49 protein-coding genes and 1 tRNA gene (1 of these 50 cut by a window edge) are annotated in these 57,671 nt (G+C 63.7%); 13 read left to right on the top strand and 37 right to left on the bottom strand.

Annotated features, from left to right (window positions below):
- Nucleotides 1-20: 20 nt before the first annotated feature.
- The 3 genes from ASG20_RS15450 to ASG20_RS15440 all read right to left on the bottom strand — a co-directional run bounded on the left by ASG20_RS15450 (nt 21) and on the right by ASG20_RS15440 (nt 1,671).
- Nucleotides 21-512 carry a DUF4262 domain-containing protein gene (locus tag ASG20_RS15450; RefSeq protein ID WP_236698782.1) on the bottom strand — a complete coding sequence of 164 codons (492 nt, stop codon included), beginning with the start codon at nt 510-512 and terminating at the stop codon, nt 21-23.
- 443 nt (nt 513-955) lie between these two features.
- Nucleotides 956-1,240 carry a hypothetical protein gene (locus tag ASG20_RS19500; RefSeq protein WP_156364360.1) on the bottom strand — a complete coding sequence of 95 codons (285 nt, stop codon included), beginning with the start codon at nt 1,238-1,240 and terminating at the stop codon, nt 956-958.
- 227 nt (nt 1,241-1,467) lie between these two features.
- Entirely contained in the window at nt 1,468-1,671 is a 204-nt protein-coding gene (locus ASG20_RS15440) for a hypothetical protein (RefSeq protein ID WP_156364358.1), read from the bottom strand.
- 436 nt (nt 1,672-2,107) lie between these two features.
- On the opposite strand from ASG20_RS15440, the gene ASG20_RS15435 reads away from it, so the two are divergent.
- Nucleotides 2,108-2,452: a chorismate mutase gene (locus ASG20_RS15435; protein WP_082471014.1), complete on the top strand. Its 345-nt coding sequence runs from the start codon at nt 2,108-2,110 to the stop codon at nt 2,450-2,452.
- The gene (locus ASG20_RS15430) at nt 2,452-2,892 is read left to right on the top strand and encodes a VirK family protein (RefSeq protein ID WP_056054638.1); all 441 of its coding nucleotides are present in this window, start codon (nt 2,452-2,454) and stop codon (nt 2,890-2,892) included. The genes ASG20_RS15435 and ASG20_RS15430 overlap by 1 nt, the downstream gene beginning before the upstream one ends.
- A gap of 302 nt (nt 2,893-3,194) precedes the next feature.
- Here the strand turns inward: ASG20_RS15430 and ASG20_RS15425 are convergent, their stop codons facing one another.
- The 5 genes from ASG20_RS15425 to ASG20_RS15405 form a co-directional block, all read right to left on the bottom strand.
- Nucleotides 3,195-4,694 carry a tryptophan halogenase family protein gene (locus ASG20_RS15425; protein WP_056054634.1) on the bottom strand — a complete coding sequence of 500 codons (1,500 nt, stop codon included), beginning with the start codon at nt 4,692-4,694 and terminating at the stop codon, nt 3,195-3,197.
- Nucleotides 4,691-5,725: a cupin-like domain-containing protein gene (locus ASG20_RS15420; protein WP_056054632.1), complete on the bottom strand. Its 1,035-nt coding sequence runs from the start codon at nt 5,723-5,725 to the stop codon at nt 4,691-4,693. The genes ASG20_RS15425 and ASG20_RS15420 overlap by 4 nt, the downstream gene beginning before the upstream one ends.
- On the bottom strand, nt 5,718-6,419 hold the full coding sequence (locus ASG20_RS15415) for a SapC family protein (protein ID WP_056054629.1): 702 nt from the start codon (nt 6,417-6,419) through the stop codon (nt 5,718-5,720). The genes ASG20_RS15420 and ASG20_RS15415 overlap by 8 nt, the downstream gene beginning before the upstream one ends.
- A gap of 55 nt (nt 6,420-6,474) precedes the next feature.
- Entirely contained in the window at nt 6,475-9,747 is a 3,273-nt protein-coding gene (locus tag ASG20_RS15410; protein WP_056054626.1) for a TonB-dependent receptor, read from the bottom strand.
- 137 nt (nt 9,748-9,884) lie between these two features.
- Nucleotides 9,885-12,155, bottom strand: coding sequence for a beta-glucosidase family protein (locus tag ASG20_RS15405; RefSeq protein ID WP_056054872.1), 2,271 nt, complete (start codon nt 12,153-12,155; stop codon nt 9,885-9,887).
- Between the two features lie 185 nt (nt 12,156-12,340).
- Between ASG20_RS15405 and ASG20_RS15400 the strand changes: the two genes are divergently transcribed.
- The 3 genes from ASG20_RS15400 (at nt 12,341) to ASG20_RS15390 (ending at nt 16,044) form a co-directional block, all read left to right on the top strand.
- Entirely contained in the window at nt 12,341-13,582 is a 1,242-nt protein-coding gene (locus tag ASG20_RS15400) for an MFS transporter (protein ID WP_236698781.1), read from the top strand.
- Between the two features lie 7 nt (nt 13,583-13,589).
- Nucleotides 13,590-14,606 carry a LacI family DNA-binding transcriptional regulator gene (locus ASG20_RS15395; protein ID WP_056054624.1) on the top strand — a complete coding sequence of 339 codons (1,017 nt, stop codon included), beginning with the start codon at nt 13,590-13,592 and terminating at the stop codon, nt 14,604-14,606.
- A gap of 277 nt (nt 14,607-14,883) precedes the next feature.
- On the top strand, nt 14,884-16,044 hold the full coding sequence (locus ASG20_RS15390; protein WP_236698785.1) for an acyltransferase family protein: 1,161 nt from the start codon (nt 14,884-14,886) through the stop codon (nt 16,042-16,044).
- A gap of 221 nt (nt 16,045-16,265) precedes the next feature.
- On the opposite strand, the gene ASG20_RS15385 is transcribed toward ASG20_RS15390, so the two are convergent.
- From ASG20_RS15385 to ASG20_RS15375, 3 genes are all read right to left on the bottom strand, one after another.
- Nucleotides 16,266-18,287 (bottom strand): putative bifunctional diguanylate cyclase/phosphodiesterase, encoded by a 2,022-nt coding sequence (locus ASG20_RS15385; RefSeq protein ID WP_082470998.1) that lies wholly within the window; start codon nt 18,285-18,287, stop codon nt 16,266-16,268.
- 705 nt (nt 18,288-18,992) lie between these two features.
- Nucleotides 18,993-20,414, bottom strand: a complete 1,422-nt coding sequence (locus ASG20_RS15380; protein WP_056054618.1) for a hypothetical protein — start codon at nt 20,412-20,414, stop codon at nt 18,993-18,995.
- Nucleotides 20,411-21,022, bottom strand: a complete 612-nt coding sequence (locus ASG20_RS15375) for a hypothetical protein (RefSeq protein WP_056054615.1) — start codon at nt 21,020-21,022, stop codon at nt 20,411-20,413. Before ASG20_RS15375 ends, ASG20_RS15380 begins: the two co-directional genes overlap by 4 nt.
- A 922-nt stretch (nt 21,023-21,944) precedes the next feature.
- Between ASG20_RS15375 and ASG20_RS15370 the strand changes: the two genes are divergently transcribed.
- Both ASG20_RS15370 and ASG20_RS19495 read left to right on the top strand, forming a co-directional pair.
- On the top strand, nt 21,945-22,658 hold the full coding sequence (locus tag ASG20_RS15370) for a GGDEF domain-containing protein (protein WP_056054612.1): 714 nt from the start codon (nt 21,945-21,947) through the stop codon (nt 22,656-22,658).
- A gap of 306 nt (nt 22,659-22,964) precedes the next feature.
- A complete protein-coding gene (locus tag ASG20_RS19495) occupies nt 22,965-23,279 on the top strand; it encodes a hypothetical protein (RefSeq protein WP_156364356.1) in 315 nt (104 codons plus the stop codon).
- Nucleotides 23,280-24,668: 1,389 nt separating this feature from the next.
- On the opposite strand, the gene ASG20_RS15365 is transcribed toward ASG20_RS19495, so the two are convergent.
- The 3 genes from ASG20_RS15365 to ASG20_RS15355 form a co-directional block, all read right to left on the bottom strand.
- Complete coding sequence (locus ASG20_RS15365) at nt 24,669-25,352, bottom strand: hypothetical protein (RefSeq protein WP_056054609.1); 684 nt, start codon at nt 25,350-25,352, stop codon at nt 24,669-24,671.
- A gap of 25 nt (nt 25,353-25,377) precedes the next feature.
- Complete coding sequence (locus ASG20_RS15360) at nt 25,378-26,634, bottom strand: tyrosine-type recombinase/integrase (protein ID WP_056054605.1); 1,257 nt, start codon at nt 26,632-26,634, stop codon at nt 25,378-25,380.
- 158 nt (nt 26,635-26,792) lie between these two features.
- Nucleotides 26,793-26,883: transfer RNA gene (locus ASG20_RS15355), tRNA-Ser, on the bottom strand.
- An 88-nt stretch (nt 26,884-26,971) separates the two neighbouring features.
- Here ASG20_RS15355 and ASG20_RS15350 point away from each other — a divergent pair.
- Complete coding sequence (locus ASG20_RS15350) at nt 26,972-27,829, top strand: peptidylprolyl isomerase (RefSeq protein WP_056054602.1); 858 nt, start codon at nt 26,972-26,974, stop codon at nt 27,827-27,829.
- Here ASG20_RS15350 and ASG20_RS15345 read toward each other — a convergent pair.
- The 11 genes from ASG20_RS15345 to ASG20_RS15295 form a co-directional block, all read right to left on the bottom strand.
- Nucleotides 27,826-28,680 carry a pirin family protein gene (locus tag ASG20_RS15345; protein ID WP_056054599.1) on the bottom strand — a complete coding sequence of 285 codons (855 nt, stop codon included), beginning with the start codon at nt 28,678-28,680 and terminating at the stop codon, nt 27,826-27,828. The two genes, ASG20_RS15350 and ASG20_RS15345, sit on opposite strands and share 4 nt — an antisense overlap.
- A gap of 1 nt (nt 28,681) precedes the next feature.
- Nucleotides 28,682-29,254, bottom strand: a complete 573-nt coding sequence (locus tag ASG20_RS15340) for an NADPH-dependent FMN reductase (RefSeq protein WP_056054596.1) — start codon at nt 29,252-29,254, stop codon at nt 28,682-28,684.
- A 10-nt stretch (nt 29,255-29,264) separates the two neighbouring features.
- Entirely contained in the window at nt 29,265-30,059 is a 795-nt protein-coding gene (locus ASG20_RS15335; protein WP_056054593.1) for a DODA-type extradiol aromatic ring-opening family dioxygenase, read from the bottom strand.
- Nucleotides 30,060-30,135: 76 nt separating this feature from the next.
- Nucleotides 30,136-31,197 carry a radical SAM protein gene (locus ASG20_RS15330; RefSeq protein ID WP_236698780.1) on the bottom strand — a complete coding sequence of 354 codons (1,062 nt, stop codon included), beginning with the start codon at nt 31,195-31,197 and terminating at the stop codon, nt 30,136-30,138.
- 42 nt (nt 31,198-31,239) lie between these two features.
- A complete protein-coding gene (locus ASG20_RS15325) occupies nt 31,240-31,773 on the bottom strand; it encodes a response regulator transcription factor (RefSeq protein ID WP_056054587.1) in 534 nt (177 codons plus the stop codon).
- Complete coding sequence (locus tag ASG20_RS15320; protein ID WP_056054585.1) at nt 31,770-33,083, bottom strand: ATP-binding protein; 1,314 nt, start codon at nt 33,081-33,083, stop codon at nt 31,770-31,772. Before ASG20_RS15320 ends, ASG20_RS15325 begins: the two co-directional genes overlap by 4 nt.
- On the bottom strand, nt 33,080-33,796 hold the full coding sequence (locus ASG20_RS15315) for an SURF1 family protein (RefSeq protein ID WP_056054583.1): 717 nt from the start codon (nt 33,794-33,796) through the stop codon (nt 33,080-33,082). The genes ASG20_RS15320 and ASG20_RS15315 overlap by 4 nt, the downstream gene beginning before the upstream one ends.
- Nucleotides 33,796-34,179 (bottom strand): cytochrome o ubiquinol oxidase subunit IV, encoded by a 384-nt coding sequence (cyoD, locus tag ASG20_RS15310; protein ID WP_056054581.1) that lies wholly within the window; start codon nt 34,177-34,179, stop codon nt 33,796-33,798. Before cyoD ends, ASG20_RS15315 begins: the two co-directional genes overlap by 1 nt.
- The gene (gene cyoC, locus ASG20_RS15305) at nt 34,176-34,814 is read right to left on the bottom strand and encodes a cytochrome o ubiquinol oxidase subunit III (RefSeq protein WP_056054578.1); all 639 of its coding nucleotides are present in this window, start codon (nt 34,812-34,814) and stop codon (nt 34,176-34,178) included. The genes cyoD and cyoC overlap by 4 nt, the downstream gene beginning before the upstream one ends.
- A 4-nt stretch (nt 34,815-34,818) precedes the next feature.
- Complete coding sequence (cyoB, locus tag ASG20_RS15300) at nt 34,819-36,819, bottom strand: cytochrome o ubiquinol oxidase subunit I (RefSeq protein ID WP_056054575.1); 2,001 nt, start codon at nt 36,817-36,819, stop codon at nt 34,819-34,821.
- Nucleotides 36,820-36,829: 10 nt separating this feature from the next.
- Nucleotides 36,830-38,050 carry a ubiquinol oxidase subunit II gene (locus tag ASG20_RS15295; protein ID WP_056054572.1) on the bottom strand — a complete coding sequence of 407 codons (1,221 nt, stop codon included), beginning with the start codon at nt 38,048-38,050 and terminating at the stop codon, nt 36,830-36,832.
- Nucleotides 38,051-38,223: 173 nt separating this feature from the next.
- Here ASG20_RS15295 and ASG20_RS15290 point away from each other — a divergent pair, with 173 nt between their 5' ends.
- Nucleotides 38,224-39,555, top strand: coding sequence for an MFS transporter (locus ASG20_RS15290; RefSeq protein WP_056054568.1), 1,332 nt, complete (start codon nt 38,224-38,226; stop codon nt 39,553-39,555).
- Nucleotides 39,556-39,851: 296 nt separating this feature from the next.
- Here the strand turns inward: ASG20_RS15290 and ASG20_RS15285 are convergent, their stop codons facing one another.
- From ASG20_RS15285 to ASG20_RS15270, 4 genes are all read right to left on the bottom strand, one after another.
- Nucleotides 39,852-41,051: an MFS transporter gene (locus tag ASG20_RS15285; RefSeq protein WP_056054566.1), complete on the bottom strand. Its 1,200-nt coding sequence runs from the start codon at nt 41,049-41,051 to the stop codon at nt 39,852-39,854.
- 98 nt (nt 41,052-41,149) lie between these two features.
- Nucleotides 41,150-43,309, bottom strand: coding sequence for a histidine kinase dimerization/phosphoacceptor domain -containing protein (locus ASG20_RS15280; protein WP_056054563.1), 2,160 nt, complete (start codon nt 43,307-43,309; stop codon nt 41,150-41,152).
- 87 nt (nt 43,310-43,396) lie between these two features.
- Nucleotides 43,397-44,365: a bile acid:sodium symporter family protein gene (locus ASG20_RS15275; RefSeq protein WP_056054559.1), complete on the bottom strand. Its 969-nt coding sequence runs from the start codon at nt 44,363-44,365 to the stop codon at nt 43,397-43,399.
- On the bottom strand, nt 44,362-45,372 hold the full coding sequence (locus ASG20_RS15270; protein ID WP_056054556.1) for an adenosine deaminase: 1,011 nt from the start codon (nt 45,370-45,372) through the stop codon (nt 44,362-44,364). The genes ASG20_RS15275 and ASG20_RS15270 overlap by 4 nt, the downstream gene beginning before the upstream one ends.
- 133 nt (nt 45,373-45,505) lie before the next feature.
- Here ASG20_RS15270 and ASG20_RS15265 point away from each other — a divergent pair, with 133 nt between their 5' ends.
- A complete protein-coding gene (locus ASG20_RS15265) occupies nt 45,506-46,441 on the top strand; it encodes a DUF808 domain-containing protein (RefSeq protein ID WP_056054553.1) in 936 nt (311 codons plus the stop codon).
- A gap of 271 nt (nt 46,442-46,712) precedes the next feature.
- Here ASG20_RS15265 and ASG20_RS15260 read toward each other — a convergent pair whose 3' ends face one another.
- Nucleotides 46,713-48,746: a S9 family peptidase gene (locus ASG20_RS15260; RefSeq protein ID WP_056054550.1), complete on the bottom strand. Its 2,034-nt coding sequence runs from the start codon at nt 48,744-48,746 to the stop codon at nt 46,713-46,715.
- Nucleotides 48,747-48,996: 250 nt separating this feature from the next.
- Between ASG20_RS15260 and ASG20_RS15255 the strand changes: the two genes are divergently transcribed.
- Genes ASG20_RS15255 through ASG20_RS15245 form a run of 3 tightly spaced genes read left to right on the top strand, consistent with a single transcriptional unit; the run spans nt 48,997 to nt 50,673 of the window.
- Complete coding sequence (locus ASG20_RS15255; protein WP_056054548.1) at nt 48,997-49,503, top strand: DNA-deoxyinosine glycosylase; 507 nt, start codon at nt 48,997-48,999, stop codon at nt 49,501-49,503.
- An 18-nt stretch (nt 49,504-49,521) separates the two neighbouring features.
- The gene (locus tag ASG20_RS15250; protein WP_056054546.1) at nt 49,522-50,022 is read left to right on the top strand and encodes a DUF1993 domain-containing protein; all 501 of its coding nucleotides are present in this window, start codon (nt 49,522-49,524) and stop codon (nt 50,020-50,022) included.
- A 42-nt stretch (nt 50,023-50,064) separates the two neighbouring features.
- Nucleotides 50,065-50,673 (top strand): DedA family protein, encoded by a 609-nt coding sequence (locus ASG20_RS15245; protein ID WP_056054544.1) that lies wholly within the window; start codon nt 50,065-50,067, stop codon nt 50,671-50,673.
- Here ASG20_RS15245 and ASG20_RS15240 read toward each other — a convergent pair.
- The 7 genes from ASG20_RS15240 to ASG20_RS15210 form a co-directional block, all read right to left on the bottom strand.
- Nucleotides 50,651-50,923: a DUF1488 family protein gene (locus ASG20_RS15240; protein WP_056054542.1), complete on the bottom strand. Its 273-nt coding sequence runs from the start codon at nt 50,921-50,923 to the stop codon at nt 50,651-50,653. The genes ASG20_RS15245 and ASG20_RS15240 overlap by 23 nt on opposite strands.
- Before the next feature lie 78 nt (nt 50,924-51,001).
- Entirely contained in the window at nt 51,002-53,533 is a 2,532-nt protein-coding gene (gene gyrB, locus ASG20_RS15235) for a DNA topoisomerase (ATP-hydrolyzing) subunit B (RefSeq protein WP_056054539.1), read from the bottom strand.
- A gap of 497 nt (nt 53,534-54,030) precedes the next feature.
- Entirely contained in the window at nt 54,031-54,843 is an 813-nt protein-coding gene (locus tag ASG20_RS15230; RefSeq protein WP_231420559.1) for an OmpA family protein, read from the bottom strand.
- An 87-nt stretch (nt 54,844-54,930) separates the two neighbouring features.
- Nucleotides 54,931-56,118, bottom strand: a complete 1,188-nt coding sequence (locus tag ASG20_RS15225; RefSeq protein ID WP_056054534.1) for a DNA replication/repair protein RecF — start codon at nt 56,116-56,118, stop codon at nt 54,931-54,933.
- A 198-nt stretch (nt 56,119-56,316) separates the two neighbouring features.
- A complete protein-coding gene (locus ASG20_RS15220; protein ID WP_056054531.1) occupies nt 56,317-57,126 on the bottom strand; it encodes a Coq4 family protein in 810 nt (269 codons plus the stop codon).
- A 52-nt stretch (nt 57,127-57,178) separates the two neighbouring features.
- Nucleotides 57,179-57,607: a type II toxin-antitoxin system VapC family toxin gene (locus ASG20_RS15215; RefSeq protein ID WP_056054528.1), complete on the bottom strand. Its 429-nt coding sequence runs from the start codon at nt 57,605-57,607 to the stop codon at nt 57,179-57,181.
- Nucleotides 57,604-57,671, bottom strand: the 3' portion of a protein-coding gene (locus tag ASG20_RS15210; RefSeq protein WP_056054526.1) for a type II toxin-antitoxin system Phd/YefM family antitoxin. It continues 184 nt past the right edge of the window; 68 of the gene's 252 nt are visible here — the last part of the coding sequence; its start codon lies off the right edge, out of view — the gene reads right to left on this strand; the stop codon is at nt 57,604-57,606. Before ASG20_RS15210 ends, ASG20_RS15215 begins: the two co-directional genes overlap by 4 nt.

The following is a 57,671-nucleotide window of genomic DNA, read 5'->3' as shown; positions in this document are numbered from 1 at the left end:
CAGTTCGATGGAAAGCGGACTCACGGTGTAAGCGCTGACTCCCAACCATTTTCTGTCAAGTCGATCTGGTCGGCTGCGAAAGCTGTGTCGAACCCTTGCTCCCATGGGAAAACGCCACTCCGATCCGGCCAGACAATTTGAAGGCAGGGGAACTCGTCGCCGCCGTAAAACCATCGGCTCCAGCCCAAGTGATCGCGGTAGAACCGCTTCGCCACCGGAAATGCATAGGCAAGAAGATTTTCGAATGCTCTATCGGTTGGCTCACCCACTGGTAGCGGCAATCCTGCCTTAGCCTCTCGGAACAACTCCCAGAACACGTCATGAGCTATCTCACGCTTCATGCCGAACATGATCAACTCTGGCTGACCTGTGTTCACCCATAACCCCGTGGTAAATGAGAACCCCGGCCCTTCGACGTCGCCAAACACTGCGGTGTCGAACCAGCCATGCTCTCGGACCTTGGCTACAAACGCTCGCTCGAGATCATCCAGTGCCTCAGGCGGCGCGTTCATGGCTGTTCGCATGAGCGGTAGCTAACCCTCCTAATGAACGTCCGCAATCAGGAAGCGCAACAGCCACTCCGAATGCCTTGTTCTGGGCGTTAGCGGACGGCGCGCTTTTTACGCTCGCGGTATTCTCGGAAGACGGACCACACGAGCAACACAGCAAGGATGAGTATGGCTCTCGTAGGGAGGTGACTGGCGGCAGAATTTAGGCCGCTGTTAATCCAGTCGAATGCGAATTGTCCGATCAGTACCGGCAAGCCGACTATGACGATCAGGTTTAGAACGCGGCGCTGCATCTGCTCATCGTATATAAGCCCCGAATGTCTGCAAGTGGGCGGAAGCGGAATGGCCGGAATGGGAAGGATAACGGACTGGCAGCTTTCGGGGCATGGTTAGCGTTCGCTGCCGCTCGGTTTAACTGCGGTTGCTTCATTTGATAGATAGCCATCTCACTCACCCATCAAATAGCGATAGGCAGCGTAGCTGGGAGAAAACAGAAAAACTCCCGCTCCGCATACGAATACCGCAACGTTCGCACCCTCTTTACCAGCTGTCAAAAACATCACGAATATCGCCACCACGGTGAAAACTATTCGCGGATACAGGAATTTCGTGTAGCCATCTGCATCGCCGTAAAAGTATGGTCTGCCAAGCGCAAAAACTATTCGCGAGTACACAGCCCAATCGAGCGCCAATCCTACCACGACGGAAATTACAAAGTACAGTATCGCCACCGATTGGCCCTCCGCACGTACGGTATGCTACGAGGGTCCCGTCCGCTAGTCGGCGCTGGCTCAACCGCAGCGAACGGCAAGGTTTGGGCGAACGCGCAATGGCCGGAATGGGAAGGATTGCAGACTGGCCGGTTTGGAGCGACGAAGTGCGTTTCCTGCAATACATTCAGCTGTGTAGCAGCGGCCTCGGCCACTCCCGCACTTTCGCCGATTTTCGCAAGCAAACGTCAGATCGCTCGCGGACGGGATCGGCCAGCCAGCACCTCAGCATCTGCCGTGACTTCATTAACTCCAAAGATCCGGATCCGCTTCTTGCCGAAATGCCGTTCGATGACGGGCCGGTGGCTTTCGTCATGGTTCAAGGCGCCCGCGGCTAGAGTGCCGACCGTCAGCCCGGCGAACAGCGCGGCAACGCCGTTCAGTCCGAACAAGCCTGGGGTCGTCGTCCTGAATAGACCGTCACGCACCAGACTCGGCGCGATGTAGGCCGACAGGAGCAAAGTTCGAAGAAGGCGAGGCTGAGCAAGGCGACGATCATCCACACGGTGCGCGTCGCCAGCAGGCGATCGAGTCGGGCGGCGATGCTGGCGCTGCTTTTACCGGTCACCGCGTTGGTCGTGGTATCGGCATCCGGCGTGAAACCTCCGGTTCCAGGGAAACTCCGAGGGTTGATCGCAGGGACGGTCGACCATCACCCGAGGCGGGCGGCAGCGCCATAGTATACCGTTTCGGCGAACGTCCAGCGCAATCACATACGATGGACAGAATTCGACGACCGGGTTCATCGCGGCGTCGAACCACAGAAAGTCGGGCCCGCCGTAGCGTCCATTTCGATTATACGGCGCTGAACAGGCAAAGGGTGTGCAGGTGGCTGACGACGTCCTGAACAGATACCGCCGAACCATCGATAACATTGACGCAGCAGTGATCGGCATGCTCGCCGAGCGGTTCAAGGTTACGCAGGCGGACGAAGCGCTGAAGGCTGCACAGGGCCATTCGTCCGCCGATCCCGATCGGGAGAAACGCCAGATTGTACGGTTGCATCAGCTTGCAACCGAGGCGCAACTCGATCCCGATTTTTCGGAGAAGTTCCTGCGCTTCATCGTCACCGAAGTGATCCGCCACCATGAGCGGTTCGCGCACGCCCATGCCGAAAATGGGGAACGCCCCCAAAGTGCCTGTATTGCCAACCTGTCGCTCGGCGGGAATTGATGAGCGTCGTTCGTACTATCCTACTGGGTCTGTCCGTTCTAGGTGCCGCGTCCCAGGCGTCCGCGACCGCGACCTTGGGCGATCTGCCGGCGGTCGAACACGCGCTGGACGGCGGAGCGTCGGTTGCCGTGGTGCTCGACCTGAGCCAGTGCAAGCCCACGTCGGCGGACTCGAAGCCGACAAAAACGCGGGGTGGCAGGCACATTGATGCCTATCGCGTGACGGAGGACGGGACGCTGGCATTCGCCGACGATCATTTCACGGTCGGTCGCGACGGCAAGCCGATCCGTCAGTTCCTTCGGTATCAGGTCCATCCGGACGGCGAGGCGGACTTCTCGATGACCGTTTTCAGTATGCCGGATTTTCAGCGTGTCGGAACGACGCTGGACTATAGATGCGCTATCAACAAGGGCATGCGCTTCGTTGCGGCGCATGGATAACCACGCGCGCCCCCAAAAATCGGACCAAAAGGCAGCACCGGTCGATATTGATAAGCATCGGCAACAGACCAGCATGATGACCCACTTCCGGACATTCCGGTGCCCATTTTCGCTTTCCAACTTCGGACGCTCGTTCATCTTGAGAGAGGGTGCGGCGCCGCCTTTTGAAACGGGAGCGCGGATGGCTGATAGAAATCAGTGACCTGCGGATATGAACACTTTTCCTAGAGAACACCTTCTCCTCACATTAGAGTATTCCCCTCATGTGAGATATCCGTCCAGACAAGCGGCTACGTGATGCATCAGCCGTCAGCCGGGCAATACCGGGCTAGGAAGTCGCAATGTCGCGGTAGCAGCCGCACCGTACTTGCTATTCCTCTGGAAAGATCTTCGAAAGAGGTTCGCAACTCCTGTCCCTTGATGATGCTGGCGATGCGGTGATGCGCGCGGGGCACGACGCCTTGCCCGAGCATGACTGAGACCCAGGAATCGATCCTGAACAGGTCGTCCTGTCCCTGCCAGGCGCCAGCGGTCTTCGTGAAAAGTGCGATCCGCTCAGCAAGGCTGTCAGGAATGGTCATGCGCGCGCAGTCCCGCCAGAACGCCGAATCGTCGCGTTGGGTGACGTGGTAATGGAGGATAATGAAGTCGCGCACATGCTCCCACTCGTGTCGCGACTGCGCGTTAAAGCGCGAGGCCAGTGCACCGTGATCGTCGCCACGGAATGGGAACAGCTGGATCAGGCGGATCACCGCATTCATGATCAGATGGATGCTGGTCGACTCAAGGGGCTCGATGAAGCCCGCTGCCAGACCCAGCGCGATACAATTCCGGTTCCAAGCCTGCCGTCGCATTCCCGAACGGAAGCGCAGCGGTCGCGGCTCGAACAGCGTCCGGCCATCCAGAGCACCGATCAACGTTTCGTGCGCCTCGTCGTCACTCATGTGCCCGCTGGAATAGACGAGACCGTTGCCCGTCCGCGTCTGCAGCGGGATCTGCCAGCGCCAGCCAGCACCGTGTGCGATCGCGCGCGTGTACGGCACGGGGGGGCCGACCGTCTCCGTCTGCACGGCGAGCGCCCGGTCGGTCGCGAGCCATTCCGACCAGTCCTCGAATCCAGTCTCAAGCGTGCCTTCGGTCAGCAATGCGCGGAAGCCGGTGCAATCGACGAACAGGTCGCCAGAGATCCGCTCGCCTGAGGCGAGGACGAGCGCGGCAATATAGCCCCCCTCGCCGTCACGCTCGACCCGCTCGATGCATCCCTCGACGCGGCGGACGCCCCAGGGTTCGGCCAGCGCGCGCAGGAACCGCGCATAGGCGGTCGCGTCGAGGTGATAGGCATAAGCCAGCGAATGCTGCTCGTCGTGACCGAAGAGGCCAGCGCCGGCTGCCTGCTGTTCGAGCGAATAGTCGCCGTACGCCTCACCGAACCCGCGTGCACGTGCCTCCAGCCAGAAATGCTGGAAGTCGGCGATCGCCACCGACCTGCCGATGCTGCCGAACGGATGGAAATATCGGTCTCCGACCTGGCGCCAATTCTCGAATGCGATGCCGAGCTTGAAGGTCGCCTGCGTGGCACGCATGAACGCCGCTTCGTCGATGCCGAGAAAGGCGTGAAAGCTGCGCGCTGTCGGAATGGTGGACTCGCCGACGCCGACGGTGCCGATCTCGTCCGATTCGACGAGTGTCACATCGACTAGCGATCCCAGTTGCCGCACGATCGCTGCGGCGGCGATCCATCCGGCCGTGCCACCGCCGGCGACCACGACACGGGTACGTGGAGGTTCAGACGTATCATTCATCGGTTCAGCCTGTGCAGCAGGTAGGCTCGCAACTGGCGTGCAGCATGCTCGTCAAGCGGCGCGAGCGGTCCGCGTGCCGGTGGCGGCAGATGCGCCGCGACCGCCTCCGCATCGCCGAACACGTAATGATCGAACATCACGCGCCACGCGCGCTTCTCCTGCGCTGGCCGGTCACGCAGGCTGAGCAGCGCGTGCAGTAGCGTATCCATCGGCGTGTCCATGAAGGCGGGCGCCGCGTTCCACCAATAGTTCACCAGCACGTTAAAGTCGTCGAGCGCCTCGACATGGTGCCACCACAACGCCGGGTAGACGAGGACGTCGCCAGCCGCCAGATCCGCCACCGATCCGGCGGCAACAGCGGCAGCGAAGCGTGGATAGGCATCGAGATCCGGCGCGGCGAAATCGACCATGCTCACCACCTGCCCTCCGGGAGTCGGCGAGAGCGGGCCGGGATAGAGGTTGGCGACCTGATCCGGTGGGAATAGCGTGAAGCGTCGCCGCCCGACTGCGCAGATAGCCGCATTGTTCGACATGTCGTGATGTGCGGACGCGACCGTGCGGTTGCCAATCCAGATGCTGGCGAGCGGCGGGTGGCGATCGAAGACGTCACCGTGCGGCACCAAATCGTTCTCGGCGCGGAAGCCGGGGAGATGGGTGTCGAGATCGGTGGAGCCGATATAATAAGCGGGTGCCCTGGCGTCGCCGAGATGACCGAGCACATGATCGAAGAATTCGCCCAGAGCGATCCGCTTGGCGGCGAAGTTCATCGCAGTCGCAGTCTCGTCATAATGGAAGCGTCCCCTGATCGCGGGATCGCCGACATAGCCAGTGACGGGACGGCCAGCGTCGAACCGGCGCAGATAGGCGGCAGCCTCTTGCGGCGACCTACGTCCGGCCTGGACCAGCGGCCAGTCGGCGGCGAGCCCGCGCAGGATCACCGGCTCTTCCGTCGCTATCAATGCGTCCAGATCGAGGACACCGGAGTGATCGATCTCGCGGACGGGTCGCGATACCCGCAAGCTCTCAGCCATGAAGCTCTTTCCGAAGCTTCCGATCGATCAGGTGGCGAAGGTTGCCGAGCGATGAGGCAATCCAGAACGCCGGACGCAAGAAGTCGTCGCGGTGGAGCCGTGCCAGGATATCGCCGTCGAGCGCAGCCAGCTTCCCCGCATCGACGGTGAAGCGATCGGGAATGTCATAACAACGCCCGTCGGCGAGATCGAGTTGCAGCGTGGCGGGTTCGAGCAGGCCGGCGGCGGCGAACGCGTCAACCATCGCCTTCTCGGTCTCCAGACCGACATAGATCCGCTGCAGCATCGCCGAGACGTGATCGAGTAACGGCGCGTTACCGCCGAGCTCGCGGAACACCGGCTCGCCGTTATCGACGATGCGCGGATGGTTCGGATCGACGTGGATCATAGGTTCGCCATCGGCACCCGAACCGATCGAGAAGGGACCGCGCGCCCGCGCCGCCGGCACGTACCGCGCGTCCCACCGCTCGCCGTCGAGAAACAGGTTCTCGTCCGGATCGAGCCCCAACAGGACGGTCGAGAATAGGACGCCGTGCTCGTCGCGACGTAGCAAGATCGCATAGTCGCGCTGCAGTTCCTCGAACTCGGCCGGGAAGACGCGCGTCTGGTTGATCGCATCGCCGTAGCGCGCGTGATGACCGACCGCGACACGCAGGTCGCGGTGGTCAATGTTGTTGAGAAGTACCGAGGCCATGAGATAATCCTAGACGAGGAAGGCCGCTTTCGTCAGCGGCCTTCTCGCCGCTTGGTCAGAAGCGGTATCGCGCTCCGACCAGATACCGTGCGGACCCTTCCGACAGGTACCAGATGTTGCTCTTGTCGCGGCCGTAGGAGCGCACGCCCTCCTCGGTGATGTTGATCGCTTCGAACCCGAGCGCAAAACGCGAGGTGAGGTCGAAGTTCACCGACAGGTCGAGCTGACCATAGGGCGCGGTGAACACCGGATTGCGATCGCCGCCGCGGTTGATGCCACTGAGGAACTTGTCGCGCCAGTTGTACGACATGCGCGCCGAGATACCGTTCTTGTCGTAGATCAGCGTGGCGTTGGCGGTATCCGACAGACCGACCAGCGCGAACGTGTTCACGCTCGGATCGGCCGCGATGTCGATGCCGATGTTGCCGCGGACCAGCGTATAGCTCGCTGCCACGCCGAAGCCCGTATCCCCGAGAAAATACTGCCCGGCAAGTTCGACGCCGTAGATGTGCGCGTCCTGGTTGTTGATCGGCGTATTGACCGCGAAATTGAACAGCGGATCCTGCCCGTTGGCGGTGATATCGTACTGGCCGAGTATCTGATCGACGAACCCCTGGTTCAACGCGCGGCTCTGCGTGTTGTAGTTGGCCGCGAACTGGGCGTTCGTCGTCGCGACGTTGCCCGCATTCTGCTGCAGCAGCGCCGTGTAGGTGAACAGGTTCACGTCGGTGATGTCGGCGTTGAACGTGCCAGCCAGCTGCTCACGCGCCGTGCCCGAACGCGTCCCGGCGGTGCCCGAAGTGGGATCGCGCAGACCGAACAGATTGCGGTTGACCACCGTCTGGCCGATGAAGTTGTGGACCTTCTTGTTGAAGAAGCCCGCCGACAGGAACACGTCCTTGCGCGGATACCATTCGAGGGAGACGTCGATGTTGTCCGACGACAGTGGATCGAGATCGGTGTTGTGCGCAGTGCCGGTCGCTATGCCACCGATCGCCGTCGGGCGGCCCGGACCGGCGACGTTGGTCGACGCGAACAGGTCGCCGTAACCGGCACGCGAGATCGTCTTGCTGTACGAGGCGCGGGCGAAGAGGTTATTAACCACCTCGAACTTGGCATCCACCGACGGCAGCCAGTTGCTGTAACCGCCACGCGACGACAGCGTCTGCCGATCGGCGGTGTTCAAGACGAAGAAGTCGTTGTCGGCAGTCCAGACAACCGCGGTCGGCACCGGCTGGAGCGAAACCGCTCGTACCTTGGTGTTCTCGTACCGAACGCCGGCAACCAGCTGCGCGTTGTGATCGAACAGCTTGCCGTTCCAGGATCCCTGGACATAGCCCGACCAGATGTTCTCGCGGACACGGTTGTCGTCGTTCGCGTCGATGTTGTCGGCGTGGTTCACGCCGTCGTTCGTCACGCCGAGATAATAGTCGTGCAGCGTGTTGTAGAGCTTCGTCGCGTCCTGCGTGCGGAATGCCACCAGGGTGTTGGCGTCCGGATTCCCATCGTTGTGCTCAAACTTGCACACGTTGCAGAACTGGAAGACCTGACCGGGCGCGAGACGCGCGATGTCGGGCGGCAGCGAATTGCCCCAGTCACCCAGGACCTGGCGCGTGTTATACTGCGTCTGACGCGTATTCGTGGTGCGGTAGTCAGCACCAGCGTCGAGGCGGAGCTGATCGTTCAGTGCCCATCCCGCGTCCGCGCGAAGTTCCTTGACCCGCTGCGTCTGGTTGGATGCGAACTGACGCTGCACAGCGCTCGACAGGTCGCCGAGATCGATCACGCCGTTGCCGTTGCCCTTGATGAAGGACTGGCCGGTCGGCGTCGTGCTGGCCGAACCGTCATTGATCGCGATCGTCTGCTGCGGGAAGCCATCCTTGCCCAACGTGAGCGAATGTGCGGCGACGACCGGCGCGTTGAAGGCGACTGTGGTCGAAGTCTGACCATTGGGATTGTCAGGCGAGCTGTCCGCGCGACCGATATGGCCGTCGATAGCGAGCGAGAAGCGGTCGGTCGGCTTCCATTCGACGTTGCCGCCGAAGTCGTACAGCTTGTTCTTCTGCGCACGATACGCCTGCTCGAACGCCTCGTCCTTTACGCCGTTGATCGTTTCGGACAGGAAGCTCGTCGTCGCGATGCCGTTGCTGGCGTCGTCGAACGTGACAACGCCGAACGGGCGGTTGAACCAGTTGGACTGGGTCGAGCGACGTTCCGACTGGCGCAACTGCGCATAGAGGCCATCTGCAGTGAAGGTCAGCGTGTCGGTCGGACGGAATTGGATGACGCCCGACCCGTTGATGCGCTCGCGGCTTGCCTCGGAGAAGTGATAGCGCGAGTCGTTCGGCACGGAGACCAGGGCGTTGCCGTTGGTCGGACGGTTGTTGATCACCGTCTGACCGTTGACGAAGCCGTTGCCGGGATTGAGGAAGTCGGTCAGCGACCGGATGTTCCAGTTGTCGGGCGCGACGCTGGAGAAGCTGAAGTTGCGCTTCTGGTAGCTGCCGAACAGCGACACGCCGAAGCGCTGGTTGGGATCGCTCCAGCTGGCGGTACCCGAAACTTCGGGCGTCACGCGCGCGCCGCAGTCGAAACAGTCTGACGAGCTGTTATCGTAGCTGCCCTTGACGCCGAGCGAGCCCAAGAGACCCGTATCCTTGGAGTCGAGCGGACGACGGCTGACGACGTTCACCGCCGCGCCGATGCCACCCGAGGGGATCGCGGCGCGGCCGGTCTTGTATACCTCCAGCGTCTTCACGCCTTCGGAAGCGAGGTTGGAGAAGTCGAACGAACGACCGAATCCACCCGCGCCGTCACCGCCCTGATCGCCGCCCACCGCGACGATGTTCGATGTCGCGAGCTGACGGCCGTTGAGCGTGACGAGATTATACTGCGCGCCGAAGCCGCGAACCGTGACGGTCGAGCCTTCGCCGTTGCGGCGATCGATCGACACGCCGGTAATGCGCTGCAGCGATTCCGCGAGATTGGTGTTGGCGAACTTGCCGATGTCTTCCGCGCTGATCGCATCGACGACGCCGAACGAGTCCCGCTTGATCGCGATCGACCGCTCGAGCGAGGCGCGAACGCCGGTCACGACGATCTCGTCGCCTGGGGCCTGGTCGGGCATCGCGTTAGTCGCAGTAGCGCCGGTCTCAACCTGCGGAGCGCCTGGCGACGTATCCGCTTGTGGCGTGCCCTGCTGTGCCTGAACGGCCGGTGTCGGATCTGGAGCGGCCTGCGCATTCGCCAAGCCGGGCATCGTCAGCCCCGCCACCAACGCGAATACCGACGTCGAGCGCGCGAACGCTGACGGAATAGAACCCCTCATACTCATCCTCCCTGACCGGCATGTCCCTACCGGTGTATGATTCTGGCGGTGTAACCCCGCGTTCCTCAACCGTGCTGCCGTCCGACATCGATGTCAATCAGCGCGTGACATCGACGTTCAGCATGCGCGGATTTGTTTCAAGGTGTGTCAAAAGCAGCACGGCCAGACGCAAGGCGCCGGTCAGTCAGACCGACCGTGCCTTCCGAGATCATCGTCTGCGCGTCCGTTGCGAGTTTGAGCGCATACGCGCCGCCCTTCAATCGCCAGCCGGCCCCTTCCCATCGCGCCAACGCACGCGGATCAGCGGTGATCGTCACGTTTCTGGTCTCGCCAGCCGCCAGCGTCTGACGTGACCAGCCGACCAACCGTGGCGCTCCGCCGTTCGGCAACGTTGCGTACAGTTGAGGTACGGCGGTGCCGGTGCGTGCAGTCTGATTGGTGACGGTAAACGTCACTCTGGCGTTGGTCCCGCCCGAAAACCGTGGGTTGCTGATCCTGGTGCTGGCATAACTCAGCCCGAAACCGAACGGAAACAACGGTGTATCCTTGCGTGAGGCATACCAACGATACCCGACGTTCGCCCCCTCCTGATAGGTGACGGGATAGGCCGGAAGCAGGCTGGCATCTCCGGCGCCGGCATTGGCCGAGGCAGCGTTGCTGGTCGCGCCAGTCGGCGATGTGATCGGCCGAGGGCGAGGGAGTTGCTCGATGTTCCGCGGGAAGCTGATCGGCAGACGGCCTGATGCATCGACCTCGCCGAACAACACGCGTGCGATCGCCTCGCCGCCACGCTGGCCCGGATACCAAGCTTCGACGATCGCCGGCACCCGCGTGGCCCACGGCATCAGAACCGGTCCACCGGTCTCCAGCACGACGATGGTGCGTCGGTTGGCGGCGGCGACCGCGTCGATCACCGCATCCTGATTATCGGGCAGCGACAAGGAGGGCGCATCCTGCGCTTCGGTCTGCCAATGCGTTGCAAACACAATCGCGAGGTCGGCGGCGTGGGCCGCCTTGGCAGCGGCGACCGGGTCGGTGCCGTCGACGAACGTCACCTGCGCATTCGGCGCCAGGGCCTTGATGGCGCGCAGCGGAGATGACGAATGATAGGTAACCCGGGCGAATGACGCCGCCGCGCCGCTTTTGAGCGGGATCTCGATCGGCACGCCGCCGACGGAGCGAACCTGGGACGAGCCGCCCCCGGACAGCACGCCGACGTCCGCATGACCGCCGATGACAACGATCGATCGCACGGTCTTGGCAATCGGCAAAAGATCATTCTCATTCCTGAGCAAAACGATACCGGCCTCGGCGGTACGCTGTGCGATCTCGGCGTTAGCGGCATAGTCGATCGGCTGTGCGGATGTGGGCGTGGGATTGTCGTAAAGACCGCTGGCGATGACCCCGGTCAGGATGTGGCGTACCATGTCGTCGAGCCGCGCCGTCGAGACCCGCCCGACAGCGACAGCGTTAGCAAGCGGCGTGCCGAAATAGACCTTGGCATCCAGTTCCTGGCCTGACTCTTGGTCCAGCCCTGCGTTGGCCGCCTTCTCCGTGGAATGTACGGCACCCCAGTCGGACATGACGAACCCTGGATATCTCCAGTCTCCGCGCAGGACGTCGGTCAACAGGAACTTGTTCTCGCAAGCATAGTCGCCGTCGATGCGATTGTACGCGCACATCACCGAACCCGGCTTCCCATCCGCGATCGCGATTTCGAACGCTAGCAGGTCGCTTTCCCGTAGTGCCGTCGGATCGATCCGCGCGTCGAGAACGGCTCGCCCGGTCTCTTGGCTGTTCAGGACGAAATGCTTGATCGTCGAGACGATATGGTTCGACTGGACGCCCCGGATCGACGCCGCGCCCATGACGCCTGTGAGCAGCGGATCTTCGCCAAGATACTCGAAGTTTCGCCCGTTCCACGCATCACGCGTTAGGTTTACGCCGCCCGCAAGCAATACGTTGAAGGTCTTCGCCCGCGCTTCGCTACCAATCATCGCGCTCCCGGCATAGGCAATGGCGGGATCGAAACTCGCGGCGGTGGCAAGGCTTGCGGGCAGCGCAGTGGCCACATCGCCCTTGCGTTGCTCGACCTGATTGGCAACGCCCAGCGACGCATCGCTTTCGCGCAACGTCGGTATGCCAAGACGAGGGACACCGGGCACGTAACCGGCGGACGGAATCATGTCGGACGTCATCGGTTTCGCCATCGGTGGAAATATGCCGTGAACGTAGCTCAGCTTTTCGGCCTGCGTCATCGCCGCCACGAGAGCGTCCGCCCGGTCCGCTGCGGTTCTCGTCGTGTCACGCCAGATTTCCGACGTCCTTGCGCCCGTTCCGCCAGCCACCTTGGAAGCTGAAGCTTTTGCAGACCCCACCCCTGGCAGAGCCTGCGCCGAAAGCGCCATCGGCGCGACGCTCAGCAGCGCGCAGGCGATGCGCGGAAATCCCGTGCTCATCGTAGATATCCTCCCATGCCGCATTTTCCCGAGCGACTTGGCAGCGTGATCGCCAACTCCGACATCGATGTCAATGCGAAGCACGATGTCTTCGTCATACATTGCGCAGCAGCCCCGCCTTGCTAGGATGAGGCGTGAACACCAGCAGCATGCCCCTTGCGCCCGCTACCGGCGAACAGCGCGCGACACTGCTGTTCCAGCTTTGTATCGGCGTTTATTTTCTCGGCGGATTCCTCAACTCGCTTGTCGGATTGCTGGTGCCCCGGTTGCGGATGATCGAAGGCCTGAACCACACGCGCTCGCTGCTGGTGCAGTTCGCGTTCCATTCAAGCTATCTCCTTTTCGCCGTGCCGATCACCGTGCTGGTGGTGAAGTTCGGCTACATGCGAAGCATCGCGGCGGGGCTGGTCGTCATCGCGCTGGGTTGCGGCCTACTGGCCGCATCGCTCGGGTCGCTTGGGTACATGACTGTTCTACTCGCGCTCCTAGCCGTCGCCGGCGGCGTTACTTTTCTGCAGATCGCGGCCAACATAGTCGTCCCTGTTGTCGAACCGGCACGCCGCGCCGTCTCGCGACTGACCTTGCTGCAAGGCTTCAACTCGCTTGGTACCGTGCTCGCGTCCCTGGCTGGATCCACGCTGCTGCTGGGGACGGGTCGGCAACGATCCGGCGCCCTGGCAGACCACATACGGGTCGTTCTGCCGTTCCTTGCGGTTGCGCTGGTCGCGCTTGTGCTTGCCGCAGCCTTTATCAGCCGACGCGACCTGCTGCCCGCGTCCTCAACGCCGCGTCGCGTGCCGCTCCCTGGCATCGTCGCCGTGTTGTCGAACCGACGGTTGCTGGCAGGTGGCGGCGCGATGTTCGCCTATGTCGGCGCCGAGGTCACGATCGGCACGCTGCTCGTGGAATATCTGGCGATGCCCGACATTCTGGACGTCTCGCCGGTCGCGGCGGGGCAACTCGTAGGTCTGTACTGGACCGGTGCGCTGATCGGCCGACTGGTAGGCGCCCGCTACCTCACCCGCTATGGTGCGACAACGATGCTGCTCGGTTGCGCGATGGTCGCCGTCGGGCTCGTTGCGGTGGCGATCGGTCTGCAGGGGCCGGTGGCCGCCGCTGCGCTGCTCGCAGTCGGACTTTGCAACGCTATCATGTATCCAACGATCTTCGCGCTTTCACTGCCCGATGATCATTCCACCGCCACCTATGCCTCGATGCTGTTGTGTATGGTAGTCGTCGGCGGCGCCATCATCCCGTTGCTAACCGGCGTCGTCGCGGACGCGGCCGGCTTGAGGATGTCATTCATGCTTCCTGGCGTCTGCTACATCGTCATAGCGGCGTTCGCTAGGTGGCGGCATCGCACATGGGGTTTATAGCACGTTGATGCCGCCGGTAACCATCAAGGATGTCGCGCGCGCTGCAGGCGTGTCGCCCAAGACCGTTTCGCGGGTGATGAATGCGGAGGCGCATGTTAGGCCAGCGGTGCGAGACCATGTGCTGCGTGTCGTCGCGGAATTGGGTTATCGCCCGAACGCCTACGCCCGCAGCCTGTCGAGTTCGCGGTCCTACCTCATCGGATTGTTCTTCGACGATCCGGCATCGGGGTACGCCGCAGAGGTCCAACTCGGTGCGATGGCCCGCTGCCGCCATCACGGCTATCATCTCGTCATCGAACGGATCGACCGCGACGGGCTCGAGCCGCTCGACGAGGTATCGAGAACGTTGCAGGCATTGCAGCTCGCCGGGGTCATTCTAACGCCGCCGATCTGCGACTGGTCCGATCTCACCGACCTGCTCGATCAACGCGGCATCCCTGTTGTGAAACTGAATTCATCACGAACCGGCTCATCGGCCGCGGTGATCCACATCGACGACTATCAGGCCGCCCGCGATATGACTGATCACCTCATCACAATGGGGCATCGCGACATTGCGTTCGTTCAGGGGATCGTATCGCACGATGCGGCTGGCAAACGACTAGCGGGCTTTTGCGACGCGATGAGTTGCGCGGGGATCGGCATCAGGGAAGCTTGGGTTCAAGCCGGCGACTTCAGCTTCAAGTCGGGTATGGCGGCCGGCGACGCGATTCTGTCGACCAACGATCGTCCCAGCGCCGTGTTCGCCGCCAACGACGAGATGGCTCTGGGTGTTCTGGTCAGCGCCGCACGCAGAAACATTGCCGTACCCGGGGCCCTGTCCGTGGTGGGCTTCGACGATGCGCCTATTTCTCGCATGGCGTGGCCTCAACTGACGACCATTCGTCAACCCAATGCCCTTCTTGCAAGTGTGGCCATCGATATCCTGGCCGACCCCTTGTATCAACAGGTAGGCGACCGGCTCGCACGATCGGTTCAGGTACCATATACTTTTATCGGGCGTTCAAGTTCGGGACCGGTTTAACGTACGAAACCAGGCTGGCCGAAAGCAGCTCCAACATTTAGGTGCTTGCCACCGGCGACCAACCTTATGGTTACAGTGTGTCGCTCATGAGCCATGATCTGAAGCATCAAGACCCATATGCGGTCATTCGTCCCCGCTTGTCGCGTATCCAATTCTCGCCGTTCATTCATCTGCCAGATGCGTTAACCTGGGGCCCTCGGCTAACCGCGATCCATAGTTGCGGTCAAACGGTCCATCGGCCAGCGTGGCGTTGAGGTACGACGGGAGAGCAAGCTTGGTGGAATTGTTGCGATTGACAGGGGCGGATATGCCAACTTCGCCGCCCGGCGTTCCAAATGCGGCACCGGACCAGACAGCGACGGGCAAGGATCATTTCGAGGTGCTCGACGGTCTGCGCGGCACCGCTGCCATGCTCGTTGTGCTGTTCCACATTCAGGGCATCACGGTGATGTGGGATGCCTCCAAGGTCATTCTTCACCACGCGGTCCTGGCCGTCGACTTCTTCTTCCTGCTGTCCGGCTTCGTGATCGGTTACGCCTATGACGATCGCTGGGACCGTATGTCGGTCCGCCGTTTTCTGACTTTGCGACTGATCCGGCTGCACCCGCTCGTGATCCTTGGCGTTGTGCTGGGCTTCGTGAGCTATCTGTCCGACCCGTTTGCCGGTAGTGCGCAAGCCGTGCCGCTGGGCAAGCTGCTTGGCGTGTTCGCTCTTGGGCTGTTGCTGCTGCCCGCCGGGCCGCTCCCTAATCGCTGGAGCGACACGCACCCCTTCAACGGGCCATGCTGGAGTCTGCTTCAGGAATATATAGGCAATATCGCCTACGCGCTCCTGCTTCGTCGCTTGTCCGCCCGCGCGCTGCTGGCGATTGCGATCGCAAGTGGGATCTGCCTCGTCGTATGCGGGCTCAGACTCGGCACTATGGATCAGGGCTCAGGCTGGGATAGCTTGTGGATGGCGCCCGTCCGGCTGTGCTTCCCGTTCGTCATGGGGCTTTGGCTTTTCCGCGTACGGGGCCGACTGCCGTTCTTGCGCCTTGGTTATCTGCCGCTGACGGTCGTCCTGATCGCGGTGGCCGCGTTCCCGACGCTGTCGAACGTGGGCCCGGTCAAGCTCAACGGCCTATACGAGACGACGTGCATCGTCGTCGTATTCCCGCTCGTCATTTTGGCCGGAAGCCACTCGGAAGCGGGCCGCGGCATGATGGGGCTGTGCAAGTTCGCTGGGCGCATATCTTACCCGATCTACATGACGCATTTTCCATTCCTGTATGTCTGGATGAACTTCGTAGCGAACGGCCATCCGACCCAAGATATGCTGGTAGTCATCGGGCTGGCGCTCATTCCCTTCCTCATCGCAGTTGCATGGGCGTCGTATACATTCTGGGACGAGCCGATCCGTGCGCGGCTCCGTACCGCGCTTGGCAGTCATCGTTGATTTGTACTGGACAACAAATTCGATGCCGGTCTGCCGCCCGGTTTTTCATCAGTACGACAAACGACCCACAATCGGTCGTTCAACGCGCTCGCCAGTCGTCCCAACTTTTGCCGGTCGTTCATATTGACAAAACGGGGGGCGGCACCAGCGGGGGCCGGCAACCTGCTTCGCGCATGCCGTGATCCATCATCGACTGTTAAAAAGCGCTCCGCCTACCGGCTTCAAACATCTATCCATGTTAATTTGGGCCCTCGTAAGGCGTGCTTACTAAACTCGCGCTTGTCAGATATCGCTAAGGCCAAGCCCCTCCTGTGATTGAGTATTTCATCGGTCTCGCTTGCACTCAACGGCATGCCTAACAGGTACCCTTGCGCTTCCTGGCAGCCGAGCTCGCGCAGGGTATCACGCACGGAGGCGTTTTCGACGCCTTCAGCGACCACACGTAGTTCTAAGCTTTCTGCCAACCGAATGATCGCCGAAACCATGCGGTGAGCGGCGCTATCGGTATCGACGTTGGAAACGAACGAACGGTCGATCTTAAGTTTGTCGAAAGGCAGCATCCGGAGATGCTGAATAGACGAAAACCCGGTGCCGAAGTCGTCCAGAGCAAGAGAAATTCCCTGGTTCTTCAACGACTCGATGATCCGCTGGGCCGAAGCAGGATCAGAAATGAGGGCGTTTTCGGTGATTTCGAGGCAAATACGGCGCGCCGGGAAGCCCTGCCGTGTTAGCACTGCCAATATCTTTTCCGACAGCCACGGGTCGCGAAACTGGATCGGTGATAGGTTTATCGCGATAGTCAGTTCGGACGGCCATTTATTGGCGTCAAGGCACGCCCGTTCGAGGAGTTGCAACATGAGCTCATCGATCAGCCCGCACTCCTCAATAATCGGGATGAAGCGACCGGGCTCAACCATAATGCCGTCGGCGCGGTTCCACCGAGCAAGCATTTCGAAACCAACGATATTGCCAGACGCCAGATCTACGATCGGTTGATAATATGGACGGAAGGCCTCTGTACCAAAATCCACGCGGATCTCACGCTCAAGCACAGCGCGAGCCACCAGCGCCTCTCCCATGACCGGCTTGTAAAAGCGATGTTGCGAACGACCACCCGATTTTGCCTCATACAAGGCGATGTCCGCGTGCTGCATCAACGCTTCACGGCTCGCGGCGTCGGTAGGGAAACAGGAGATCCCGATGCTAGCGCTGATATGGTGGAAGAACCGGTCGATCGGAAACGATGCAGCCATTTCACGGACGAGCTTATCCGCCATGACGTTCGCGGGACCGATGCCGTCACCATCAAGCTGGAACGTGACGGCAAACTCGTCGCCACCAAGTCGGTAGACATTACCGGTAGGGATCACGAGCATGCGAAGCCGCGTCGCAACTGCAACTAAAAGTTGGTCTCCAGCACCATGCCCGTACGCATCGTTCACGCCCTTGAACAAGTCCAGATCGATCATGAAAAGATACATCTGACTCCGCGGCGCACTGCGATAGAGAAATCCATCAAGATGCTCGGTAAGCGCACGCCTGTTTGCTAGGCCAGTCAGCACATCTTCGTAGGCCATTTTCTGCGCCGCAAGCTCTGCGGCTTGCGCGCGCTGTTGCTCGACCAGCATGTCAGCGCGAGACTGTAGCACTTGCCTGAAGCCTGCGTGGTTCGTAGCCAATGTCCGCAATATCAGTATGGCGACGATCAGGAAATTTGCGCCAACACTGAACAGCGACCAATCCGACGCTATAAACAGACGAGTCGTGACAGGCATCACGCCGAACAGCAAGACCATATAGCCGGCACTCGGAAGTGCTTGCAGACAGAAGCAACAACTAATCGCTCCTACAAAAACGTAGAGCGAAATTGATACGCTGCGGATGGGTTCAGCTTCAGAAAACAGCAACGACCCCCACGTTCCGAAAACTAGGCTCAAAAGTGTAGCCGTGAGGATAGTGCCGCGAAGATAGCGCCGAATCTGGTCAGGTTGCGCGATAATCGATCTGCGTCGGACCCAGAGAAGCGCGCGCGCAGCAATCGCAACCGATAACAGGATCGGTATGCCAAAACTCATCCCGAATGGTACGTCACGAAAAGACTCTATGCCGAGAAACAGGACGTTGATGAACATCAGCCCGTACATTAAGGGAATCTGGCGGCGCAACGCGGCATATTGCTCAAGAAGAAACGTGTCCGACGCCGGCATTCGGCGCAATCTGAATTCAGGTAGCCACTCGAACATTCTTTCGGTCCCTTAACGACCTTCATTAGCAACAAAGGGTTCATAAAATGTTGAGAACGAACGCGGACTGAAGCTTTTTCCGCCAGGTAGCCTTCGCAGTTTGACGCAAAAATGGAACTGGCGATCAGTTCAGATCTCCCCGAAATAACGAACGTTAATTGATCTGACCTCCGCCCCGATGGGTACTTTTTTGAACTTAAATACGTCCAATCCTCGTTATGTAGTTGGCACCGACGCCTTCCCGAAACCGGTCGTTCGTTCATGTGATCCGCAGTGGCCGACATCGGGAGCTTTGATGCCAGGCGCTTTTAGGATGGGACCGGTCGAAAGCCGACTGTTCCCGGTGTCACGGTCGTTCGGTTGTCAATTCAACAGTTAGAGCGATTTCCGATCAGGTTGGATCACTGGCACGGAGGCGATTTCGGCACGGTACGAGGCGGGAGGAGGGCGCGATGCTGAAGCATCGACGAGCAACGCTGTACTGTGTTGAAAGCGGCCCGCCGCAAAGCGGGCGCCCGAAGGGCGATGACGGTAATGCAACGTGGTCGGAGAACCGCTTAGAGCATGATGATATTACGATGAGCCGTTCGCGCCTATGCTGTCGAAGCCATGCCCTTCTCTTCGCCGCAGCAGCATAGGAAACGGTACCTCGACAGGCTCAGCACGAACCGAGCTAGGCGCGGGTCAATTCATCGCCATTTTGCTCTACGGCTGGCGCTCGTACCGTCCCTTGGCGCCCTCGATAAACAGCGCGATACCCGCGATGCGCAGGCGCAACGTGTCGAACGGCCGCGCCATTAGTTGCTGCCGATCGAAGCCGATCCGGACGATCCCGTGTTGCAGCGGTGCGAAGGTGATCGTCATGTCACTCGCAATCGGCGCCTCGGTGTGAATGGTAAGGCTGACGGCCTTCGTTGCGCCGCGCGGGGCGAACGCAAAGCCGCTCCTGCCGGTGACCAGCTTCTCCTTAGTGCCATTCGCAAAGTGCAGCGTGACGGGGAGGTTGCGCGCGGGCTGGTCCGACGCGGGATCGAAGATCCTGATCGCCACGCCCGGGGAGGTTCGCGCGGTACCGCTTTCGGCCGCGTCGGCTGGCGACATGGTGCACGCCGCGGGCAGCGTCGGATCGGCTAGCGTGGGTTCCGGCAAGCCTGCCGCACGTGCGGCCTCGATCGCCAGCGCGCGCGCATCCTGCCAATCGGACAATGCCTGTCGCACCTGCGGGGCAGCTGGCTCTGCCCCGGTCGACGGACCATCTGACATCAGTCGAGCAGCCAGGAGCTCCGCATTCGTCCTGGCGACGTTCGCAGCGCGCAATGCCGTGGCGGCGCGCTGTTGAAGGATTGTCGTGGACGGCGCGGGGGCATTGTCGGCGGTCGTCAGAGGCGTCGCGGAAACAAATGGTTCGGGGAAGATCGGGCAGCGGGCGCGGATCGTGGCCTCGATCTCGCTGCGCTGGTACCGCCGACGTTCGTTTCCGGTCTCCTCATCCCACGGCGCGGTGGACAAGTAGGAGAAGAGCGGCTTCTGCGCGCTTGGTGCGGACGCCACGAGCACGACCTCGTCGCGCTCGACGTGCCACATGCCCTGCGCCTCCTGGTCCAGCGCACCGTAACTCAACGCCCAGTCGAATTGGCCGTCTGGCCGCAGCAACAGCTCGGATCCGGTCTCCATCACACCCATGAGGTAATAATGGCCAACGAGCACGGCAGGTGTAGCGTGGCCGCCGTTGGCACGCGCGTCGGCAGGCGTGCCCTGCGTCGAGGGGGCATCGGCAGGAGTGAGCGCATCCAGTGCGTCGCTCAGGTGACACGACTTGCCCGGTTGATAGTCGAGAAACTCGGCAACGGTCAGGACGTTACGATCACCCTCCTCGCTATAGCTGCTCATCACGTCGGCAGACGCGCGCCGGCCATCCTTGCGATAGCGGGCGACCGCCTGACCTCCCGGCACATCGCGCAGCAGGTAGTGCGACGCCGCCAGATCGCACCGCGTGAGGATGACCTCGCCTCGCTCGATTGACAGAGTACCGATGAAGCTGTCCATGCTGGAGAGTTGCGCATACGCCGGCAGCGGCGCGACCAGTGCCAGCGAGACGACGATCGCGCGGTGCCAATTCCGTCTCACAGCGATGTCCCATCCTTGTCCAGCATATCGAACCGATATGCGCAGCCGTAGAGTGTCTTGCCGGGGTGCGTGGTGACGTTGGAGATCGTTCGGGCGACTACCATGTGGCTGCCATAGCCGTCCTTGCCCGCGGGTTCGGTGACGTCGGTCATGATCCGCTCGCCCAGGAACTTGCGAAAGGGGAACTCGGCTTCCGCCTGGGCGCGGGTCACCTTACCCGAGGCGGCCATCGCGTCGATCATCGGCTGAGCCGACATGCTGTTGTCGATCTTTTCGGCACGCGCCACGATGGCGGGGTCCGCGACGTCGAGCACCGCGAGGATGGCATCGCCGGTAAACGCGATCCGGCGCGTGCTGTATGACCCCGCGACGGTAATCGGCTTCGGCAGGTCATATTCGGCGATGAACGAATTGGGCGAGGCGATCTTCTTCCATCCCCGCGTCCGCGCGAGCTGCTCCTCGCCATCGATCGCCATGGCGAAGCGCATGTAACCGGGAACGTCCAGGCGGCAGCTAACGGCATCGATCTCGGAGACATCAGCCGGGTCGGTCTCCGCGGCGGTCTGCTGGAGCATCGCGGCGAGCATCAGGGCGTAGAGAATGAGCATTGACGGACGTTAGGGTTGCAGCCAGAATTTGCCAGCAACATCGCTGCAGCAGGGCCGGCCGGTTTCCATTCCCCCCGTTTCGCGCCAACGAGCGCCTGTAGCACCGGCTAAAAAACATCATTGCACGGTTGAGAAGCTGTTCTACCGCTACAATCATACCCCTTTGAATGCCCCTTTTATAGTGATTGAGGATGGGGGCCCCAGGCATCGATACGGACCTCACCAACTCATTAGTGCGGACGCCGACTTGCCTCCAGGGCTGCGACACCATCTGCGGCCATCGCGTTCCACTCCGCCTTGGTATGGCAGACCCTTTTAGAAAAGCGCGATCCGGTAGTCTCTTCAGATCGACAGATCGGTTTTTCCGCAGTCACCGGCTTGGCAGCTGCCACGACAGAATGGGGCGTGGTAGGCGCAGTTTGATGAGCCGCCGCACCCGAAGCCATTAATATGGTTGCCACCGGCAGCATCATAAACTTTCCCATCGTATACTCCTCGGCCCAGAGCTTTCAGAGCCTAGCGGAGCTATTTCGACAATCAAGGGCTCAAGATCACTGGCAGACTTCCTAATCGACCTCTGGCACCTCTTTATCTAGGTCAGTTGTATTAACGTATCTATGATGCCAAGTATGCAACGGGCCGCATCATACAGCGTTAAGTCGATATGGCCGACAGAGGGGCGTGATTAATAGTGTCAGATGCATTTGGTACTGCACACGCCGCCTTGGCGTTTCTGGAATCCCACCATCTTCAGCCCACGACGGCCAATTACGCGTTCGCTCTAGAGGTCGTCAGCGACCTAGACGGACCATTAGCGCGGGCTGTAGCGCTTGAAACGGATGGCGGACTGAGGCTGACGCCGAGGTCTCTAAACGAACTAAGTCAGCGCTTCTTGGCAACAAAATCCGGGACCGCGGCGCGCATGGAAGACGCTGTCCAGAGCCATGCGACCCAGTTGGGATCATTGACATCGGATGCGCAATTACTGACGAAATCCCTGAGTGATGACGTCACCGCCATGGCGGTGGAGGTCCAAGACTGGGCAGATTCAAACGCTCTAGTGGCACGACTGACCGACGCTGAACGTGAACTCGCCGATCTGCGCAGGGATGTAGCTAAACTACAGGCCAACTTGGGATCGCTAAGCGAGCAACGCATAGATCCTACACGCGATACAGCTACGCAGGCATTGACCTCCGAAGGGGCTCGTCCTCTTTTTGCGCGGCTCGGCGAACAAAATCGTGCGTACGTCATGATGATATTCAGCGTCGCTGATCTCAGCAATATCAACGAACGTTTCGGTCACCCTGTAGGTGACAATGTGCTGAGCGCATTCGTCGCCAACCTGCGGCAGGTTTTAAAAAACGAAGAGATCATCCGTTGGACCGGCAACGAGTTCATGGTCGTGGTTACCGATGTCGCGCTGGCGAACGCCCGCTTACTTGCAGAGGAGGTCCTTGCAGCATTCGCGACCAGGCGCCTAAAATTACGCGGAAGCGGGGAGTGGATCGGAATGGTAACCGGCTCGGCCGGCATCGTCGTGGGACAGGGCGCCGACCAAGCTGCAGCTCTGATACAGGCTCGGGCTAAATTGTATCGAGCGACGATAAAGGGGCTAGGACAGGTTGAGGCGTAATTGCTGCGCTCTTAGCTGAAATGGTGCTTTTGATGAGGGCAAATATGACCGATCGCGAGGCTTGGTTGAAGGCAGGCGAAATCGTAGCAGCTCATGGAAGCGATTCTGCACGATATGTGCTGAGATCGCTTGGAAATATTTTATCCTCGGGCGATGGAGCTGAGGATTGGCGCCGGGTCGCCTTAGCAGTCGACGATATCCTCGCAACACCCCTGCAATAATTATGAACCGTGTCGAAGCGCTGGCACGGCAGGCGCTGGCGAGCTTCGAGCTCGTTCTGCAAGTCTATGCCGACAATGAAGGGGGATGAGCTGGTTCATGCTCAGCTTGCTCGAATCAACGGAGCCGGAATATGCTCATGGCATGGCAGATTTTGATGATTGCGCAGATCCTGAACTCGGCGCGGCGTGCAATCGCCTCGCTGCTTGGGTCGAGCCGATGCCTGAAGGACTGGTGATCGATCCCGCATCAGGGCTGACGGAAGAGGACCTCGCGATAATTCTGCGTCGGCTCTACGCTACGCGTGAGGATCTGCCCGCTCCTATCCTGAGTATGGACGAAGTCCCGCGGGCCCACGTCAGTCCATCGGTGCCGCTGACCAAGAGAGGGCGGTGGGGTTGATCGCCTGATGGGGCTTTTGTGGCCCCTTTCTTGCCTAAGCCAGGCGTTTCCTGTCCGTCAGATCGCCTCATTTCGTTCTACGATATACTCGAGAACGCGATTTGGAAGGGGATGGCAGAAGTCGATTCCGATAGCTTCCGGACTGCTCCAAGCAACCCAGCCCGGTACATCGGCGAAATTCGGGATGGCAACGTCCACGAACGTGCCAACCGAAACCGCCAAGCGGGTCTCAATCCGACAACCCAATTGCGTGCAGTCACTGATCCGCACGGCTTGGGTATCAAACTTGTCTGCTGTGACAGTTGCCGACCAATCTACGGCTATCCGGACGGCCTTACGTCCGTCCTCTGCCCGCCACGACGGATATTCGGGTTTTGATGATCGATCGGCCATAGTCCGGGGATAGCCGCCCACCCTAAACATCTGGTTACAACGGGTCAGTTCCGGCCGGGGGGATGAGACCCTAAGCGCTCGCCTTTAGCCAAGGGTATTAGCTCGTGAGAAGGATAGCCGAACGCTGCGACGGCTATTGGCATGAACAGCGACTTTGGCTCAACCGAACGAACGTTAGCTTACGCCGATAGCCCCCCGAAAGCGGCGAACTCGGCTTCGGTCCAACACGGGCGTTCACGCCCCCGCGCCCTGCCGCATGAACAAACGTCCGTTTTATCTCCGACCGCGACCCGAAAGCCGCCGTTCCGCTTTCCACCAAGTTCGTCGGTTCCATGTTGTGCACCAAAATACGGTGCAAGAACCCCCGCCTCGCCCGCGAGCTTTTCAGGTGGATTTGGATGCAGTGGCTGGCCTGCTGCAGACCCGCCTAAATCTAGCCTTGAATGGCGGTATTAAGCACTCCCGCTGGATGCAGATTGCTGCACCTCTATGCGGATAGCAGCCTCCTGTGGTGGCAAGCCAACGATCGATGCGATCAGCCATGCCGCCGCCCCCTTGATCGCTTCTGACCCCGCCGGGCCGAGGGGCCCAACTCCCCGCCCCCGATCCTGTGCCCCCAAATTACACGCTATTCCCCCCGCCTCGCCCGCGAGCTTTTCGTGTCGGTTCCGGTGCATTACCGGGCAACGCTCAGCCCCGCGGTATTCCGCCGTTCTTGGCCCGATATCACGGCAGCATCGACGGTGCGTTTGGGTGCACTAATAGGCGATTGGGCGAAACCGCATACACCAAGTCCATGTCTAATGTTCAAACACGCCAAACCGCGCGATCCTGCCACCGCGGGTCGGCGCAGGAGCACTGTCACAGGGGACGACCGATGAGCGTCCGACACACCCCGTCGACGATGCCCGAACATCGGATCGTTTGAGGAGCCTGTCGCGGTTGTCGATCGGCGATCTTCCCTTTCTATAAATGAATGCTGCTGGTTTCAGACCGCTAGGCGGACTCGCGCTCATTCTCTTCCAAGGCGTCCGCCAGTCTGGCCAGGGCGGCCGCCAGCGCCTCGTTATGGACACTAACAACCACCGCTTCGCGCAACGGTAGTTCAGCCACCATTTCCGCCTGCTCGGTGTGGTGTTGCTCAAGGTGCTGGACCACGTCGGCGGGCATCGGTGCGGGACCGATGATGCGCTCCACGATCACGCGTGCAAACGCCGGGATGCAGAGCCGGTACGCGTTGCTGATTTGGCGGATCCTTGGTCCGGCACCCTCTGCCTCCGGAATCCGTTCGGTCCTGCGGACCCAATCCAGAAAGCCGTGGTCCTTGAGCGCTTTCAATGCGCGCACGATAGCGTCACGCGAACGCCGCAGCTTTCCCATGAGATAGTCGATCGACGGCTCGAGCCGGCCTGACCGGTGACACACGATGCGATACAGCGCGCGCAGGACCTCCAGCCCAACGTGACCGAGCGGTCCGTTGCGCTTGCCATGCTGCTTGTGCTGACGGTCATACCCTTCTGCCGCGATCATGGCGGGCCCCATCTGACGCTTGCTGACCGGTCGCCACAACCGGGCCTCGCACGAGCCCTTGGGACGGCTGTCGCGCCGAACACGATTACGGGACAAGCCGTGCTGGCTGGCCTTGCCGCCGATGATCTCGTGGAGCGAGCGCGCGGTCATACCACCGCTCCCTGGGCGGCAACGCCTAGCGCCGTGGTCCTTCGAGTAGCTCCGCTGCTGGCGCAAACCCATCGAGGAGAAGGTCCGCCCACTCTTGCGCGATCTCGACACGACGCGGCAGGTACGCAGCGCGGTTGTAGGTCGCCTCGACGCCATCTGGAATATGCGCGAGCATGAGATCGATAATGGCCCGATCGCCCGGTCGGTTTAACGTCTGCGCGCGTTCGTTCATCACCGTCGAGAATGTCGATCGCCAGCCGTGCGGCACATGCCGCGCCCGGACCGCCAGACGATTGTAGAAATACCCGATCGCATTCTCGCTGATCGGCTTGTGAGCGTGCCGCTGACTGGGAAAGACCAGCGGGCCGCGCGGCGCGAAGGCACGCGCCGCCTGAAGAACCTCCATCGCCTGTCTGGACAGTGGCACCAGAAAGTCGAAACGCTCGTCCTGCTTGCGCGCGACCTTCAATTTCATGCGGTCCGCCGGAATGCGCCAGACAGGCGCATCCTCGCTCAAGGCCTCCAGCTCGGCCCAACCGGTCGTCCGAAGCGTACCCGGCCGCAGCGCCGTCAGGGCGAGAAGTCGCGAAGCGAGCTTGGTCATGGGATGCGCTGCCGATGCCTCGGCCGCCGTCAGTAGCGCTCGCGCATCCTCCAGCGACGCCAACGCTGGCTGCCGCTTCTTGATGAGCGGCTTCATCGCTCCACGAATCGATACAGCCGGATCGCTCGTCGCGTATCCCGACGCTATCGCAAAGCCGTACACGGCCGAGATGCGCTGCCGAACGCGACGTGCCGTCTCGACCGACGGGCGATCCTCGATCCGACGCACCAGTTGAAGCACCATGGGCGAGGTCACCGCGGCAACAGGCGTCGAGCCGATGTACGGAAAGACATCCTTCTCGAGGCTGTTCAAGACGTCCGCCGCATGCACAGCGACCCAGCTCGACAGCTGCCGGGCATGCCATTCCCGCGCTACCGCTTCGAACGTCGTTGCATGCTCGATATGCCGAACCGCCGCGGTTTGCTTGCGGTCGACGCTCGGATCGGTCCCTGCCTTCAAAAGGCGTGACGCCGCGTCCCGGTGCTCGCGTGCCAGCGCGAGGCTTACGTCGGGATAGCTGCCCAGCACGAGCAGCTTTTCCTTGCCAGCGACTCGGTATTTCCAGCGCCAAGAGCGGAAGCCGGTGGTCGTCACGAACATGTGAAGACCCCGGGCGTCGGACAGCTTGTAGCTCTTGTCCGCTGCCTTGGCCTGTCGGCACCGTAATTCGGTCAGCACTCGATACCCCCAGAACGTCTTCAGCGTACCCCCAAAATACCCCCAACAGGCGTGCGCTTGGCTGGGAAGCTATGGGACCGAGTGAGACTAACTCGCGAGAAAAACCAAGGCAAATCGTCAGCTTATGAGACGAACTGGGACACTGTGGAAACGGTGGGTGGCGGAGCGGGTGGGATTCGAACCCACGATACGCTTTTGACGTATACTCACTTTCCAGGCGAGCGCCTTCGACCACTCGGCCACCGCTCCGCATTGCTCTGGAAGCGGGTCTGCTAGTGCGGGTTTCGCGCGCGCGCAAGCGATTGCGTGCGGGGACGGCCTCGGGCAGTCTGCGGGGATGTTGAATATCCTTCTCGCTGTCATGCTTGCGCAAGCCGTTCCGGCCGCCGCGACGCTCCCGTCCGATCCGGTGCCGGCGGACTGGGTTGCGGTCCCGGACGACGAACTAATGGTCTTCACCCTGGCCAATGGGCACCGGTTTACCGTGCGGCTCGCGCCTCGCTATGCGCCGGTGCACGTCGCGAACATACGCAAGTTGGCGCGGGCGCATTGGTGGGATGCTGGGACGAGCGTCTACCGATTGCAGGACAATTATGTCGCGCAATGGGGCGATGCGACCGAGAAGAAGCCGCTTGTCGCTGGCGTCGTTGCCAATCCGCCCGCGGAATATTCGCATGCCGGGCCGACGACGGTGGCGCAGCTGTCGCAGCGCGATCCTTATGCCGAATGGGCGGGGTATAGTCGCGACGGGTGGCCGCTCGCGGGCAATGGCGCGACCGAGTGGGTGCCGCATTGCTACGGGATGGTCGGCGTCGCGCGCGATCTGGCGCCGAGCACGGGGAGTGGCGCTGAGCTTTATGCCGTGATCGGGCATTCGCCGCGCGCACTCGACCGGAACATCGCGGTGGTCGGGCGCGTGATCGACGGGGTCGAGTGGCTGTCGTCGCTACCGCGCGGGACGGGGGATCTAGGGTTCTACAAGACCGAGGGGGAGCGTAGCCCGATCGTGTCCGCACGCCTCGCGAGCGACCTGCCCGCCGCCGAGCGACCGCATTTCGAATATCGCGCGGCGGACAATCCGCGGTTCGTGGCCTGGATCGCCTCGCGCGAGAACCGGGCGGGGCCGTTCTTCACGGTGCCTGCCGGGGGCGCCGACATCTGTGCCGCGCTGCCCCCGGTGCGTAAAGCGCCCTAGCGGATGACGGGCGGCTTGCCGAACAGGCCGGCGTTATAGTCCTCGATCGCGCGGACGATCTCTTCACGGGTGTTCATGACGAACGGACCGTGGGAGACGACGGGTTCGCCGATCGGGTCGGCGTGGCCGTAGAGGATCGTAGCGGGGGCTTCGGTCGTGACGGTGATGGTGTCGCCCTCGTTGCCGAACGTGGCGAGGTGATGCGGCTTGATCGGCGTGCCGTTAGCCGTGGGGGCGCCGGCGGCGACGTAGAAGAACACCGCGCGGCCGGTTGGGGCTGGCAGGTCGAGCTTGGCGCCGGCTTCGAGTTCGGTCGTCATCATCGCGACGTCGGTCAGCGATTCGAACGGGCCCTGTCGTCCGGCGAACGTGCCGGAGATCAAGTTCACGGTGCCACCCTCGACCGGGATCGCGGGAATGTCCTCGCGCTGGAGGCCGGTATAGGCGGGCTTGGTCATCTTGAGGCGGCCGGGGAGGTTGACCCAGAGTTGCAGGATCTCCAGCGGACCACCGTCGCGCTTGAACGACGCCGGCGAGATTTCCGCGTGGATCAGGCCCGAGCCGGCGGTCATCCACTGGACGCCGCCTGCGCGGATGACGCTCTCGTGGCCGCCGCTGTCGAGATGCGCCATCTCGCCCTTCAGGATGAAGCTGACTGTCTCGAAGCCGCGGTGCGGATGCGGGCCGAACGGGAGGCCGCTGTTGCCGGGGCGATAGGTCTGCGGGCCGTGGTGGTTGAGGAACAGGAACGGGTCGACCTGCGGCAGGCCGGCCCCCGGTAGCGGGCGTCGTGTCACCAGGTCGGCGATGTCGTCGCGCTGGGCGGGATACTGGTTGAGGATTTGGCGCATGTCAGGAGGCCTCGCGGTCGGCGGCGGTCGGACGGACGATATCGGCGAGCAAATCGTCGACGCCCGCCACGAGGAAGTCGAGCGTGCGCTGGTCGGTCAGGCGACCGTCGGCGATCTTCTCGTGCACGGCGCCAACGACGGCTTGTGGGCGCAGGACGGTGCGCGCGCCGATCGAGGCCAGCGTCTCGTTCAGTTGCACGTGGGCGCGTGCGCCGCCGACTGTGCCTGGCGAGGAGGTGAGCGTGAAGACGGGCTTGCCCGTGAGCGTCGCCTTGCCATGCGGGCGTGAGGCCCAGTCGAGCGCGTTCTTCAGGACGCCAGAGATGCCGTGGTTGTATTCAGGGGAGGCGATGACGATCCCATCGGCCGCGCCGATTGCCGCGCGCAGGGCTGCGACGGCGGCGGGGGGCGTGTCGGTGTCGGTGTCCTGATCGTAGAGCGGGACGTCGTTCAGCGCGATGACCGTCAGCGCTGCCTTGTCGGTGATCGCTTCGCCAAGCGTGGTCAGGATCGCGGTATTGTACGAGCCGCGGCGCAGGCTGCCGGAGATCGCGAGCAGGACGGGAAGGGCCATGGGAATTCCTTTAGTTGAAGCGGTAGCCGGAGATTGCGGTTTGCAGCACGCGCTCGTTGTAGACCTGCGCACCGGGCTGATCGGAGGCGCCGGCGGCGGCCATCAGCGGGAGGAGATGCTCTTCGCGCGGATGCGAGAGGCGGCCGGCGGGGGCTTCGGCCCAGCCGGCTAGCGCTTCTGCTCGGGCGGTCGGTTCGGCCTCGACCGCCGCAGTGAGCCACTGGTCGAAGGCTTCGGACGGTGCGGTGAAGCGGGGATCGCCGTAGCCGCGCATATTGTGGAAGCTCATGCCGGAGCCGACGATCAGGACGCCTTCGTCACGCAACGGGGCGAGCGCGCGGCCGGCGGCAGCGTGGAGCGCCGGATCGAGATCGCGGTCGACCGACATCTCGACGACCGGGATGTCGGCGTCGGGAAAGGCGACCTTCATCGGGATGAAGACGCCGTGATCGAGGCCGCGCGTCGGGTCGACATTGGCGGTCAGGCCGGCTGCGCGGAGCAGGTCGGCGGCGCGGGTGGCCAAGGCTGGGTCACCGGGCGCGTCGTAGCGCAACTCGTAGGTATGCGCGGGGAAGCCGCCGTAGTCGTAGATCAGTGACGGCGTTCCGGCGCCGGTGAAGGCGAAGCCGCGCGTTTCCCAGTGGCCGGATACGACGAGGATCGCCTTGGGCTTTTCGGGCAGCGAGGCGGCGATCGACCGGAGGTACGCGGCCATGCCGGTCCAGTTTCCCGCTGGGTCGTCCATGAAGAAACAGGGCCCGCCGCCGTGCGGGATGAAGAGCGTTGGCTGGCGGGTGTTTGTCATGGTCTCGAGGTAGGCGGCGATGGCGGCGACCGGAAGGCCGCGAATGGCAACGCTGCGTTGCCGGTTGGCGCGGCGGTCAGGTCCAGTAGAGAATACGGGCCTGCGGAAGCTTGGCGGCGATCTCGTCCTGGAAGAAGCTGCGGAGCGCGCGCATCGTGTCGGCGTCGTAGACGTATTTGACCGAGCCGAACTTTGTGCGTTTCTCGGTTCGGTTGGCCATGCTGAGGTCGAGCGACGAGCCGGGGTACCAGGTTTCGAGCACTGCCTTCGAGCCGGGGGTGTAGCGGTGGGTGATCAATTCGATCGTCACGTCGGGGACGTTGGCGAGCACCCTGCCCGCTTCTGCGAGCAAGTCGCCATAGGCTTCGCGCCAGCCTTCGGCGGCGATGATCGGGGCGACGGTCAGGCCGATCTTGTAGCCGGCGTCCGCCATTTTCCGGAGCGCTACCAGCCGGGCGGCGACGGGGCTCGTGCCGCCTTCGAAGCGCGCATAGGCGGCGGGGTTGATCGAGGCGCGCATGCGGGTGCGGCCGCGATGGTCTAGCTTCAGCAAAGGCTCGACTGCGTCGAACTTGGTGGTGAAGCGGAGTTGCACGTCGGCTTCCCACGCGCCGAAATGCGCAATCAGTGCGGAGAGCGATCCGGTGACGTGCTCGATGCCGAGGGGGTCGGTGTAGCATGAGGCCTCGAACGTCGTGCCTTCATGCGCTCGGGCGGTCGAGCGCGAGGTTACAGTGCCCTGGCCGAGATGTGCGGGGAGTTCGGCGAGGATCTCGGGCAGGTTCGCGTAGACGCGGGTGATAGGCGGGCCTTTGAGCGAGCCGGCGAGGTAGCAATAGCCGCAATGCGCAGGGCAGCCCTCGGCGAGGTCGATCCGCCAGTCGGCGCTGGGGGCGATCGGCTGGAGCTTACGCTTCGAGGGTGGCGCGACGACCAGCGCCAGCGTTGCCTTGGCTTCGGCATAGGCGCGGCGGGAGTCTTCGGGGAAGTCGAGCTTGAGGCGGTCGCTCGGCAACGTCGTGACGGGTACGCCGAGCGCGGTCGCGCGGGCGGCAATCTCGGCACCGTGCTCCCAGGTCAGCGCGGACGGGGTCGCGAGCAGTCGCTTCGGCTGCCAGAATCGCGAGGGTTTGGGCACTGACATCGAACGACAACGCGCGCCTTCGGCGAAGCGTTGCGACTATTTTACCGGGCGCTTCTCGAGCTTTCGCGCGAGCGTGCGGCGGTGCATGCCGAGCCGGCGCGCGGTCTCGGAGATGTTGAAGTCGGTTTCGGCGAGCGTGGTGTGGATACGCTCCCATTCGAGCGTCTTGATCGAGGTCGGGCGCTCGGAGAGTTCTGTGTCGACGCTGCCCTCGGTGCGGTCGAACGCGGATTCGATGTCGTCGGTGTTCGAGGGTTTGACGAGGTAGTGCGACGCGCCGAGCTTGATCGCCTCGACCGCGGTGGCGATGCTGGCGAAGCCGGTGAGGACGACGACGAGGATCTCGGGGTCGTGCGCGTGGAGCGTCTGGACGCAGACCAGGCCGGACGCGCCGCCTAGCTTCAGGTCGACGACGGCGTAGCGGGGCGTGCGCTCGGCCAGTTGCTCGACGAGTTCCTCGTGGCTGGCGGCCTGCATCACTTCGTAGCCGCGGCGTTCGAATGAGCGGCGGAGCGTGCGGGCGAACGTCTCGTCGTCCTCGACGATCGCCAGGAGTTTGGTGTCCGTCATGACAGGGCAATCGCGGAGAGGGGCATGCGGATCGTGACTTCCGCGCCGCCGCCTTCGCAGTTCACGACGGAGACGCCGCCGCCGAGCTTGCGCATGACGTTGACCGCGAGGAACAGGCCGAGGCCGTGGCCGGGTTCGCGCTTGCTCGACTGGTAGGGTTTGCCGAAGCTCGCGAGGCGTTCGTCGCTGAAGCCGGGGCCGCGGTCGCGGACGATCAGCGCCAGGTCACCGTCGTTGCGTTCGCCGCGGAACGCGACCCAGTGCGGCGAGGCTTCGGCGGCGTTGTCGAGCACGTTGGCGATCACCTGTTTGAGCGCGGGGTCGGACACGACCTGCGGATCGTCGCCGACTCGGGTGGTATAGTCGAAATCGACCGACGGGTGCACCGCGCGCCATTCGTCGACGATCCCGTCGAGGAGCTGGTGGAGCGGCATGATCTCGGGGGCCTCGCCGCGCGCTTCGCCGGCGGACAGGAGGATGCCCGTGACGATCGCCTTGCAGCGCTGGACCTCGGATTGCATCTCGACGATCTCGGCCTGGAGGTCGGCGTCCTGCGCGAGCGTCGGCATGCGGCGCCAGTCGGCTAGGATCACGGCGATCGATGCCAGGGGCGTGCCGAGTTCGTGCGCGGCGCCGGATGCAAGCAGGCCCATGCGGACGATATGATCCTCCTCGGCGGCCTGCTGGCGAAGGTCGGCAAGGCGCGTGTCGCGGGCGCGCAAATTGCCGGTGATGCGGGTCATGAACAGCATCAGCAGCGTCGCGATCAGCATGAAGCAGAGCAGCGAGCCGATCGTGTAGAGCAGGAAATATTCGCCGCTGTAATCGGGGGGCAGGATCAGCGGGCGGTAATAGAGCGTGAGCACGCCGAAACACGCGGCGGTGACGGCGACGATCGCCCAGCTCGACCAGCGATCGAGCAGCACCGCGCCGAGCACGACGTGGAGCAGATAGAGCGAGATGAACGGGTTGGTCGCGCCGCCGGCGAGATACAGCTGCGTGGTGAGCAGGCCGACGTCGAACAAGAGTGCGAGCAGGAGCTGGATGTTCGCGCCCTTGCGCCAGCCGTAGAGCGGCATGCTGGCCAGGTTGAGGCCAACCGCCGCAGCGAGTGCTGCCATCATGGGGACTAGCGGAAGGTCGAAGCCGAGGCCGAAGCGGGCGAACAATATGGTGACGAACTGGCCGGCGACCGCGATCCAGCGCAGCGTCACGAGCTGGCGCATGTTGGCGTTGCCGGTCGCGTCGGTGCGCGCGGTCGCGAGCGCTAACCAGCGCTGCCAGCCTTGCCGTGCCGCCTCCGAGGTCATTCCGCTCCCCGCCGCTTCCGCGCATCCTGGCGGACGAACACGACGAACGCACCGACGGTCATCGCGGCGAGCGCGAACCACGTCAGCATGTAGACGAGGTGGTTGTTGGGGAAGGCGATGATCGTCAGGCCGCCGACCGGGGCGGAGGTGCCGGACTTGTCCGCGTCGACAAAATAGGGAGCGACGTTCGACAGGCCGCGCGCCTTGGCGATCGCGGCGACGTCGCGCGAATACCATTTGCCGGCAGCGGGATCGTTGTGGCGCAGGAAGCCTCCGCCGGGCTCGGTGATGCGGAGATAGCCGGTGATCGTGATGGGGCCGCTGGGCTTGGTATGCACGACACGTTGTTCGGGCGAGACGTAGCCGCGGTTGACGAGGACGGTGAACCCGCGATCCGTCCGCAACGGCGTCACGACCCAATAGCCGCTGCCGAGTGCAGTGGCTGCGCGGACCAGCGTTTCGCGATTGTTATCGAAAGTGCCGTCGAGCCGGATACGGCGATAAGCGTCGGTGGTGGCGGTGATCGCGTTCCAGGAGGCGGGTCCGGGCGGTGCGACCGGCGCGGCGTGCGAGCGCGCCGCGACCTGTTCGATCAGGTTGAGCTTCCAGGTGCGGCGCTCGACCTGCCAGATGCCGAGCGCCATGAACCCGGCGAACAGCAGCAGCGCGACCAGGCCTGCGACATAGACGGCAGGGCCCGGTCGCGTCTTCATCACATGTCTGCCGCGGCCTGCATCGGCATCATGTTCGTGTTCATGTGGTACATCACCCAGATCGATCCGCTGAGCGTGATGACGACGAGGATGATCGTGAAGATCAGCGCCATCATCGTCCAGCCGCCCTCCGACTTGCCGCTCATGTGCAGGAAGTAGATCATGTGGACGACGATCTGCGCGACCGCGAACACCATCACGACGAGCGCGGCTGTCGACGGATCCTTGAACGCGTCGGTCATGACGATCCAGAACGGGATCGCGGTCAGGATGACCGAGAGGAAGAACCCCTTGAGGTAGCTGCCACGCGTGCCGTGTGCTGCGCCGTTGTGATGATCGTGATCGGCGTGCGGATTGTTCGCCGGTGCTTGGGGGTCGCTCATCGTAGGGTGCCCATCAGATAGACGAAGGTGAAGACGCCGATCCAGATGACGTCGAGGAAATGCCAGAACATGCTGAGGCACATCAGGCGACGCTTGTTCGCGGCGATCAGGCCGTGCTTCTGAACCTGCACCATCAGCGTGACGAGCCAGATGAAGCCCATCGTGACGTGGAGGCCGTGCGTACCGACGAGCGTGAAGAACGACGACAGGAACGCGCTGCGGGTCGGGCCAGCTCCCTCATGGATGAGGGTGGCGAACTCGTACATTTCGATCGACAGGAAGCACAGGCCGAACAGGCCGGTGAACGCCAGCCACATCTGCATGACGCGCTGGCGACCTTCCTCCATCGACAGCATCGCGAAGCCGTAGGTGATCGACGAGAACAACAGCATCGCGGTGTTCACCGCCACCAGCGGCAGCTCGAAGATCTCCTTCGGGCTGGGGCCGCCGGCGTAGCTGTTGCCGAGCACGGCATAGGCCGCGAACAGTACCGCGAAGATGAGGCAATCGCTCATCAGATACATCCAGAAGCCCAGCATCGTGCTGCTGCCTTCCGGATGCTCGTGCTCGTCCAGCTCGTAGAACGAGACCTTCTCGGTCTCGTTCAGGCCGTCCTTCATCGGTATTGCGGACATCGCGTCAGGCTCCCTGGGTCGCGAGCTGGCGGGTGCGCGCGTCCTCGCTGGCGATCACGTCCTCGACCGGGATGTGGAAGTCGCGCTTGTAGTTGAAGGTGTGGAAGATCGTCGTCGCGAAGATGCCGACCAGCGTGAGCCCGGCGAGCCACCAGATGTACCAGATCATCGCGAACCCGAACGCCACGCTGAGGCCGGCGAGCACGACGCCCGTGCCGGTGCCGCTCGGCATGTGGATCGACTTGAAGCCGGTCACAGGCCGCTCGTGCTTGCGCTCCTTCATGTCGTACCAGGCGTCCAGGTCATGGACGATCGGCGTGAACGCGAAGTTGTACTCCGGCGGCGGCGACGAGGTCGCCCACTCCAGCGTACGACCGTTCCACGGATCGCCGCTGTGATCGGCCAGCGCCTCGCGGTTGCGGATGCTGACGAAGATCTGGAGCAGGAAGGCACCGATGCCGGCTGCGATCAGGGCTGCACCGAAGGCGGCGATGACGAACCAGATCTGCAGGTTCGGATCGTCGAAATAGCGCATCCGGCGAGTCACGCCCATCAGGCCGAGCACGTAGAGCGGCATGAACGCGAAGTAGAAGCCGACCACCCAGCACCAGAACGATACCGTGCCCCACTTCTTGTCCAGCTTGAAGCCGAACGCCTTCGGGAACCAGTAGTTGATACCGGCGAACATGCCGAACAGCGTGCCGCCGATGATCACGTTATGGAAATGCGCGACCAGGAACAGCGAGTTGTGCAGCACGAAGTCGGCGGGCGGCACCGCGAGAAGCACGCCGGTCATGCCGCCGATCGTGAAGGTCACCATGAAGGCGATCGTCCACATCATCGGCAGTTCGAACCGGATCCGGCCCTTGTACATCGTGAACAGCCAGTTGAAGATCTTGGCCCCGGTCGGGATCGAGATGATCATCGTGGTGATGCCGAAGAACGAGTTTACGCTCGCGCCCGACCCCATCGTGAAGAAGTGGTGCAGCCAGACGAGATAGGCGAGGATCGTGATGACGAGCGTCGCATAGACCATCGAGCTGTAGCCGAAGAGGCGCTTGCCCGAGAAGGTCGAGGTGACTTCCGAGAAGATGCCGAACGCCGGCAGGACCAGAATGTAGACCTCGGGGTGACCCCAGATCCAGATCAGGTTGACGTACATCATCGGGTTGCCGCCCGAGTCGTTCGTGAAGAACGCGGTGCCGATGTAGCGATCGAGCGACAGCATCGCGAGCACGGCGGTCAGCACCGGGAAGGCGGCGACGATCAGGATGTTGGTGCAGAGCGACGTCCAGGTGAAGATCGGCATCTTCATCATGGTCATGCCGGGTGCGCGCATCTTGACGATGGTCGCGACCAGATTGACACCGGACAACAGCGTCCCGATGCCCGCGATCTGCAACGCCCAGATATAGTAATCGACACCGACGTCCGGCGAATACGCCAGTCCTGAGAGGGGTGGCATCGCGAGCCAGCCGGTCCGCGCGAACTCACCGATAAACAGCGACATCATGACGATTACGGCACCCGCCGCAGTCATCCAGAAGCTGAAATTGTTGAGGAACGGGAACGACACGTCGCGCGCACCGATCTGGAGCGGGACGACATAGTTCATCAGGCCCGTGACCAGCGGCATCGCCACGAAGAAGATCATGATCACGCCGTGTGCGGTGAAGACCTGGTCATAGTGATGCGCGGTCAGGTATCCTTCGGACCCGTTGAACGCCATCGCCTGCTGCGCGCGCATCATGATCGCGTCGGAGAACCCGCGCAGCAGCATGACGATCGCCAGGATGATGTACATGATGCCGATCTTCTTGTGATCGACGCTCGTGAACCACTGGTTCCACAGATAGCCCCAGACCTTGAAATAGGTCAGCGCGGCGACGAGCCCGAGGCCGCCGATCGCCACCATCGCGAAGGTGGCGACGACGATCGGTTCGTGCAGCGGCAGCGACTCCAGGGTCAGGCGGCCGAAGATAGTCTTCAACAGGGTGTCGTTCATGATGGTTTCTCTAGCCGTTCGCGACGGGGCGCGTGCCCGGCATGGTGGAGGGGGTCAACATCGTGTGATTGCGGTTGGACTGCGAGCCGGGCGCGCTGTTGGCGCCGTCCTGTTTTATGTCGGCCGGCGCGGTCCAGTGGTTGCCGCTTCCCTTTTCGTTCGCGTCCTTGAGCAACGCGCCCTTGACGCGCTCCGAGGTTTCCTGCGGGCCCTTGCCGCCATTGACCCCAGGCATCGCCATGCCGGCGTGCGAGTCCCCCCCGCCTTTGCCGCCGTGCATCATCTGCGACATGCAGACCTTGCCGGGCTGGACGCACTGTTCGACGACCAGCTTGAACATGTTCGGCTCGACCGCATTGTAATAGCGAACCGGGACCTTCTCGCTCGGCTTCTCCAGCTGGAGATAGCTGGCGCGATTGAGGCCGCCCCCGCGCTGCTTGACCTGGTTGACCCAGGCCTGGAAGCCCGCGTCGCTGACGCCGTGGAAGCGGAAGCGCATCCCCGAGAAGCCCGCGCCGCTATAGTTGGACGAGAAGCCCTCGTAGTTGCCAGGCTTGTTGATCACCGCGTTCAGCGTCGTCTGCATGCCCGGCATCGTGTAGATCATGCCGGCGAGCGCAGGGATGTAGAACGCGTTCATCACCGACGACGAGGTCATCTGGAAACGAATCGGACGATCGACCGGCGCGGCCAGTTCGTTGACCGTGGCGATGCCGTATTCCGGATAGATGAAGAGCCACTTCCAATCGAGCGCGACGACCTGCACCTCGAGCGGCTTGCCGACGCCGTTCGCCAGCTGCTGCTTGTCGACCAGGTTGCCGACCGGCACGTTGTTCGCGAGCGTCGGCGCATCGGGCTTGATCCGACCGAGCGGACGGTACGGATCGAGCAGATGCGTGCTGGTCCAGGTCAGCGCGCCAAGCGCGATGATGATCAGCAGCGGGATGCCCCAGATCAGCAGCTCGAGACCGACCGAGTGATCCCAGTTGGGCTCGTACTTGGCGGTCTTGTTCGACTGGCGATAGCGGAACGCGAACAGCAGCGTGAGGATGATCACCGGCACGATGATCAACAGCATCAGCCCGGTCGCGATCAACACGAGATCGCGCTGTTGCACTGCGATATCGCCCGAAGGCGACATCACGACCCAGTTGCAGCCGCTGGTGAGCAGCGCAAGCGGCAGCACGGCCAGCCATTTTTTCGCGCGGGAAACGGTTTTCTCAACGATCATGCGGATCCCCTACGCCTCGCTTTCGCCGCGCTACAGTGGACAATTTGTCCAATGGGCGCTGCACTGCAACATCGGCATGGCTTTATCGTTACCGGGGGTAGCATAGATTGCCCCTGCCCGCATCCGCCAGAACAGCGTATGATGGGTTCGCGCCCTGAAGAGCGAGTTGAAGAATGAGTGCAAACACAGTCCCCGAGACGAGCTTCGAAGCCGATGCTCGCAGTATCCACAGCGACGGCGAGCACGTCACGCCCGGCGTGATCGCGATCGGCGTGGTGATCGGCCGCACCTCGGAATTCTTCGACTTCTTCGTGTACGCGATCGCCTCGGTGCTCGTGTTCCCGACCCTGGTCTTCCCGTATGTCGACCGGTTGCAGGGCACGCTGTATTCGTTCGCGGTGTTCGCGCTGGCGTTCATCGCCCGCCCGATCGGCTCGATCATCTTCATCGCGGTCGATCGCGCCTATGGCCGCAGCGTCAAGCTGACGATCTCGCTGTTCCTGCTCGGCACCTCGACGGTCGCGATGGGGTTCATCCCCGGCTATGATCAGGTCGGCAACTGGTCGGTCGCGATCCTCGCGCTGCTGCGCATCGGCCAGGGCGTCGCGCTTGGCGGCGCGTGGGATGGTCTCGCCTCGCTGCTGTCGCTGAATTCGCCGGAAAAGCATCGCGGCTGGTACGCGATGCTGCCGCAGCTCGGCGCGCCGATCGGCCTGCTGGTCGCGAGCGGCCTGTTCGCGTTCTTCGTCGCCGCGTTGCCGACCGAAGATTTCTTCGCCTGGGGCTGGCGTTATCCGTTCTTCGTGGCGTTCGCGATCAACGTCGTCGCATTGTTCGCGCGCCTTCGTCTGGTGGTAACGCCCGAGTTCGAAGACATGTACGCCAAGCGCGAGCTCGAGCCGGCACCGGTCGTCGAGACCGTGCAGTCGCAGTGGAAGGCGATCTGGCTCGGCTCGTTCGTCCCGCTCGCGAGCTTCGCGCTGTTCCACATGGTCACGGTGTTCCCGCTGTCGTGGGTCGTGTTGTTCACACGCGAGTCGGCTGGTCGCTTCCTCGTGGTCGAGGTGATCGGCGCGATCATCGGGATCGGTGCGATGCTGGTGTCCGGGCTGCTCGCGGACCGGTTCGGACGTCGCACGATGCTCGGCACGATCGCGGTGCTGATCGCGCTGTTCGCGATCGCCGCACCGTCGCTGCTCGATGGCGGCGAGATCGGCGAGCGCCTGTTCATGGGCATCGGCTTCCTGCTGTTCGGCCTCTCGTTCGGCCAGTCCTCGGGCGCGATCGCCTCGAGCCTGTCGCCGCAGCATCGTTATACCGGCTCGGCGCTGACGACCGATCTGGCGTGGCTGTTCGGTGCCGGGTTCGCTCCGCTGGCGGCACTGCTGCTGACGAGCAAGCTGGGGCTGGCGGCGAGCGGCGCGTATCTGTTCTCGGGCGCGGTGTTCACGCTGATCGCTCTGGGTCTGAACAAGCAGCTGGCGAAGCGCGACATCGCGCGGTGATTGGTCGGGGCTGACGGACGAGGCGATCGGCCCCATCCGAACGATTGGCACCATGAGCACCACCCCGGCGAAGGCCGGGGCCCAATTGGTAAGGCTGCGGTAACGGAGCGCTGCCCCTAGTTTGCACCGTCTTCCAATTGGGCCCCGGCCTCCGCCGGGGTGGTGGCAACTTGGTAGGATCGGAACGTCCCCACAAGAACCGTTCCCCCGCGAAGGCAGGGGGCCAGGAGCCACCAGCGCCACCGCCTGTAACCCTGGGCTCCCGCCTTCGCGGGAGAGCAGTAGTTAGCGGGCCATCACGAAACCCGCCGGCGATCCAGTCCCCAGGACACCGCCCAAATCGCAAACCCGCCTAGCGCGAGCGCGGTCCCGACCCAGCCGGTCGACGGCAGCCCATACCCGCCCGCAATCGCCAGCCCGCCAAGCCACGGTCCAAGCGCATTGGCGGTATTGAACGCGGAATGGTTCAGCGCCGCCGCCAAGGTCTGCGCCTCCTCCGCGACATCCATCAGTCGCGTCTGCAGGATTGTCGACAACCCGCCCCCGCACCCGATCAACACCACCACCGGCAGCATCGCCCACAGATGCGGCGTCGCGGGCGCATAGAGCGCGAGCGCCCCTGCCCCGAACAGCAACGTGATCCCCGCCGCCGGCATCAGCGCAACGTCCGCCGCTTTCGCGCAGACCAAAGTGCCGATCGTCATCCCGACGCCGAACAATGCGAACGCCACGGGCGTGAACGCGGACGATACGCCCGTCACTTCGGTCAACGTCGAGGCGAGATAGGTGTAGACGCAGAAGATCCCGCCGAACCCGACCGCGCCGATCGCCAGCGTCAGCCACACCTGTCCGTTGCGCAGTGCTGCGAGTTCGCCCAGCGGGCTCGCATCCTTGGCAGGGCGCAGGACCGGCGCGAACCGGAACAGCATCGCCACCGTCGCGGCCGCGATGATCGCGACGATCCCGAACCCCCAGCGCCAGCCGAACCACTGGCCGATGCCGTTCGCCAGCGGCACGCCAGCGATCGTCGCGATCGTCAGCCCGAGCATCATCCGCGACACCGCGCGCGATCGCTTCTCGCGCGGCACCATCGACGCCGCGACAAGCGATCCGACGCCGAAATACGCGCCATGCGGCAGGCCGCTCAGGAACCGGGCTAGCAGCATCAGGTGATAGGTCGGCGCGAGCGCGGATAGCCCGTTGGCGATCCCGAGAAACGTCATCAACCCGATCAGCAGCACCCGCCGCTCGATCTTCGCCGCCAGCACCGCGATCATCGGCGCACCGACCACCACCCCGAGCGCATAGGCGCTGATGACGTGCCCCGCGGTCGGCTCGTCGATCCCAAGCCCACGTGCGAACTGCGGCAACAGGCTCATCGCCGCGAACTCGGTGGTCCCGATCGCGAAGCCGCCTACCGCGAGCGCAAGCAATGCGAGCCGCGCATTGACCTGAGGAGCGGCGGAGTCGGCAACGGTTTGGTCGGTATCGATCATGCGGCTCATTTCGCAGGTGCAGCATAACGCTTCAACCCGCGGGTGCCCGAGCAAATATCAGCCGCGCCCAAGCGTGCGTTCGCCGCCAACCCGCCCGATCAGACAGTATCGACGATCGGCGCGGTCATGATCACGCGCAGGCCGGGCATGTTGTCGTCATGCTCAATCGTGCCGGACAGCCCGGCGACGATCGCGTTCATCATCCGGCTGCCGAACCCCTCGCGCGTCCCGACCTTGCCTGATCCGTCGTCGGCGACGATCAGGCGGAGACGGTTGCGATGCTGTTCGAGCGCGATCAGGATCGGCCCGGGCTGCCCGCCATAGGCATATTTGCTGGCGTTGATGACGAGTTCGGTGAGGACCAGCCCGATGTTCACCGCACGGTCGGTCGGCACTAGGATCGGCGCGAGATCGAGCCGGATCTGCGCCGCCCAGTCCGCGCCGAGCGAGGTCTTCATGTCGCCCGCCAGCTCCTCGAGATAGCGCGAGAGATCGACCGACTCGACCTGATCGTCGCGGTAGAGCCGGCGATGCACCAGCGCGACCGCGGAAAGCCGCGCCTGCGCCTCGGCGAGATGCTCCTTCACCTTGGCATCGTCCGACGCCTTCGCCTGGAGCGCGAGGAACGCGGCGACCAGCTGGAGGCTGTTCTGGACGCGGTGGTTGACCTCCTTCATCAGGACGTCCTTCTGCGCGATCAGCACGTCCTTGTCGGCAAGCGTGCGCTGGAGATCGGCGTTGAGCAGGCGCAGGCGCTGGTTGATGTGCGCGTCGTGGAACGCGCGACGCAGACGGTGCGCGGCCTCGATCTCCTCCAGCGTCCAGCGGCGCGATCGGCCCGACACGACCTGGGTCCAGGACTGGAACGAGGTGCGCGGAGTCAGCACCGCGGTCGGATCGAGCGACACCGCCTTGTGCGGATTGCCCGCCCATTCGACCTCCTCGGCCTGTTCGGCGCGGAACCAGAACAGCATCGCACCATCGTCGATCAACGGCATCGCCAGCACCCCACTGGCGCAGGCGCGATAGGCGTCCGCACGCGGCAGCAGCGAGGGGAGCTCGTGCGTCGCCAGCGGTTCGATCCCGCTGCGCGCGCAGACCCAGGCGACGAGATCGCGGATTTCGTCGTGCGCGGGGCAGACGCCGTCGGTGTCGACGATCGTCCCCTGCACGAACGCGAATCCGTCCGCGTCGAGCATCCGCCGCAGGTCGTCGCGCAACGTCACGACGATGCTGCGCGGCGCCGGTTCGGTCGCGAGCTTGGCGACGACCGCGTCCTCGGCGCCGCGCAGCCGCAGCCGTTCGCGGTAGATCTCGGCCTCTTCCTTCGCGCGGATCTGGCGTGCCAGCCCGCTTGCCAGTGTCGCCGATGCAGCGCGGACGTCGGGGCTCAGGCCGCGCGGCGTGGCGTTGTGGCAGGCGATCAGGCCCCAGAGCAGCCCGTCCTTGACGATCGAGATCGACGCGGACGCCGCAACTTCCATGTTGGCGAGATAGCGCAGGTGGATCGGCGACACACTGCGTACCGTCACGTCGCTCAGATCGAGCGTCTCGAACCCAGCGGGACGCAGCACGGCGGGCGCATAGTCGATCGTCGGGATCGTCCGCGTGCGGTTGCGGACGTATAGCGCGCGCGCCTGCTTCGGGATGTCCGATGCCGGGAAATGATGGTTGAGGAAGGTGCCGAGGCCGGTGGACTTGTCCTCCGCCACGACGCGTCCGGCGTCGTCGTCGAGGAAGCGATAGATCATCACCCGGTCGAACCCGGTGAGCTGGCGGAACGCGATGGCGGCGCGGTCGCACAGCGTGCTCAGATCGGTCGCGCGCTCGAACATCGTGATCATCGGATTGAGCCGACCGAGCATCTGCGTGGCGGTCATCGGCGCGGCCTCGACCGGCTCGAGCTCGGCCAGCAAATAGTCGCCGCTGCGGTGGATCGTCACCTCGAAGCGTTCGGTGGATCCCATTACCGGATCGCCGACCATCCCCCCCGGCCCCACGTCGTCCGCCGGCACGGCCTGCGCCAACACCTGCGCAAGATCGGCACCGAGCCACTCTGCCGCCAGCCGCCCTTCGATATCGCCCGCCCCCGCGACGATCGTCAGCGAGATCGGATCGGCGACCAGCAACAGGCCGTGCGGCTGGATCGAACCGGGAATGTGGATCGGCTCGCGGTCGCACGCGGTCAGGTCCAGCCCGCTGTCCTGGGTCTGCGCCTGATCGAGCGCAGTAGCGTCTACATCGTTCTGCGCAGTCATCGGCCAAGGCCCCCTAGTCAGCAAAACCGCTGTGGCGGTCATTGCGGAACAAAGCAAATACCCTCGCAATGGGCCTATTGATCAGGATCAGGACGGCGGCGCGGACTCAGCATAGCGCCGGGCGATCACCGCGCAGGCGATCAGTTGCAACTGGTGGAACAGCATGACGGGCAGCAGGATCACGCCGACCTGCGCGGGCGGGAACAGCACGCCCGCCATCGGCACGCCCGACGCGAGACTCTTCTTCGAACCGCAGAATTGCAGCACGATCGCATCCTCGCGGGGCAACTTCATCAACCGCGCGACGGCAAACGTCAGCCCGAGCACGAACGCGAGCAGCGCAGCGCACAGCAGTCCGATCAGGATCAGGTCGCCGATCGACAATTTGGTCCACAGCCCCTCGACCACCGCGGCACCGAACGCGCTGTAGACGACCAGCAGGATCGAGCCGCGATCGACCACCGTCAGCAGGCTCTTGTTGCGCGTCACCCACGCGCCGATCCAAGGCCGCAACAGATGCCCGGCGACGAACGGCACGAGCAGCTGCAGTACGATCGCCTCGATACTCTCGATCGAGATCCCGCCGCTGCCCGATGTGTTCATCAGCAGCGCGACCAGCGCCGGCGTGACGAGAATACCGAGCAGGTTCGAGAACGACGCGCTGCACACCGCCGCCGCGACATTGCCGCGCGCAATCGCGGTGAAGGCGATCGAGGACTGCACGGTCGAGGGGAGCAGCGTCAGGAATAACACCCCGGCGGCAAGCGGCCCGGTCACGAACGGCAACGCGGTCAGCCCCAGCCCGAACAAGGGGAACGCGACGAAGGTGATGGCGAGCACCGCCAGATGCAGCTTCCAGTTGCGCAGGCCCGCCCAGATCGCATCGCGCGACAGCTTCGCGCCGTGGAGGAAGAACAGCAGGACGATGCCGATATCCGCCGCATAGCCGACGATCGTCGCCATCTCGCCGCGCGCTGGCAGCAGGCTCGCCAGCACGACGGTGCCGAGCAGCATCAGGATGAACGGCTCGAAGACCGCGAGGAACCGCCCGATCATGGATGCGCCTTCACATAGGCGTCGAGCGTCGCGAGATGGCCGCTGAGCGCGTCGTCATCCAGGAAACTGCCGAGAAAGCTGTTGCGCGCGAGCGTTACGACCTGCTCGCGAGACAAGGTCTTCGCCCGCGCCGTCTGGCGGAAATTCTCGCCGATATAGCCACCGAAATACGCCGGATCGTCCGAATGGATCGTCGCGCGCAGGCCGATATCGAGCATCCGGTCGATCGGATGGTTCTCCAGCCGGTCGACGTTGCGCAGCGCGACGTTCGACAACGGGCACACGGTAAGCGTCATCGCATCGCGTGCGAGGCGCGCGACCAAGGCCGGATCCTCCAGCGCGCGGTTGCCGTGGTCGATCCGATCGACCTGGAGGATGTCGAGCGCCTCGTGGATATAGGCGGGCGGGCCCTCCTCACCGGCATGCGCGCACAGCATCAGCCCGGCATCCGCCGACGCCGCAAACACGCGCGCGAACTTCGATGGCGGATGGCCGACTTCGGACGAATCGAGCCCGACGCCGATGAACTGGTCGAGCCACGGCTCCGCCTGCGCGAACGCCTTGAACGCGTCCTCCTCGTCGAGATGGCGGAGGAAACTCATGATCAGTCCGACCGACATGCCGTGCTTGGCCTGCGCTTCGTCGATGCCGGCGAACAGACCGCGCGCGACGACGTCGAACGGAATGCCGCGGTGCGTGTGCGTCTGCGGATCGAAGAAGATCTCGGCATGGACCACGCCGTCCTGCGCGACGCGATCGAAATAGGCGACTGCGAGATCGCGGAAATCTTCCTCGGTCTGGAGCACCGCGGCGCCCGCGTAGTAGATGTCGAGGAACGTCTGGAGATTGGTGAAGCTGTACGCGGCGCGAACATCCTCGACGCTCTTGAACGGGATCGCGACCTTGTTGCGCTCGGCCAGCGCGAACATGAGCTCGGGCTCGAGACTACCTTCGATGTGGAGGTGGAGCTCGGCCTTGGGCAGGTTCGTGATGAAGTCGTCTGTCATAGCGGATCCTGTCGCTTGGGTCGCGGTGGCTGCAACCATTCCGCCCGCCACGCACTACCGCAAGTGCGAAAGCCGTTGCATGACAATCCTGTCACGTTACCGAGCGCCGATACTTACGCGAAGGACACCATCGATGCCGACAGGATTGGTCGCACTGCTCGACGACATTGCCGGGATCACCAAGCTCGCCGCCGCCAGCCTCGACGATATCGCCGCGACCACCGGCAAGGCGGGCAGCAAGGCGATCGGCGTGGTGGTCGACGATGCCGCCGTGACGCCGCGCTACATGGTCGGGTTCGAGCCCAAGCGCGAACTGCCGATGATCGGGAAGATCGCGCTAGGATCTTTCCGCAACAAGCTGGTCTTCATCCTGCCCGCCGCGCTGGCGTTGAGCGCGTTCGCACCGTGGCTGCTGACACCGCTGCTGATGATCGGCGGTACGTATCTGTGCTTCGAAGGCGCGGAGAAGATTCTCGAGGCATTCGGCGGCGGCCATGCCGAGGAGGTCGTCGCCGAGCCGGTCGATGCCGCGACGCTAGAGGCGCAGAAGGTTTCGGGCGCGATCCGCACCGACTTCATCCTGTCGGCGGAGATCATGGTGATCGCACTGTCGGACGTGGCGACCAAGCCGATCTGGGAGCAGGCGATCGTGTTGGCGCTGGTCGGGATCGTCATCACGATCGGCGTGTACGGCGTGGTCGCGCTGATCGTGAAGATGGACGATATCGGGCTGCATCTGGCGCAGCGCAGCAGTGCGGCGGTGCAGGCGATCGGGCGTGGCTTGGTGAAGGGGATGCCGATCGTGATGTCAGCGCTGTCGGTGATCGGGACGGCGGCGATGGTGTGGGTTGGCGGGCAGATCATCGTTCACGGGATCGAGGAGTTCGGGCTTACGACGCTGCCGCACTGGATCCATGATACGGCTGAGGCGGCTTCGCATGCGGTGCCGTTCGCCAAGGGGGCGGTGAACTGGGTGATGAACGCGTTCTTCTCGGGGATCGTCGGGCTGATCCTGGGCGGCGCGATCGCGCTGGGGCTCCATGCGGTGAAGAAGCCGAAGGCACACTAACCGGGAGAGCGTTGTCCGCTCTAAACCTTGTTCTCCCGCGAAGGCGGGAGCCCAGTCTGGGTCCCCGCCTTCGCGGGGAAACAAGTCGCGCCTAGTTATAAGACGCTACCACCACAAAACACCAGCCCGGCGAAGGCCGGGGCCCAATTGGGGAACGGAGGTAACGATGGACAGCCCGTCGTTACTGCGACCTTTCCAATTGGGCCCCGGCCTTCGCCGGGGTGGTGCTCATCCGCCGGGGTGGCGGTATCGGGAGGGAAAGAGGCAGCCCCTACTTAGCCGTCCACTTCCCCATCCAGCCCAGCACTTCCCCATACCATTGCCGCGAGTTCTTCGGCTTCAGCACCCAGTGGTTCTCCCCCGGGTTCACCAGCAACCGCGACGGGATCCCGCGCCGCTGCAATGCGGTGAACGTCGCCAGCCCCTGCGTGTACGGAATGCGGAAGTCCTTCTCGCCGGTGATCACCAGCATCGGCGTCTTCCACTTGGTGACGTAATTGACTGGGTTCCATTTCTCGAACGCCTGCGGGTCCTCGTAATAGGCTTTCCCGCCATGCTCCCACTCGTCGAACCAGAGTTCCTCGGTCTCGTACGCCATCGCGCGCGCGTCGAAGACGCCGTCATGCTGGACGATGCACTTGAAGCGATCGGGCCACTGCCCCTCGATCCAGTTCATCATATAGCCGCCGTACGACGCACCGAGCGCACACGCATTGTCTGCATCGAGCCACGCGAACTTGTCGGTCGCGGCAGCCAGTCCCTTCTTCAGATCCTCAAGCGGCCAGCCGCCCCAGTTATTGCTGATCGCGTCGGTAAAGCCCTGCCCGTAGCCGGTCGACCCATGGAAATCGACCGCGACCAGACCATAGCCCGCGCCGGCGAACACCGCCGGGTTCCAGCGATACGACCAGCTGTTGTTGCTCGATCCCTGCGGGCCCCCGTGCACCATGTAGGCAACCGGGACCTTCCCCGTGGAGCCGTACGGCTTCACCGCATAGCCCCAGACGGTGTCCGCGTTCGCGCCCTTGAAGTTGAACCGCGTGACCGTCGGCATGTCGATCCCGGCAAGCTTCGTCGCGTTGACCTGCGTTAGGCGCTGCGGTGTGCCGGTGCCCGCGACACGGTAGAAATCGGCGGGTGCGGTGAGGCTGTCGATCGCCACCACAGGCCCCCGCGGCGTAATCGCGACCGCGCTAACGTGACCCTCCTGCGTTAGCCGCGTGACCGCACCGCTCGTCGCATCGACCCGGAACAGCGGCGTCTCCTGCGTGTCGTCCGCCGTCACGTAGAGCGACTTCGAGTCCGGCGCCCACGCGATCGAGCCGACCGACCGGTCCCAGCGCTCGGTCAGCGACACCGTCTTGCCGCTGGCGATATCGCGCAGCGTCAGCACCTGGCGATCCGCCTCGAACCCCGGCCGGCGCATCGCGAAATAGGCGAGGGTGCGACCGTCGGGCGATACCGTCGGAAGGTTGTCGGTCGCCTTGTTCCCCGCGGTCAGGTTGACCGGTGCCGCCGAGCCGTCCGCGGGTACCGAGAAGATGTCGAGATTGGTCGACAGCGCCTCGATCCGGCCGGCTTCGCGCAGCGCAAAATAAACGGTGCGGCCGTCCGGGCTCCACGACACTTCCTCGCCGCCGCCGAACGGCTTTGATGGCGCATCGCCGACCAGCGCGCCAACCAGCGGAACGCCGTTCCCGGTTGCACCCGCGGCGGTCAGCGGCAACACGAACAGCTGCGACCGCGTGCCGTCGGCCCATGTATCCCAGTGTCTAACGAATAGCTGGTCGTACGTCCGGCCCGCGCCTGCGTTCGGATCCTTCTTCACCATCGCCGGCTCGAGGCTCGGCGCGCCGGGATTGCGATCCGCCCAGACGAGCAGCTTGTCGCCTGTCGGCGCGACCTTGAAGCCGCTGAACCCGCCCTTGAAACTCGTCAGCTTGCGCGGCGTGCCGCCCGTGACCGGCACCGACCAGACCGCATCTTCACCCCCCTTGTCCGACGTGAAATACACGGTGTTGCCGACGATCTGCGGGTCGTTCTCGTTGACCTGCGGATCGGCGAGCAGCTTCACCGGCGCCGCGCCCGGCTTGCTCAGGTCGAGCCGCCAGAGATCGTAGCGCCCCTTGTTCGCCGCGAGATCGGTCTCGCGCTGTGCCCAGACGAGCCAATGCCCGTCCTGCGACGCGGTCGGCGCACCGACGCGGCTGAGCATCGTCACGTCGTCGATGGTGAGTTGCCGGGCGGCGGCAGGGGCACTCGCAAAGGCGAGCACGGCGAGGCTGGCGGAGAGCATGATCTTCATGCGCGTGTGATAGGACGCATGCGGGATTATGCGCAATCACCGGGGTTTGGTGGCGGATCGATTTGCCTGTGGGGATCAAAGACCAGAGGGACGGATGCGATAGCGATCCACAGCGCAGAGCCTCGTCATCCTGACGAAAGTCAGGACCCAGGGTTACGAACGGTGACTTTCGCGGCTCTGGGTCCTGACTTTCGTCAGGATGACGGATGGGGGTTGTCGAACGGAAAGCTATCCTCACTAAAGACCCCCTATGTCCCTCAAGCACTCCTTCCCCCCGATCGTCGCCCCCGACGCGCGCCTGCTCGTCCTCGGCAGTCTCCCTGGCGACCGCTCGCTCGCCGCACAGCGTTATTATGCGCATCCGCAGAACCAGTTCTGGCAACTGATGTCGCCCGTCGTCGGTCGCGACCTTCCCGCGCTAGACTATGACGATCGTCTCGCCACCTTGCGCGCGCACCGAGTCGCGCTGTGGGACGTGATCGGATCGGCCCGCCGCGCTGGCAGCACCGATGCGGCGATCGCCGATATCGAGGGCAACGACATCGCCAGCCTCGTCGCCACCCTCCCCGATCTCCGTGCGATCGCGTTCAACGGCGGCACCGCGCTGAAGCAGGGTATGATGCTGTTAGGCCGGGACTTTATCGGCGCGGAGATCGTCGCGCTTCCGTCGAGCAGTCCGCTCCACACCGTCGGGCTCGCGGCCAAGCAACCCGCGTGGAGCGCACTGGCCGCGTTCCTGCTCGACCCGCCTGAATAGCGCGCCTAGCCTGACCGCATGACCAGCCTCTACGACCTCACGGTCCCCGCCTTTCGCCGCGGCTTTGCCAGCCTCTCCACGATCCTGACCGCTGGCGAGAAATACGCCCGCGACCACGGCATCGCCGAAGCAGACATGCTCGACACCCGCCTGGTCGCCGACATGGCGCCGCTGACCGCGCAGGTGCAGCGCGCGAGCGACACCGCCAAGGGCGCGATGGTGCGGATCGGCGGTATCCCCAACCTCGCCATGGCGGACGACGAGACCAGCTTCGCCGCGCTCCAGCAGCGCATCGCCGCGACGCTGGCGTTTCTCGACGCCGTTCCCCGCGCCGCGATCGACAACCAGGAAGACGCTCCCGTTACGCTCGTCACGTCGGGTGGCAGCGTCGATTTTACCGGCCGGAGCTATGTGCTCCGCTTCGTCCTGCCCAATTTCTATTTCCACATTACAACGGCCTACGCGCTGTTGCGGATGCGCGGCGTGCCGATCGGCAAGATGGATTATCTCGGCCGATAGCGACGGCTGGTCAAACCCGGTGCGGTCCGGCAAGTGCGGCGGATGTCGATCGAAAGCTTCATTTCGCAGTACGGCCTCGCCGCGATCTTCCTCGGCGCTGCGTTCGAGGGTGAGACCAGCGTCGTCACCGGCGGGCTGCTCGCGCACCAGCATATGCTGCCGTTGGCCGGCAGCGCGATGGCAGCGGTGACCGGGTCGTTTTTCGCGGACCAGCTCTTCTTCTTCGCCGGCCGCCATTATCGCGACACCAAGCGGGTCCGCCGGATCGCCGAGAAACCCGCTTTCGCCAAGGCGCTCGACACGCTCGACCGACATCCGACGATCTTCATCCTCGGCTTCCGGTTCCTGTACGGCCTGCGCACGATCAGCCCGATTGCTATCGGCACCTCGCATATTCCCGCACGCACCTTCGTCGTGCTCAACGCGATCTCCGCGCTGGTGTGGGGCGTGGTCTTTACCGCGATCGGCTATGTGTTCGGCGACGGGCTGATCGAGCTGGTCGACAAGGTTATGCCGAAGCAGAAGCTCGTCGGCGTGGCGATCCTGGTTGCGGTCGCGGCGCTGGTGATCACCGCGATCCGCGTCTGGCGAGGCCGGCACGCCCGCAAGGCCGCGCCTCAGGCAACCGTCAGTCCAGATCGTTCTCGCTGATCACGACGATCTCCTGGTCGGAATCACGGGCCAGCGCGACGACGCCCAGATCGGCGATCTCGTCGAGATGCTGCCGGAAGATCGCCACCGCATCACCCTCTGGTGCCACCGTGCTCAAAGCTTCGAGCACGTCGTACTGCACCGCGAACTGATAGCGTTCTTCGCTGACTTCGCCCTCGAACTCGACCTGACGCAGGTCGCTATTGTCTTCGAGGGTCTTCATATCGATGTCCAACCGGTCTTCGGCCATGCGTATCACTCCATTGATAGACGGCGTTCAAGCGCGGTTGGACCCTCGATGTTCCGTTCTCGGGCTAAGGCTCGGGGCTCAGACGTCGAGGTTGGCGACGTTGAGCGCGTTGTCCTGGATGAACTCGCGGCGGGGTTCGACGACTTCGCCCATCAGCTGGGTGAAGATCTCGTTCGCGCTCTCGGCGTTGACCGCAGTGACGCGGAGCATCGAGCGGACCGACGGGTCAAGCGTGGTTTCCCAGAGCTGTTCCGCGTTCATCTCGCCAAGGCCCTTGTAGCGCTGGATCGCGAGACCTTTGCGCCCAGCAGTCAGGATCGCGTCGAGCAGGTGGCTCGGGCGCGAGACCTGCGTCGAGCCGCGTGCGGCGACGGCGGTGACCGAGCCGATCACGCCGGCACCGGCCTCCGCACCCTCTTCAGCCTCGGGCTCTTCGGCCTGCGAGGCCTTGCTCGCGGGGACGAGGTTGGAGGTGTGGGCATAGCTTTCGGCATGCTCGCCCGACAGCGCGTGCAGCTTGCGCGCCTCGGCCGACACCAGGAAGCTGGCCTCGATGATGTGGTGATCGGTGACGCCACGCCATGCACGCTGAAAATGGATGCCACCGTCCTCGGTCAGCACCGCGGTCCAACGAGCATCGCCGTCGTCGAGTTCGAGACGGTGCGTGACGACTTGCAGCCGCGACGTGCGATCCTCGACCGACGCCTCGGGATCGAACACGCCGCCGAGCGCGAGCGCCTCGATCATCCCGGCATCGTAGCGCTTGGGGACGTAGCGCATCAGCGTCCGCATCCGGCGCGCGTGATCGACCAGATCCTTCAGGTCGCGCCCCGAACGACCGCCGCCGGGACCGTCGAGCACCATCGTATTGACGCCCGCATCGACCAGATATTCGTCAAGCGCCGCGTCGTCCTTGAGGTACACCTCGGACCGGCCCTTGGTCGCCTTATACAGCGGCGGCTGGGCGATGTAGAGATACCCGCCCTCGATGATCTTGGGCATGTGGCGGTAGAACAGCGTCAGCAGCAGCGTGCGGATGTGCGCGCCGTCCACGTCTGCGTCGGTCATGATGACGATCTTGTGGTAGCGCAGCTTGTCCGCATTGAAGTCGTCGCGGATGCCGGTGCCCATCGCGGTGATGAGCGTGCCGATCTCGCGGCTCGACAACATCCGGTCCTCGCGCGCGCGCTCGGTGTTGAGGATCTTGCCGCGCAACGGGAGGATCGCCTGGAAATGGCGATCGCGGCCCTGCTTTGCCGAGCCGCCTGCCGAGTCACCCTCGACCAGGAACAGTTCGGACTTGGCGGGATCGCGCTCTTGGCAGTCGGCGAGCTTGCCGGGCAGCGAGGCGATGTCCATCACGCCCTTGCGACGCGTCAGTTCGCGCGCGCGCTTGGCGGCTTCGCGCGCGGCGGCGGCGTCGATGATCTTGGCGACGATCGCTTTCCCGTGCGCGGGATTCTCTTCGAGCCACTCGGCCATCTTGTCGGCCATCAGGCTTTCGAGCGGCTGGCGGACTTCGGACGAGACGAGCTTGTCCTTGGTCTGGCTGCTGAACTTCGGATCGGGCAGCTTGACCGAGACGATCGCGGTGAGCCCCTCGCGCATGTCCTCCCCGGTGAGCTGGACCTTTTCCTTCTTCAACATCCCCGATTTCTCGGCGTAGTTGTTGAGCGTGCGGGTCAGCGCGGCGCGGAATGCGGCCATGTGCGTGCCGCCGTCGCGCTGCGGGATGTTGTTCGTGAAGGCGAGGACGTTTTCGTAATACGAGTCGTTCCACTGGAGCGCGACGTCCATCGTGACGTCGTCGCGCGTGCCGCTGATCGCAACGGGCTCGGGCATCAGGGGAAGCTTGGCGCGATCGAGATACTTCACGAACGCGGCGATTCCGCCCTCGTAATACAGTTCTACGGTCTTGCGCTCTTCGCTGCGTGCGTCGCTCAGGAACAGGCGGACGCCCGAGTTGAGGAAGGCGAGCTCACGATAGCGGTGTTCGAGCTTGTCGAAGTCGAAATCGGTGATCTTGAACGTGGCCGGCGACGGGAAGAACGTGACGCGCGTCCCCTTCTGGCCTTCGGTGGCGGGGCCGACGACCTTCAACGGCGCGACCGCGTCGCCGAACGCGAAGCGCATATAATGCTCCTCACCGTTGCGCCAGATCGTCAGGTCGAGCCATTCGCTGAGCGCGTTGACGACCGAGACGCCGACGCCGTGCAGGCCGCCCGAGACCTTGTACGCGTTCTCGTCCGAGGTGTTCTCGAACTTACCGCCGGCGTGGAGCTGGGTCATGATGACCTCGGCTGCGGACACGCCTTCCTCGGTGTGGATGCCCGTGGGGATGCCGCGGCCGTTGTCGGTGACCGAGACCGAGCCGTCGGCGTTGAGGACGATGTCGATCCGGTCGCAATGCCCCGCCAGCGCCTCGTCGATCGCGTTGTCGCTGACCTCGAACACCATGTGGTGGAGGCCGGAACCATCGTCGGTGTCGCCGATGTACATGCCGGGGCGTTTGCGGACCGCGTCGAGGCCCTTCAGGACCTTGATCGAGTCCGCGCCATAGTCGCCCATGTTCGGGAGGTTGGGATTGTTGGTTTCGGGGTTGGATGCCATGCCGAGTATATAGGCATTCGGGGGCCGAAACGGAAGCGAAATGGCCTGCGGGGCTGGGGTGCCGGCGAGTGAAGTATAGGAAGTGCAGACGCTGGGAGCGTTTTGGTGCGGGTGTGCACTTCGATTGTCGGGCGTGTCGGTTCGCGGAGGTTCGGAGCGCCATGCGGGGATGGTGACAGGGTCTGGCTGTGTAGGACAGCGGCTCGCCCTTGCACCGCCCCGGCGAAGGCCGGGGTCCAATTGGAAAGGTCGCAGTAACGACGAACTGCGCTTCGTCAGGAATGTCCCCCAATTGGGCCCCGGCCTTCGCCGGGTTGGTACAATCTAGTGGAGGCGGGCGTGTCCCTCTCCTCTTGGGGAGAGGGAAGGAGGAGCCGGAGGCGACGGGAGGGTGAGGGGGAGTTGGGGTGCGTGCCCGAGCCTCACTCCCCTCTCCCTTCCCACGGCAAGGGCCGCGGGCCCCTTCCCTCTCCCCGGAGGGGCGAGGGAGCTAGTCTTCAGAAACGGTCGGCGCGTTGCCCCAGCAGGGTCACTTCGACGCGGCGGTTCAGGCGCATGCCGGCCGGCGTCGCGTTAGTCGCTACCGGGTCGTGCTCGCCGTGGCCGACCACGCTGAACCGCGCGCGCACCACGTTCATGTCGTCAAACGCCTGGCGGACGCTTGCCGCGCGACGCTCGGACAGGTCCTGGTTATGCGCGTCCGTCCCGCGCGAGTCCGTGAAGCCGTCGATCGCGACGCGGACGCCGGGGTTGCCGCGCAGGTAGCGGGCGAGCGGCCGCAGCTTCTCGATCGCTCCGGGACGCAGCACGGCGCTGTCGGTGCGGAACAGCACGTCCTCCTGCAGCGTCAACGTCGCGCCGCGCGGGGTCTGGCGGAAGCCGTAGTTGCGCATGGCGCCGCGATCCCACGTCGTGGTGGTCTCGACTACAGTCGTGCCGCCGCGGTCGCCGCGATAGCCGCGCGGGTCACGGCCGTATGCATCCCAGTCAAAGCGGTCGCGGCGGGGGCCTGCAATGCGCGCAAATTCGCGGTTGGCGTCGTCGGCTTCCCGCGGGCTGATCCGGCCATCGCCGTTCGCATCGAAGTTCGGCATCACGAACGCAATGCCGCGCCGCGTATTGCGCAGTTCGGGGAAGAGCACCGGAACGCCTGCGCCTTCCAGACGATAGCCGGGGCGCAACCATGGCGCGCGGCTCATATCGTAGCGCCCCTCGGGCCGTCCTCCGTCACGGACCTGCGCGAAAACAGGGGCGGTGGTTGCTGCAACCATCAGGACGCCAAGGGCTGCGCGCGTGAATTTCCGGGTCATCATCATCTCTCCGTGTCTTCGATGGACGGAGCTTTGCCCGCGCCCGCTTGAACGCGCGGTGAGCCTGCTCGACAGCGCGCGTTCAGCCTAACGCCCGACCGCGATCCGCGTTGCCCGGGGGCCGATCGCGTCGAACAGCGCGTCTTCGGTGCCCGTCATCCACACCTGGCCGCGGCCTGCGAGGCGGGCGAACAGCGCCGCGCGGCGAGCGGGATCGAGGTGCGCGGCGACTTCGTCGAGGAGAAGGACGGGGGGCTGGCCGGTTCGCTCGGCGACGAGATCAGCATGCGCGAGGACGATGCCGAGCAGGAGCGCCTTCTGCTCGCCGGTCGAGGCGAGCGAGGCCGCGCGTGCCTTGTCGAGATGCGTGACGATCAGGTCGACGCGGTGGGGGCCGCCGAGCGTGCGCCCGGCCGCGGCATCGCGCGCGCGGCCCTGGGCGAGGTCGGCTTGCAGGCGCGTGGTGTCGCCGGCCCAGCCTTCGAGTGTCAGGCCGGCGCGGGGGAATAGGCTGTCGTCTTGATGCGCAAGCCTCGTCCCGAGCAGCGTGACGGTCTCGCGCCGGGCGGCATCGACCGCGGCGCCGTGCTCGGCCATCTGCGCTTCGAGTGCGGAGAGCCAGTCGCCGTCGGGGCGGCCTTCGTCGGCGAGCAGGCGGTTTCGCGCGCGCATCGCGGCGTCATAGCGGGCGGCGTGGTGGGCATGGCTCGGGGCGAGCGCGAGCGTGAGGCGGTCGAGGAAGCCGCGGCGTTCGCCCGCGGGGGCGACGAACAGGCGGTCCATTGCGGGCGTGAGCCACAGGATCGTGAGCCACTCGGCGAGTGCGTTGGCGGTGGTGGTGGCGCCCTGGATACGGACGATGCGGCGTTCGGGGGCTGAAGCGAGCGTGCCGGTTGCGACGTCGACTTCGGCTGGAGCCTGTATCAGCCCCTGTGCTTCTGACTCCCCTTCCGTTTGCGGGAGGGGTCGGGGGAGGGGCGAGCTTTCCTCGGGAGCGGACGCCAGTACGTACGTCGCGCCCTCCCCTAACCCCTCCCGCAGGCGGGAGGGGAACAGCGTGGCCGCTACGCCGAAGCCGCCTGCCCCACCTTGTCGCGCCATCTCGCCGAGTGCGGCTCTCCGCAGCCCGCGGCCGGGGGCGAGCAGCGACACCGCCTCCAGGATATTCGTTTTGCCCGCGCCGTTCTCCCCAGTCAGCACGACGAACCCTGGTCCCGGCGTCAGCGTCAGGTCGGCATGATTGCGAAAATCGGTAAGGACGAGGCGCGAGAGCATTACCTCGGCCTTAGAGCAGTTTCGAAACCGATTGCATCGCCCTTTTCCGTCCGCCCTGAGCGAAGTCGAAGGGCATGGCGGAAGCGCCGGTGCTTCGACTTCGCTCAGCACGAACGGGGTGAGGGGTCGATCCGATCACAACCGCGCTAGCGACACGCCCAGTCCGCTATCGAGCCCAATGCGCTATCGAGCCTCGCGTCAGGCGGCGATCCGCTCCGGCGCCATCGCGGGTGCGGCCGTCGCGGTCGCCGCCTTCTGCGTGCTCAGATACGATGCCAGCGCCGGCCCAAGTTCGCGCTGCGCTCGCAGATACGCGACCGGGGTCACGATCCCGAGCCGCTCGCGCGCGGCCTCCAGCGGTTCGTGGAGCAGTTCGAGATAATCCTCGCCCGATACCCATTTCGCTTTGCGACCATTGCGATAGCCTTCCCAGACCGCCTTCGCGAACAGCTTGCTGCCGGTGACGCGCATGCTCTTCAGCGCCGCGGCCGAGCCGATCAGCGCCCAGCCGAGCCCGCCGACCTGCGCATAGCTGAACGCGACGAGTGCCGCTTCGCCCATGCTCTCGTCCGCCTTGTAGCCGGTCAGCACGTGCCAGATGTCGTGCGTGTCGCGCACCCGCCGGCCGAACCACGCATAGGGATGCGCCAGATCGTCCTCGGATGGCACGAGCCGCGAGACCTCGACCAAGCCGTCCGCGGAATAGCCCGTCGTCTCGAGGAAAGTGCGATACGCCGCCCCGACCGTGCCGGGCGCGAAGCTGGCGACGAACGCGGGGTCGGAGAAACGCTGCGCCAGTTCGACGCGGTCATAGGCGATCCGCCCGCCCTGCTCGGTAGCGATCAACCGCGCGTAGTTCATCGGCGCATTGCCGACGTTCAGCGCGCGCATGATCCGGAACACCTGTGTCGTGTCGTCGCCGTTCGCGAGCAATTTCTTGATCGCATCGAACGCCGTACGCCAATCGCGACGACCGGTCGTACCGGGAAACGGAGGAAGCTTCGCCATCGAGTCGACTCCTTACTGACATTGCTGTTAGTATTGAGCCACGGGCGAGGAGTCAATCGAGGACGGTATCCACGTCGACGCGCATTTGCGTGGCCGCCTGCGTAAGGTCGTGATCGAGTGTCGCTAAGGACCAACCGCGCGCTACGACGATCGCGAGGTGAAGGGCGTCTCCGGAGCGCAGCTTCAGATCACCGCGATCGAGCAACGTTGCCGCCAACGCAAAATCGGTTTCGGTGACCGACTCCACGTGAAGTTCCCCGGCGCAAAACCGTTGCCACGCCTTCATCACACCGTTCCAACCAGCGGTGTCGATGACGCCCAATCGTCGTTTCATCGCAAGCGCACCGGAAAACTCGGTGATGACCCAATGGCTGACCGCCAGAGTATCAGACCGTCGCGATAGCCATGCGCGTACGTCCTCGCTTTGCGCCTCGGCGGTGAAGGCCGACACCATCACCGCCGTGTCGCAGTAGAGGGTCAATACCGCGATGCGTCGCGCATCTGCCGGACCAAGTCACGTGCAGATGTCGGATCGTAAGGCAGCG

The organism is Sphingomonas sp. Leaf198, from assembly GCF_001424005.1.
Taxonomy (GTDB): Bacteria; Pseudomonadota; Alphaproteobacteria; order Sphingomonadales; family Sphingomonadaceae; genus Sphingomonas.
This window is presented reverse-complemented; position numbering and strand designations above follow the sequence as displayed.

What these genes read in the sequence shown, in the direction of transcription:
- ASG20_RS15450 (WP_236698782.1), bottom strand. Translation starts at nt 512, where the DNA reads ATGAACGCGCCGCCTGAGGCACTGGATGATCTCGAGCGAGCGTTTGTA.
- ASG20_RS15375 (WP_056054615.1), bottom strand. Translation starts at nt 21,022, where the DNA reads ATGCTCATTCTCTACGCCCTGATGCTCGCCGCGATGCTCCAGCAGACC.
- ASG20_RS15275 (WP_056054559.1), bottom strand. Translation starts at nt 44,365, where the DNA reads ATGATCGGGCGGTTCCTCGCGGTCTTCGAGCCGTTCATCCTGATGCTG.
- ASG20_RS15350 (WP_056054602.1), top strand. Translation starts at nt 26,972, where the DNA reads ATGTTGAATATCCTTCTCGCTGTCATGCTTGCGCAAGCCGTTCCGGCC.
- ASG20_RS15315 (WP_056054583.1), bottom strand. Translation starts at nt 33,796, where the DNA reads ATGAAGACGCGACCGGGCCCTGCCGTCTATGTCGCAGGCCTGGTCGCG.
- ASG20_RS15415 (WP_056054629.1), bottom strand. Translation starts at nt 6,419, where the DNA reads ATGGCCTCGGTACTTCTCAACAACATTGACCACCGCGACCTGCGTGTC.
- ASG20_RS15260 (WP_056054550.1), bottom strand. Translation starts at nt 48,746, where the DNA reads ATGAAGATCATGCTCTCCGCCAGCCTCGCCGTGCTCGCCTTTGCGAGT.
- ASG20_RS15405 (WP_056054872.1), bottom strand. Translation starts at nt 12,155, where the DNA reads ATGGCGCTTTCGGCGCAGGCTCTGCCAGGGGTGGGGTCTGCAAAAGCT.
- ASG20_RS15385 (WP_082470998.1), bottom strand. Translation starts at nt 18,287, where the DNA reads ATGTTCGAGTGGCTACCTGAATTCAGATTGCGCCGAATGCCGGCGTCG.
- ASG20_RS15250 (WP_056054546.1), top strand. Translation starts at nt 49,522, where the DNA reads ATGACCAGCCTCTACGACCTCACGGTCCCCGCCTTTCGCCGCGGCTTT.
- ASG20_RS19495 (WP_156364356.1), top strand. Translation starts at nt 22,965, where the DNA reads ATGAGCTGGTTCATGCTCAGCTTGCTCGAATCAACGGAGCCGGAATAT.
- ASG20_RS15335 (WP_056054593.1), bottom strand. Translation starts at nt 30,059, where the DNA reads ATGACAAACACCCGCCAGCCAACGCTCTTCATCCCGCACGGCGGCGGG.
- ASG20_RS15245 (WP_056054544.1), top strand. Translation starts at nt 50,065, where the DNA reads ATGTCGATCGAAAGCTTCATTTCGCAGTACGGCCTCGCCGCGATCTTC.
- cyoC (WP_056054578.1), bottom strand. Translation starts at nt 34,814, where the DNA reads ATGTCCGCAATACCGATGAAGGACGGCCTGAACGAGACCGAGAAGGTC.
- ASG20_RS15345 (WP_056054599.1), bottom strand. Translation starts at nt 28,680, where the DNA reads ATGCGCCAAATCCTCAACCAGTATCCCGCCCAGCGCGACGACATCGCC.
- ASG20_RS15320 (WP_056054585.1), bottom strand. Translation starts at nt 33,083, where the DNA reads ATGACCTCGGAGGCGGCACGGCAAGGCTGGCAGCGCTGGTTAGCGCTC.
- cyoD (WP_056054581.1), bottom strand. Translation starts at nt 34,179, where the DNA reads ATGAGCGACCCCCAAGCACCGGCGAACAATCCGCACGCCGATCACGAT.
- ASG20_RS15340 (WP_056054596.1), bottom strand. Translation starts at nt 29,254, where the DNA reads ATGGCCCTTCCCGTCCTGCTCGCGATCTCCGGCAGCCTGCGCCGCGGC.
- ASG20_RS15370 (WP_056054612.1), top strand. Translation starts at nt 21,945, where the DNA reads ATGGAAGACGCTGTCCAGAGCCATGCGACCCAGTTGGGATCATTGACA.
- ASG20_RS15410 (WP_056054626.1), bottom strand. Translation starts at nt 9,747, where the DNA reads ATGAGGGGTTCTATTCCGTCAGCGTTCGCGCGCTCGACGTCGGTATTC.
- ASG20_RS15295 (WP_056054572.1), bottom strand. Translation starts at nt 38,050, where the DNA reads ATGATCGTTGAGAAAACCGTTTCCCGCGCGAAAAAATGGCTGGCCGTG.
- ASG20_RS15240 (WP_056054542.1), bottom strand. Translation starts at nt 50,923, where the DNA reads ATGGCCGAAGACCGGTTGGACATCGATATGAAGACCCTCGAAGACAAT.
- ASG20_RS15325 (WP_056054587.1), bottom strand. Translation starts at nt 31,773, where the DNA reads ATGACGGACACCAAACTCCTGGCGATCGTCGAGGACGACGAGACGTTC.
- ASG20_RS15365 (WP_056054609.1), bottom strand. Translation starts at nt 25,352, where the DNA reads ATGACCGCGCGCTCGCTCCACGAGATCATCGGCGGCAAGGCCAGCCAG.
- ASG20_RS15285 (WP_056054566.1), bottom strand. Translation starts at nt 41,051, where the DNA reads ATGATCGATACCGACCAAACCGTTGCCGACTCCGCCGCTCCTCAGGTC.
- ASG20_RS15225 (WP_056054534.1), bottom strand. Translation starts at nt 56,118, where the DNA reads ATGCTCTCGCGCCTCGTCCTTACCGATTTTCGCAATCATGCCGACCTG.
- ASG20_RS15230 (WP_231420559.1), bottom strand. Translation starts at nt 54,843, where the DNA reads ATGACCCGGAAATTCACGCGCGCAGCCCTTGGCGTCCTGATGGTTGCA.
- cyoB (WP_056054575.1), bottom strand. Translation starts at nt 36,819, where the DNA reads ATGAACGACACCCTGTTGAAGACTATCTTCGGCCGCCTGACCCTGGAG.
- ASG20_RS15290 (WP_056054568.1), top strand. Translation starts at nt 38,224, where the DNA reads ATGAGTGCAAACACAGTCCCCGAGACGAGCTTCGAAGCCGATGCTCGC.
- gyrB (WP_056054539.1), bottom strand. Translation starts at nt 53,533, where the DNA reads ATGGCATCCAACCCCGAAACCAACAATCCCAACCTCCCGAACATGGGC.
- ASG20_RS15430 (WP_056054638.1), top strand. Translation starts at nt 2,452, where the DNA reads ATGAGCGTCGTTCGTACTATCCTACTGGGTCTGTCCGTTCTAGGTGCC.
- ASG20_RS15220 (WP_056054531.1), bottom strand. Translation starts at nt 57,126, where the DNA reads ATGGCGAAGCTTCCTCCGTTTCCCGGTACGACCGGTCGTCGCGATTGG.
- ASG20_RS15420 (WP_056054632.1), bottom strand. Translation starts at nt 5,725, where the DNA reads ATGGCTGAGAGCTTGCGGGTATCGCGACCCGTCCGCGAGATCGATCAC.
- ASG20_RS15280 (WP_056054563.1), bottom strand. Translation starts at nt 43,309, where the DNA reads ATGACTGCGCAGAACGATGTAGACGCTACTGCGCTCGATCAGGCGCAG.
- ASG20_RS15395 (WP_056054624.1), top strand. Translation starts at nt 13,590, where the DNA reads ATGCCGCCGGTAACCATCAAGGATGTCGCGCGCGCTGCAGGCGTGTCG.
- ASG20_RS15265 (WP_056054553.1), top strand. Translation starts at nt 45,506, where the DNA reads ATGCCGACAGGATTGGTCGCACTGCTCGACGACATTGCCGGGATCACC.
- ASG20_RS15270 (WP_056054556.1), bottom strand. Translation starts at nt 45,372, where the DNA reads ATGACAGACGACTTCATCACGAACCTGCCCAAGGCCGAGCTCCACCTC.
- ASG20_RS15425 (WP_056054634.1), bottom strand. Translation starts at nt 4,694, where the DNA reads ATGAATGATACGTCTGAACCTCCACGTACCCGTGTCGTGGTCGCCGGC.
- ASG20_RS15255 (WP_056054548.1), top strand. Translation starts at nt 48,997, where the DNA reads ATGTCCCTCAAGCACTCCTTCCCCCCGATCGTCGCCCCCGACGCGCGC.